Origin of the sequence: Azospira sp. I13, assembly GCF_003112695.1 — a bacterium.
Lineage (GTDB): Bacteria > Pseudomonadota > Gammaproteobacteria > Burkholderiales > Rhodocyclaceae > Azospira.
Genome location: NZ_BFBP01000010.1, coordinates 138814 through 194987, shown reverse-complemented (window position 1 = coordinate 194987; position 56174 = coordinate 138814). Strand labels below are relative to the sequence as shown.

At 65.6% G+C, this 56174-nt stretch carries 52 protein-coding genes, 1 tRNA gene and 1 other RNA gene (2 of these 54 only partly in view); 37 read left to right on the top strand and 17 right to left on the bottom strand.

The window, feature by feature from the left end; translation table 11 throughout:
* From kdpB to AZSI13_RS09660, 4 genes are all read right to left on the bottom strand, one after another.
* A protein-coding gene (gene kdpB / locus AZSI13_RS09675) for a potassium-transporting ATPase subunit KdpB (protein ID WP_109040965.1) crosses the window boundary here: on the bottom strand, positions 1–667 show its 5' end (the start). It extends 1412 nt beyond the left edge of the window; only the first 667 of its 2079 coding nucleotides appear in the window; the start codon lies at positions 665–667; the stop codon falls past the left edge of the window.
* Positions 668–677: 10 nt separating this feature from the next.
* Complete coding sequence (gene kdpA / locus AZSI13_RS09670; RefSeq protein WP_109040964.1) at positions 678–2486, bottom strand: potassium-transporting ATPase subunit KdpA; 1809 nt, start codon at positions 2484–2486, stop codon at positions 678–680.
* A complete protein-coding gene (gene kdpF, locus AZSI13_RS09665; RefSeq protein ID WP_109040963.1) occupies positions 2483–2575 on the bottom strand; it encodes a K(+)-transporting ATPase subunit F in 93 nt (30 codons plus the stop codon). Before kdpF ends, kdpA begins: the two co-directional genes overlap by 4 nt.
* A gap of 485 nt (positions 2576–3060) precedes the next feature.
* Positions 3061–5430 (bottom strand): diguanylate cyclase, encoded by a 2370-nt coding sequence (locus AZSI13_RS09660; protein ID WP_114149341.1) that lies wholly within the window; start codon positions 5428–5430, stop codon positions 3061–3063.
* Between the two features lie 551 nt (positions 5431–5981).
* On the opposite strand from AZSI13_RS09660, the gene AZSI13_RS09655 reads away from it, so the two are divergent.
* The 3 genes from AZSI13_RS09655 (at position 5982) to AZSI13_RS09645 (ending at position 9700) form a co-directional block, all read left to right on the top strand.
* Positions 5982–6272 (top strand): co-chaperone GroES, encoded by a 291-nt coding sequence (locus tag AZSI13_RS09655; protein WP_109040961.1) that lies wholly within the window; start codon positions 5982–5984, stop codon positions 6270–6272.
* A gap of 42 nt (positions 6273–6314) precedes the next feature.
* Positions 6315–7964 (top strand): chaperonin GroEL, encoded by a 1650-nt coding sequence (gene groL, locus AZSI13_RS09650; protein ID WP_109040960.1) that lies wholly within the window; start codon positions 6315–6317, stop codon positions 7962–7964.
* 188 nt (positions 7965–8152) lie between these two features.
* Positions 8153–9700, top strand: a complete 1548-nt coding sequence (locus AZSI13_RS09645; RefSeq protein WP_109040959.1) for a methyl-accepting chemotaxis protein — start codon at positions 8153–8155, stop codon at positions 9698–9700.
* 81 nt (positions 9701–9781) lie between these two features.
* On the opposite strand, the gene AZSI13_RS09640 is transcribed toward AZSI13_RS09645, so the two are convergent.
* Positions 9782–11173 (bottom strand): HD-GYP domain-containing protein, encoded by a 1392-nt coding sequence (locus AZSI13_RS09640; RefSeq protein ID WP_109040958.1) that lies wholly within the window; start codon positions 11171–11173, stop codon positions 9782–9784.
* Between the two features lie 217 nt (positions 11174–11390).
* On the opposite strand from AZSI13_RS09640, the gene AZSI13_RS09635 reads away from it, so the two are divergent.
* Complete coding sequence (locus AZSI13_RS09635; RefSeq protein ID WP_109040957.1) at positions 11391–11834, top strand: YaiI/YqxD family protein; 444 nt, start codon at positions 11391–11393, stop codon at positions 11832–11834.
* Positions 11835–12188: 354 nt separating this feature from the next.
* Here AZSI13_RS09635 and AZSI13_RS09630 read toward each other — a convergent pair whose 3' ends face one another.
* Genes AZSI13_RS09630 through AZSI13_RS09610 form a run of 5 tightly spaced genes read right to left on the bottom strand, consistent with a single transcriptional unit; the run spans position 12189 to position 17816 of the window.
* Positions 12189–12599, bottom strand: a complete 411-nt coding sequence (locus AZSI13_RS09630) for a CerR family C-terminal domain-containing protein (protein WP_109040956.1) — start codon at positions 12597–12599, stop codon at positions 12189–12191.
* A 54-nt stretch (positions 12600–12653) separates the two neighbouring features.
* A complete protein-coding gene (locus tag AZSI13_RS09625) occupies positions 12654–12884 on the bottom strand; it encodes a TetR family transcriptional regulator (RefSeq protein ID WP_109040955.1) in 231 nt (76 codons plus the stop codon).
* On the bottom strand, positions 12881–14023 hold the full coding sequence (locus tag AZSI13_RS09620; RefSeq protein ID WP_109040954.1) for an ABC transporter permease: 1143 nt from the start codon (positions 14021–14023) through the stop codon (positions 12881–12883). The genes AZSI13_RS09625 and AZSI13_RS09620 overlap by 4 nt, the downstream gene beginning before the upstream one ends.
* A 4-nt stretch (positions 14024–14027) precedes the next feature.
* The gene (gene rbbA / locus AZSI13_RS09615; protein WP_109040953.1) at positions 14028–16799 is read right to left on the bottom strand and encodes a ribosome-associated ATPase/putative transporter RbbA; all 2772 of its coding nucleotides are present in this window, start codon (positions 16797–16799) and stop codon (positions 14028–14030) included.
* 27 nt (positions 16800–16826) lie between these two features.
* Complete coding sequence (locus AZSI13_RS09610) at positions 16827–17816, bottom strand: HlyD family secretion protein (protein ID WP_109040952.1); 990 nt, start codon at positions 17814–17816, stop codon at positions 16827–16829.
* Between the two features lie 488 nt (positions 17817–18304).
* Between AZSI13_RS09610 and AZSI13_RS09605 the strand changes: the two genes are divergently transcribed.
* The 3 genes from AZSI13_RS09605 (at position 18305) to AZSI13_RS09595 (ending at position 20629) form a co-directional block, all read left to right on the top strand.
* Positions 18305–18988: a response regulator transcription factor gene (locus AZSI13_RS09605; protein WP_109040951.1), complete on the top strand. Its 684-nt coding sequence runs from the start codon at positions 18305–18307 to the stop codon at positions 18986–18988.
* Positions 18954–20468, top strand: a complete 1515-nt coding sequence (locus tag AZSI13_RS09600; protein ID WP_109040950.1) for a sensor histidine kinase N-terminal domain-containing protein — start codon at positions 18954–18956, stop codon at positions 20466–20468. Before AZSI13_RS09605 ends, AZSI13_RS09600 begins: the two co-directional genes overlap by 35 nt.
* Before the next feature lie 85 nt (positions 20469–20553).
* Positions 20554–20629: transfer RNA gene (locus AZSI13_RS09595), tRNA-Phe, on the top strand.
* A gap of 196 nt (positions 20630–20825) precedes the next feature.
* On the opposite strand, the gene AZSI13_RS09590 is transcribed toward AZSI13_RS09595, so the two are convergent.
* Positions 20826–21614, bottom strand: a complete 789-nt coding sequence (locus AZSI13_RS09590; RefSeq protein ID WP_109040949.1) for a TIGR02281 family clan AA aspartic protease — start codon at positions 21612–21614, stop codon at positions 20826–20828.
* Positions 21615–21827: 213 nt separating this feature from the next.
* On the opposite strand from AZSI13_RS09590, the gene AZSI13_RS09585 reads away from it, so the two are divergent.
* The 4 genes from AZSI13_RS09585 to AZSI13_RS09570 all read left to right on the top strand — a co-directional run bounded on the left by AZSI13_RS09585 (position 21828) and on the right by AZSI13_RS09570 (position 25723).
* A complete protein-coding gene (locus AZSI13_RS09585; RefSeq protein ID WP_109040948.1) occupies positions 21828–22850 on the top strand; it encodes a sulfate ABC transporter substrate-binding protein in 1023 nt (340 codons plus the stop codon).
* 74 nt (positions 22851–22924) lie between these two features.
* The gene (gene cysT / locus AZSI13_RS09580) at positions 22925–23773 is read left to right on the top strand and encodes a sulfate ABC transporter permease subunit CysT (RefSeq protein WP_109040947.1); all 849 of its coding nucleotides are present in this window, start codon (positions 22925–22927) and stop codon (positions 23771–23773) included.
* Positions 23770–24636: a sulfate ABC transporter permease subunit CysW gene (gene cysW / locus AZSI13_RS09575; RefSeq protein WP_109040946.1), complete on the top strand. Its 867-nt coding sequence runs from the start codon at positions 23770–23772 to the stop codon at positions 24634–24636. Before cysT ends, cysW begins: the two co-directional genes overlap by 4 nt.
* Positions 24637–24646: 10 nt before the next feature.
* Positions 24647–25723 carry a sulfate/molybdate ABC transporter ATP-binding protein gene (locus AZSI13_RS09570; RefSeq protein ID WP_109040945.1) on the top strand — a complete coding sequence of 359 codons (1077 nt, stop codon included), beginning with the start codon at positions 24647–24649 and terminating at the stop codon, positions 25721–25723.
* Between the two features lie 29 nt (positions 25724–25752).
* On the opposite strand, the gene AZSI13_RS09565 is transcribed toward AZSI13_RS09570, so the two are convergent.
* The 3 genes from AZSI13_RS09565 to AZSI13_RS09555 are packed head-to-tail and all read right to left on the bottom strand — an operon-like array spanning position 25753 to position 27637.
* Positions 25753–26208: a nuclear transport factor 2 family protein gene (locus tag AZSI13_RS09565; protein WP_109040944.1), complete on the bottom strand. Its 456-nt coding sequence runs from the start codon at positions 26206–26208 to the stop codon at positions 25753–25755.
* A 7-nt stretch (positions 26209–26215) separates the two neighbouring features.
* Complete coding sequence (folE2, locus tag AZSI13_RS09560; RefSeq protein WP_109040943.1) at positions 26216–27022, bottom strand: GTP cyclohydrolase FolE2; 807 nt, start codon at positions 27020–27022, stop codon at positions 26216–26218.
* Between the two features lie 57 nt (positions 27023–27079).
* Positions 27080–27637, bottom strand: coding sequence for a glutathione peroxidase (locus AZSI13_RS09555; protein WP_109040942.1), 558 nt, complete (start codon positions 27635–27637; stop codon positions 27080–27082).
* Positions 27638–27825: 188 nt separating this feature from the next.
* On the opposite strand from AZSI13_RS09555, the gene AZSI13_RS09550 reads away from it, so the two are divergent.
* Positions 27826–28653: a ferritin gene (locus AZSI13_RS09550; RefSeq protein ID WP_109040941.1), complete on the top strand. Its 828-nt coding sequence runs from the start codon at positions 27826–27828 to the stop codon at positions 28651–28653.
* A gap of 245 nt (positions 28654–28898) precedes the next feature.
* Complete coding sequence (gene tyrS / locus AZSI13_RS09545; protein WP_109040940.1) at positions 28899–30173, top strand: tyrosine--tRNA ligase; 1275 nt, start codon at positions 28899–28901, stop codon at positions 30171–30173.
* 231 nt (positions 30174–30404) lie between these two features.
* On the opposite strand, the gene AZSI13_RS09540 is transcribed toward tyrS, so the two are convergent.
* Positions 30405–30830 carry an HIRAN domain-containing protein gene (locus tag AZSI13_RS09540; RefSeq protein WP_235609722.1) on the bottom strand — a complete coding sequence of 142 codons (426 nt, stop codon included), beginning with the start codon at positions 30828–30830 and terminating at the stop codon, positions 30405–30407.
* A 94-nt stretch (positions 30831–30924) separates the two neighbouring features.
* Complete coding sequence (locus AZSI13_RS09535) at positions 30925–31329, bottom strand: YraN family protein (protein WP_109040939.1); 405 nt, start codon at positions 31327–31329, stop codon at positions 30925–30927.
* Between the two features lie 20 nt (positions 31330–31349).
* Between AZSI13_RS09535 and rsmI the strand changes: the two genes are divergently transcribed.
* The 22 genes from rsmI (at position 31350) to AZSI13_RS09425 (ending at position 53636) form a co-directional block, all read left to right on the top strand.
* Positions 31350–32192 (top strand): 16S rRNA (cytidine(1402)-2'-O)-methyltransferase, encoded by an 843-nt coding sequence (gene rsmI / locus AZSI13_RS09530; RefSeq protein WP_109040938.1) that lies wholly within the window; start codon positions 31350–31352, stop codon positions 32190–32192.
* Positions 32193–32352: 160 nt separating this feature from the next.
* Entirely contained in the window at positions 32353–33387 is a 1035-nt protein-coding gene (gene pyrC, locus AZSI13_RS09525; protein WP_109040937.1) for a dihydroorotase, read from the top strand.
* Between the two features lie 29 nt (positions 33388–33416).
* Positions 33417–33893 (top strand): hypothetical protein, encoded by a 477-nt coding sequence (locus tag AZSI13_RS09520; RefSeq protein WP_109040936.1) that lies wholly within the window; start codon positions 33417–33419, stop codon positions 33891–33893.
* The gene (locus tag AZSI13_RS09515; RefSeq protein WP_109040935.1) at positions 33890–34717 is read left to right on the top strand and encodes a DUF3025 domain-containing protein; all 828 of its coding nucleotides are present in this window, start codon (positions 33890–33892) and stop codon (positions 34715–34717) included. Before AZSI13_RS09520 ends, AZSI13_RS09515 begins: the two co-directional genes overlap by 4 nt.
* A 9-nt stretch (positions 34718–34726) precedes the next feature.
* Positions 34727–35168: RNase P RNA component class A (gene rnpB, locus AZSI13_RS09510), an RNA gene on the top strand.
* 432 nt (positions 35169–35600) lie between these two features.
* Positions 35601–36047: a division/cell wall cluster transcriptional repressor MraZ gene (gene mraZ / locus AZSI13_RS09505; RefSeq protein WP_109040934.1), complete on the top strand. Its 447-nt coding sequence runs from the start codon at positions 35601–35603 to the stop codon at positions 36045–36047.
* Positions 36044–37003, top strand: a complete 960-nt coding sequence (gene rsmH / locus AZSI13_RS09500; protein ID WP_201262348.1) for a 16S rRNA (cytosine(1402)-N(4))-methyltransferase RsmH — start codon at positions 36044–36046, stop codon at positions 37001–37003. Before mraZ ends, rsmH begins: the two co-directional genes overlap by 4 nt.
* Before the next feature lies 1 nt (position 37004).
* A complete protein-coding gene (gene ftsL, locus AZSI13_RS09495; RefSeq protein WP_109040933.1) occupies positions 37005–37274 on the top strand; it encodes a cell division protein FtsL in 270 nt (89 codons plus the stop codon).
* A gap of 1 nt (position 37275) precedes the next feature.
* The gene (locus AZSI13_RS09490) at positions 37276–39009 is read left to right on the top strand and encodes a penicillin-binding protein 2 (protein ID WP_109041034.1); all 1734 of its coding nucleotides are present in this window, start codon (positions 37276–37278) and stop codon (positions 39007–39009) included.
* Positions 39006–40511 (top strand): UDP-N-acetylmuramoyl-L-alanyl-D-glutamate--2,6-diaminopimelate ligase, encoded by a 1506-nt coding sequence (locus AZSI13_RS09485; RefSeq protein ID WP_109040932.1) that lies wholly within the window; start codon positions 39006–39008, stop codon positions 40509–40511. Before AZSI13_RS09490 ends, AZSI13_RS09485 begins: the two co-directional genes overlap by 4 nt.
* Positions 40508–41920, top strand: coding sequence for a UDP-N-acetylmuramoyl-tripeptide--D-alanyl-D-alanine ligase (gene murF / locus AZSI13_RS09480; protein WP_109040931.1), 1413 nt, complete (start codon positions 40508–40510; stop codon positions 41918–41920). Before AZSI13_RS09485 ends, murF begins: the two co-directional genes overlap by 4 nt.
* Positions 41920–43023, top strand: coding sequence for a phospho-N-acetylmuramoyl-pentapeptide-transferase (gene mraY, locus AZSI13_RS09475; RefSeq protein ID WP_109040930.1), 1104 nt, complete (start codon positions 41920–41922; stop codon positions 43021–43023). Before murF ends, mraY begins: the two co-directional genes overlap by 1 nt.
* Before the next feature lie 41 nt (positions 43024–43064).
* The gene (murD, locus tag AZSI13_RS09470; RefSeq protein WP_109040929.1) at positions 43065–44435 is read left to right on the top strand and encodes a UDP-N-acetylmuramoyl-L-alanine--D-glutamate ligase; all 1371 of its coding nucleotides are present in this window, start codon (positions 43065–43067) and stop codon (positions 44433–44435) included.
* Positions 44432–45598 (top strand): putative lipid II flippase FtsW, encoded by a 1167-nt coding sequence (gene ftsW / locus AZSI13_RS09465; RefSeq protein WP_109040928.1) that lies wholly within the window; start codon positions 44432–44434, stop codon positions 45596–45598. The genes murD and ftsW overlap by 4 nt, the downstream gene beginning before the upstream one ends.
* Positions 45595–46662 (top strand): undecaprenyldiphospho-muramoylpentapeptide beta-N-acetylglucosaminyltransferase, encoded by a 1068-nt coding sequence (gene murG, locus AZSI13_RS09460; RefSeq protein WP_109040927.1) that lies wholly within the window; start codon positions 45595–45597, stop codon positions 46660–46662. Before ftsW ends, murG begins: the two co-directional genes overlap by 4 nt.
* Positions 46659–48062 carry a UDP-N-acetylmuramate--L-alanine ligase gene (murC, locus tag AZSI13_RS09455; RefSeq protein ID WP_109040926.1) on the top strand — a complete coding sequence of 468 codons (1404 nt, stop codon included), beginning with the start codon at positions 46659–46661 and terminating at the stop codon, positions 48060–48062. Before murG ends, murC begins: the two co-directional genes overlap by 4 nt.
* A gap of 7 nt (positions 48063–48069) precedes the next feature.
* On the top strand, positions 48070–48990 hold the full coding sequence (locus AZSI13_RS09450) for a D-alanine--D-alanine ligase (RefSeq protein ID WP_165833434.1): 921 nt from the start codon (positions 48070–48072) through the stop codon (positions 48988–48990).
* Positions 48991–49005: 15 nt separating this feature from the next.
* Complete coding sequence (locus AZSI13_RS09445) at positions 49006–49740, top strand: cell division protein FtsQ/DivIB (protein ID WP_109040924.1); 735 nt, start codon at positions 49006–49008, stop codon at positions 49738–49740.
* Positions 49741–49763: 23 nt separating this feature from the next.
* Positions 49764–50993 (top strand): cell division protein FtsA, encoded by a 1230-nt coding sequence (gene ftsA, locus AZSI13_RS09440; RefSeq protein WP_109040923.1) that lies wholly within the window; start codon positions 49764–49766, stop codon positions 50991–50993.
* A 59-nt stretch (positions 50994–51052) separates the two neighbouring features.
* The gene (gene ftsZ / locus AZSI13_RS09435) at positions 51053–52207 is read left to right on the top strand and encodes a cell division protein FtsZ (protein ID WP_109040922.1); all 1155 of its coding nucleotides are present in this window, start codon (positions 51053–51055) and stop codon (positions 52205–52207) included.
* 245 nt (positions 52208–52452) lie between these two features.
* Positions 52453–53376, top strand: coding sequence for a UDP-3-O-acyl-N-acetylglucosamine deacetylase (gene lpxC, locus AZSI13_RS09430; protein ID WP_109040921.1), 924 nt, complete (start codon positions 52453–52455; stop codon positions 53374–53376).
* A gap of 71 nt (positions 53377–53447) precedes the next feature.
* Positions 53448–53636: a hypothetical protein gene (locus AZSI13_RS09425; protein ID WP_109040920.1), complete on the top strand. Its 189-nt coding sequence runs from the start codon at positions 53448–53450 to the stop codon at positions 53634–53636.
* Here AZSI13_RS09425 and AZSI13_RS09420 read toward each other — a convergent pair.
* Positions 53623–54093: a DciA family protein gene (locus AZSI13_RS09420; protein WP_109040919.1), complete on the bottom strand. Its 471-nt coding sequence runs from the start codon at positions 54091–54093 to the stop codon at positions 53623–53625. The genes AZSI13_RS09425 and AZSI13_RS09420 overlap by 14 nt on opposite strands.
* On the opposite strand from AZSI13_RS09420, the gene AZSI13_RS09415 reads away from it, so the two are divergent.
* Both AZSI13_RS09415 and secA read left to right on the top strand, forming a co-directional pair.
* A complete protein-coding gene (locus tag AZSI13_RS09415; RefSeq protein WP_109040918.1) occupies positions 54088–55041 on the top strand; it encodes a M23 family metallopeptidase in 954 nt (317 codons plus the stop codon). The two genes, AZSI13_RS09420 and AZSI13_RS09415, sit on opposite strands and share 6 nt — an antisense overlap.
* A gap of 127 nt (positions 55042–55168) precedes the next feature.
* Positions 55169–56174, top strand: the beginning of a protein-coding gene (gene secA, locus AZSI13_RS09410; RefSeq protein ID WP_109040917.1) for a preprotein translocase subunit SecA. The gene runs 1691 nt beyond the window's last position; 1006 of the gene's 2697 nt are visible here — the first part of the coding sequence; its start codon is at positions 55169–55171; its stop codon lies beyond the right edge, outside the window.

The following is a 56174-nucleotide window of genomic DNA, read 5'->3' as shown; positions in this document are numbered from 1 at the left end:
TGGTCAGGGCGATCTCGTTGGGCGTCTTCTGCCGCTTGGCCCCTTCCACCATGCCGATCATGCGGTCGAGGAAGGTCTCCCCCGGATTGACGGTGATCTTCACCACCAGCCAGTCGGAGAGCACCCGGGTGCCGCCGGTGACGGCGCTGAAGTCGCCGCCGGACTCCCGGATCACCGGGGCCGATTCGCCGGTGATGGCCGATTCGTCCACCGAGGCCACGCCTTCCACCACCTCGCCGTCGCCGGGGACGACGTCGCCGGCCTGGACCAGCACCACGTCGCCCTTGCGCAGGTCTTCTGAGGGCACGGTATGGAAGGGGGAGCCGGCGTGGGCTTCCCGCAGCTTCTTCGCCCACACGGTTTTCTTCAGGCCCTTCAGGGCGGCGGCCTGGGCCTTGCCCCGGCCCTCGGCCACGGCTTCGGCAAAGTTGGCGAAAAGCACGGTGAACCACAGCCACAGGGTAATGGCCAGGATGAAGCCGGCGGGGGCCTCGCCTTCCCCGGACAGGGCCTGGAGCCACAGGCCGGTGGTGAGCAGGCTGCCCAGCCAGACCACGAACATCACCGGGTTCTTCACCTGGTAGCGGGGAGAGAGGCGCTTGACCGATTCCCAGGCGGCTGCTTGCAGCAGGGCCCGGTCGTAGAGAGATTGGCTTGTTGTTTTCATCAATGACTCCTTAGCGGATGCCGACCATCTGCAGGTGTTCCACCACCGGCCCCAGGGCCAGGGAAGGCAGGAAGGTCAGGGCGCCGACCACGATCACGGTGCCGATCAGCAGCACCACGAACAGGGGGGTGTGGGTCGGCAGGGTGCCGGCGGATGGGGGAATGCGCTTCTTCGCTGCGAGGGAGCCAGCAATGGCCAGCACCGCGGCGATGATCATGAAGCGGCCAAAGAGCATGGCCAGGCCCAGGGCGGTGTTGTAGTAGGGCGTGTTGGCCCCCAGGCCGGCAAAGGCGCTGCCGTTGTTGTTGGCGGCAGAAGAGAAGGCGTACAGCACTTCCGAGAAGCCGTGGGCGCCGGGGTTGAAAATGCCCGCAGTGCCCGCCTCCACCATCACACTCAGGGCCGTGCCCAGGAGCACCGCCAGGGGCGTGGCGAGGATGGCTACGGCGGCCATCTTCATCTCGTAGGCCTCGATCTTCTTGCCCAGGTATTCCGGGGTGCGGCCGATCATCAGGCCGGCAACGAAGACGCCGACGATGGCGAACACCAACATGCCGTAGAGGCCGGAACCGACGCCGCCGAAGACCACCTCGCCCAGCTGCATCAGCCACATCGGCACCAGGCCGCCCAGGGGCGTGAGGGAATCGTGCATGGCATTGACGGCGCCGCAGGAGACGGCGGTGGTGACGGTAATGAAGAGGGAGGTGGCGCTGATGCCGAAGCGGGCCTCCTTGCCTTCCATGTTGCCGCCGGCCATCAGCTCGCTGCCCTGGGTCGCCAGACCGAACCGCTCGAACAGCGGGTTGCCGGCCTGCTCGGCCCACACTTCCACCGCCAGCAGGGCCACCAGGATGGCGGTCATGGCGGCGAGGATGGCCAGCCCCTGGCGCAGGTCGCCGACCCAACGGCCAAAGGTGAAGCAGAGGGCGGCCGGGATGAGGACGATGGCCAGCATCTGCAACAGGTTGGAAACCGGGGTCGGGTTCTCATAGGGATGGCTGGAATTGGCGTTGAAGAAGCCGCCACCGTTGGTGCCCAGGTGCTTGATGGCGATCTGGCTGGCCGCCGGCCCCAGGGCCAGGGTCTGCTCCTTGGCGGTGGCCGCTTCCAGCACCGGCTTGCCCTCGGCGTCGAGCACGGGCTGGCCGTCGGCGCCGACCTTGGGCTGTTCATAGTCCACCGCCTGGGTCAGGGGCACGCTGGCGTAGGGGGCCACGCTCTGCACCACCCCCTGGCTGACCAGGGCCAGGGCCAGGATCAGGGACAGGGGCAGCAGCACATAGAGGGTGGAGCGCACCATGTCCACCCAGAAATTGCCGATGCCGCCGGCCTCCTTGCGCTGGAAGCCGCGCATCAGGGCCACTACCACGGCCATGCCGGTGGCGGCGGAAAGGAAGTTCTGCACCGCCAGGCCAAGCATCTGGGTCAGATAGCTCATGGTGGTTTCGCCGCCGTAGGACTGCCAGTTGGTGTTGGTGACGAAACTGGCGGCGGTATTGAAGGCCAGGTCCGGCGTGGTGTTGGCCATGGCCTGGGGATTGAAGGGCAGCCACAGTTGCAGGCGCTGCAGGGCGTAAACGGCCAGGACGCCGAGCAGGCTGAAGGCCAGCACGGCGCCGGCGTAGCGGCGCCAGCCCATGTCGTCGTCCGGGTGGATGCCGGCCAGGCGGTAGCAGCCACGTTCCAGCGGCCGCAGCCAGGCCATCCAGGCCGGCAGGTCGCCCTGGTAGGCCCGGGCCATGTATAGCCCCAGGGGCCAGGCCAGGAGGAAGAGGACGGCGAAGAAGAAGCCGTACTGCAGGAGGAGGTTGGCACTCATGAGAAATCCTCCGGGTAGAACAGCACGGCCAGCAGATAGGCGAAGAGGCCGATGGCCACCGCCAAAGCGATCAGGTAGAGGGGCGCCATCACGACCTCCGCAAGCGGTCGAAATAGGCCACCAGGCCGGCCGTCAGGGCAAAGAAGCCGACGGCCAGGCCGATGTAGAACAGGTCCATGGAAATCCTCCGTGAGCAGATGGAACATCACGCTCGAACTCTAGGTGGCGGCGGATTAACGCTTTGACAAAAGGCGGGGGCGGGGGCGTAAAGAGTGCGTTAAGACGCAGTCAAAGGCTGGTGCCGGGAGGTAGGAGGTGACGCAGGGGGCTGCTGTGTGGCGGCGGCGGGGAGCGATGCCGGCCTCGCCCCGGTTGGAGGAGGGATGGCCCAATGGGCCCGTTTGGGAGACTGGCTTAAGGTTTTGCCGGGCGTGGCGGATGTGTTGGATGTGGCGGACGGGAATGCCGGGCTGCCCGGCGTTAGGCCTGCGGAGGGGCCGGGCCGTTGCCGCCCCGTGTCATCCAGGGTGGTAAAAGGCCGGGGCGCCCGGCCCGGACCACCCCCGCCGGCTTCTCAGGTCTGGACGGTGTTCCGGCCAGCGTTCTTGGAGCGGTACAGGGCGGCATCGGCGCGCCGGACGGCGTCGTCGTCACTCGGGTCTTCGGGTTGGGCGAGGCTCACCCCGATGCTCACCGTCACCTGCCCGACCACCGGGAAGGCCTGGGTACTGACGGCGCCACGGATTTTCTCGGCAATGACCTTGGCGCCCGCCACATCCGTATCGGGGAGCAAGGCCAGGAATTCCTCGCCCCCGTAACGGGCGACGAAATCCGTGGCACGCAGGGTGTCCGAGAGGGTGGCGGCAAAGCGCTGGAGCACGTGGTCGCCGGTTTCATGGCCGTAGGTGTCGTTCACTTTCTTGAAGTGGTCGATATCCATCATCAGCACGCAATAGGGGGTGCCCAGGCGCTTCAGGCGCAGAAACTCGAAGCGCAGCCGCTCGTTGGCGGCCAGGCGGTTCGGCAGCTGGGTCAGCACGTCGCGATGGGCGATCCGCTCCAGCTCCTGGTTGGCGGCCTGCAATGCTTCGGTGCGCTCGGCCACCTGTTGCTCCAATTGCTGCTGGTATTGCTGTCGCGATGCTTCCAGGGCGGCCTCGGTTTCCTTACGGGACTGGATGTCTTCGATCACCGAGACGAAGTAGTCGGCGCTTCCATCAAGGGTGTGGACCAGGGCCACGGTCAGGTTCACCCAGGTCAGCTTGCCGCCCCGCTGGATGTAGCGCTTCTCGATGCTGTAACTGGGAATGCTGCCGGCCAGGAGCTGCTGGAGCAGGGACAGGTCCGCATCCAGGTCCGGCGGGTAGGTGATGTCCTGGAAAGTCAGGGCCAGCAGGGTCTCCCGCGGGTAGCCGACAATTTCGCAAACCTTGTCGTTGACGTTGATCCACTGGCCTTCCAGTGAAACGTGGGCCATGCCGACGGCGGCCTGGTCGAAGGTGGCGCGGAAACGCTTCTCGCTATCGAGCAGGGCCTTTTCGGCGCGCTTGCGCTGGGTAATGTCCTGCACCGTGCCCCGGAGCGCGATGGCCTGGCCCTGCTTGTCCCGGACCACTTCGCATTTGGCGTGGATCCACAAAGAGGCGCCGCTGGCATGGATTGCCTGCAGCTCGAGGTCGTAGCCAATCCCGGTCTGCAGCGCTTCCTGGGTCGCCGTATTGACGAGCTCCCAAGCGTCCACCGTGAGGAGGGTGCCCCGCTGCTCGGGGAAGAAAGGCACTTCCCGCCCGTAAATCCGCTGCACTTCGGGGGAGACGCGGACCTCCCCCGTCTGGGCGTGCCATTGCCAGGTACCGAACTGGCCGAGGCGGTGGGCCTCCAGCAATTCCTGTTCGCTCTCGTACAGGGCCTGGTAGGTGGCTTGTAGCCGTTGGGTGCGTTGCGCCAGCACCTCCCGGGCTTCTTCCATGTCGGCGAGCACCTCCTCCGCTTCCCGGATGTACATGCGGGGGTGGCTGATCGCTTCGCCGGTGCCCAGGGCGCTGGCCTGGGCGCGCAGGGCCCGGATGGACCGGGTGATGCGATTGCCGATGAGCCAGGCCGGGACGATGCCCAGCCCCATGATGACCAGGGCGACCAGGGCCAGCATCAGCAGGTTGTTGCGGAGATTGGCCACCAGGGCTTCATGGGGAATGCCGATGCCGACGGTCCAGCCGGTGGTGGGAGAACGGCTGAACACGGAATAGACTGGAATGCCTTCCCGGGTGACGCTTTCCGTGGCGCCTTCCTGGGTTTCCTTGAAACGGCGGATATAGTCGGCCGAGCCTTTCTGGCCCACATACTGGTCGGGATTTTTGGTCCGGGAAACGATGGCCCCCTCGTTGTCGAAGATGGCGGCAATCCAGTCCTCCGGCAGGCGTTGGGTTTGCAGGATGGTGTTGAAGCTGCTGGGCTCGATGCCAATGCTGAGCACGTATCGGGTTTGCCCGTTGATCTGCACCGGCACGTCGATGCTCATGATCGGGCGCTGGGTCAGGCCGCCGATGAACAGGTCGGAAATGACCGGCTTGCCGGTTGCAAACACCTGTTGCAGCACGGCGGGGTTGCCATGTTTCGGCAGGGGCTCGCCATAGGGCTTGAGGGTGTTGACGAGCTGTTGCCCGGCGGCATCGGAGAGCACCGCATTGCTACCCGGGAGCGCCGTGGCGATCAGGCCCCGGGCCCTTTTGTGGAAGTCGGCCCAGTTTTCCTTGGTCAGCGAGCCGGCCGTGGATAGGGCCAGGGCTGCCGTCTGCGCCTTCAGCAGATGGGCGTCCACCGCCTGGACCAGGGCCCGGGCGGTGAGCAGGGTGTCCCGCTCCTGGCGCGCCTGCCGATCCCGATATTCATGGATGATGAGGAAGGTGGTGGAGATGATCCCGGGCACCAGGCAGGCGATGAGCAACCATCCAAGCAGTGCTTGTACGGTCCAGCGGGGAGGGGGGATTGCCTGTCTCGGCGTCATGGTAGGGCTGGGCCTTGTCGTGGGCGATGCTGCGGCGGCGATCCCGGTTGCAGGGCCGGGCTGCCGGCGCCGGTTTCGGGCGTCTGGCCGGGATTGTCCCAGGATCGTCCCGAGATCGTCATCTCCTGCCGGTAATCTGATCCATGCCGACGCATTCCAGACTATTCCAAAGACATAGCGCATCTGGCCGGAGGCGAACAGGGGCACTCAGCTGGGACGGGGCCGGCAAGCCGGCACGATGGTCGCCGGCGCAGCGTTGTGGCGGACCTTGGCCGTTGCCCTGCTGCCGGGTATTCCGTCCGCCGCGCCATTGTTCGGCGAACAAAAATGGAATTATGGAATGGCCCCTCTTGAAATAGGGCGGGGTCGTCCCTATTATTAGCACTCGTTCGGGGTGAGTGCTAACAGGCGCGGCCTGTGTCACCCCGCCGCAACCGGGCCGTTCAGGCCCCTGAATCCCTGCAATAACTTCGTTACAAGGAGCTATCCCCATGAAAATCCGTCCCTTGCACGACCGTGTGATCGTCAAGCGCGTCGAAGCTGAGCGCACCACCGCTTCCGGTATCGTCATCCCCGATTCCGCCGGTGAGAAGCCCGATCAGGGTGAAATCCTGGCCGTTGGCCCCGGCAAGCGTGACGATTCCGGCAAGCTGAATGCCCCCGACGTGAAGGTGGGCGACCGCGTCCTGTTCGGCAAGTACGCCGGTCAGACCGTCAAGGTGGACGGCCAGGAACTGCTGGTCATGCGCGAAGAAGACATCATGGGCGTGGTCGAGGCCTAAGCCTCTCCCCCTTTCCCATTCAACAGATTCTGGAGAATTTAAATGGCTGCTAAAGAAGTCAAATTCGGTGATTCCGCCCGCGCCCGCATGGTCGAAGGCATCAATGTCCTGGCCGATGCGGTCAAGGTGACCCTGGGCCCCAAGGGCCGCAACGTGGTGCTGGAGCGCTCCTTCGGCGCCCCCACCGTGACCAAGGACGGTGTGTCCGTGGCCAAGGAAATCGAACTGAAGGACAAGTTCGCCAACATGGGCGCCCAGATGGTCAAGGAAGTCGCTTCCAAGACCTCCGACCTGGCTGGTGACGGCACCACCACCGCTACCGTGCTGGCCCAGGCCATTGTGCGCGAAGGCATGAAGTACGTGGCCGCCGGCATGAACCCGATGGACCTGAAGCGCGGTATCGACAAGGCTGTCGCCGCCACCATCGAAGAGCTGAAGAAGATTTCCAAGCCCTGTGCCACCACCAAGGAAATCGCCCAGGTCGGTTCCATCTCCGCCAACTCCGACGCTGACATCGGCACCATCATCGCCAATGCCATGGAAAAGGTCGGCAAGGAAGGCGTCATCACCGTTGAAGACGGCAAGTCCCTGAACAACGAACTGGACGTCGTCGAAGGCATGCAGTTTGACCGCGGCTACCTGTCCCCCTACTTCATCAACAACCCGGACAAGCAGATTGCCGTCATGGACAATCCCTTCGTCCTGCTGTTCGACAAGAAGATCTCCAACATCCGCGACCTGCTGCCCGTGCTGGAACAAGTCGCCAAGGCCGGCCGTCCCCTGCTGATCATCGCCGAAGACGTGGAAGGCGAAGCCCTGGCCACCCTGGTGGTGAACAACATCCGCGGCATCCTGAAGACCGTGGCCGTCAAGGCTCCTGGCTTCGGCGACCGTCGCAAGGCCATGCTGGAAGACATCGCCATCCTGACCGGTGGCCAGGTGATCTCCGAAGAAGTCGGCCTGACCCTGGAAAAGGCTACCCTGGACGACCTGGGCCAAGCCAAGCGCATCGAAGTGGGCAAGGAAAACACCACCATCATTGACGGCGCCGGTTCCGAAGACGCCATCAAGGCCCGCGTGGCCCAGGTGCGTGCCCAGATCGAAGCAGCTACCTCCGACTACGACCGCGAAAAGCTGCAGGAACGCGTGGCCAAGCTGGCCGGCGGCGTGGCCGTGATCAAGGTGGGTGCTGCCACCGAAGTCGAAATGAAGGAAAAGAAGGCCCGCGTCGAAGACGCCCTGCACGCCACCCGCGCTGCCGTTGAAGAAGGCATCGTTCCTGGCGGAGGCGTTTCCCTGCTGCGTGCCCGCGCCAACCTGGGCGCCCTGAAGGGTGACAACCACGACCAGGACGCCGGCATCAAGATCGTCCTGCGCTCCCTGGAACAGCCCCTGCGCGAAATCGTTGCCAACGCTGGTGACGAGCCCTCCGTGGTGGTGAACAAGGTGGTTGAAGGCAAGGGCAACTTCGGCTTCAACGCCGCCACCGGCGAGTACGGCGACATGGTGGAAATGGGCGTGCTGGACCCCACCAAGGTCGAGCGCACCGCTCTGCAGAACGCCGCTTCCGTCGCTGGCCTGATGCTGACCACCGACTGCATGGTGGCCGAACTGGCTGAAGACAAGCCCGCCGGCGGCATGCCCGACATGGGCGGCATGGGTGGTATGGGCGGCATGGGCATGGGCATGTAATTCGCCCTCGCCAGCTAAACGCTGCTTGAAAACGCCCGGCCTTGGCCGGGCTTTTTCTTTTTCGGGATTTGATTCCGATCATATTCGTTCCTTCTTGTAATGATCCTGCAGTCTCTGCGCTGTGTGGCCAGGCTGGGGCCTTGGTCGGTCAGATAACAATAAAGCCCGTGACGGGCCGAAGGAACATCATGAAAGCGCTCAAGGTTGGCTACCGGCTCTCCATGCTGGTGGCGATGTTCGTCATTCTGCTGATTGTCATTGGGGGGCTGGGCTTGCGTAGTGCCTCAAAGACGCTGGCCGGGCTGGAAACCGTTTATGAGGACCGGACGGTGCCTCTGGTGCAGATTACCCGGGTGAAGCGTCTGCTCGATTCAAACTTCTCTGAATCGCTGCGGGCCTTCCAGCATGACCCCTGCCAGGAATTGGCCAAACTCCACGACCATGCGGTGGATGAGCATCTGAAACGTATCGAGTCCAACCTCAAAACGGTCGATGAAACCTGGAAGGCCTATCTCGCCACCCAGATGACCCCGGAAGAACAGCAGTTGGCCGACGCCTTTACCGCCCGCTATCAGGAATACACCAAGCCCCTGACGTTGCCGACAATGGATGCCCTACGTCAGGGCAATTACTCCCTGGAAGTCGTTTCCACCTTCCTCAAGGGCAACCGCAAGATGGGCGGGGAAGTAGACAAGCTGGCGGATGCGTTGATCGACTTGCAGACCCGGGTGGCCAAAGAGGAGTTTGACCGGGATGTGGCCCAGTACGAGTCAGCCCGTAATCTTTCCGTGGTCACCATGATTCTTGGTGTGCTCCTGGGGGTGGAGTTTTCCTGGTGGCTGATCCGCTCTGTGACCCGGCCGCTGGCTGAAATCCGCGATGTGGTGACCTATGTGCAGACCTCCGGCGACTTTACTCGCAGTGTCACCAGCGGGCAGCACGATGAGGTAGGCCAGACCGCCCAGGCCTTCAATGCCCTGCTGGCCTCCTTGCGGGGCACACTTGGTGATTTGCTGCAGGCCATCCACCAGGTTAACCGCGCCTCCGGCGATATGTCGGAAAATGCAGCCCAGTCGGCACTGGCCTCTTCTGCCACAAGCGAGTCCGCTTCGGCCATGGCGGCCTCCGTCGAGCAGATGAGTGTCAGTGTCAGCGAGGTGGGCAATGGTGCCCGTCGTGCCCTGGAGCTGGCCCAGCAGGCCGGTAGCTTTTCCAGCCGGGGGGGCGAGGTGATCCAGCAGGCGGTGGCCGAGATTGCCCAGATTGCCGATACCGTGCGCCGTGTCGCGGCAACCATTACTGAACTGGGCAGCCGTTCCGAGCGTATTTCCGGCGTGGTCCAGGTCATCAAGGACGTGGCCGATCAGACCACCGGCGCCACGGGTGAGATTGCCCAGATGGTGGAGGAAATTCAGGTCAGTGCCAGAAGTGCGGTGGGTGAGATGGGGCAGGCGGTAACCCAGGTGGATGCCGGGGTAAGCCTGGCGGCCCAGGCGGGCCAATCCATTGCCGATATTCAGGAAAGTACGGCGGATGTCGTCAGAGTGGTGGGCGACATCACCGATGCCATCGTCGAGCAGGGGGCGGCCAGCCAGTCCATCGCCTCCCAGGTGGAGCGGGTGGCCCAGGCGGCGGAGCAGAACAGTGCGGCTGCGGCGCAATCCTCCGACGCTGCTGGCCAGATGCGAAACCTGGCGGTCGAAATGAGCGGTCTGGCGGGGCGCTTCCGCATCTGATCGCCCCTACGGCCACCAACAACGCCCGGCTGATGGCCGGGCGTTGTCGTTTTCAGGCCTGCCACCCCAGCCGTGACGGGGCTACACCGCCAGGTGGCGGCAGATATCGATATCCCAGGCGGCGGGGTCCTCGTGGCCGACGATGCTTTCTCGCTCCTGCCAGTAGGGGGCGGACAGGTCGATTTCTTCCGGTGGGAGATGGCTGCGACGCTGGGCGTGGAAGATGACGCGCACCCGGGGGCGTACCAGGGTGTCCGGGTGGTGCTGCACCACCACCGCCAGGCGCTCGCTCTTCAGGCGTACCAGGGAACCGATGGGGTAGATGCCCAGGCAGCGCACGAACTGGTTCACCAGGCCCGGATCGAAATGGCGCTGCCATTCAAAGATGCGGCCCATGGCCTCGGGGGCCGGCAAACCACGGTGATAGACCCGGTCCGTCGAGATGGCATCGTAAACATCCACCAGGGCTGCCATGCGCCCAGCTTCAGAAATGTGGGGCCCAGGGTGGGCGGCCGGGTAGCCGCTGCCATCAAAGCGTTCGTGATGCTCGGCAATTACCTGGAGGCTGGCCTCGGGCAGCCCATAGGGCGATACCAAGGCCACTCCCCGGTCCACATGGGTCTTCATGTGGGCATATTCGTCTTCCGTCAGCTTGCCCGGCTTCTGCAGAATTTCGGTGGCCACGGTCATCTTGCCGATGTCGTGGAGGAGTCCGCCCAGCGCAATGGCGTGGGTTTGGTTCAGGTCGTGCCCCAGGTAATGGCTGAAGCGGGCCAGCAGCACCCCGACGTTGAGGGAATGGTCGAAGGTGTACGCATCCCGCTTGCGCAGGCGACATACCAGGGTCATGGCCGAGCTGTTGCGGATCACGGCGGCGGAAATTTGCTGGACCGAATCCTGCAGGGCCGGGATATCAATGGATTTGCCCAGACGGGCATCTTCCATGACCTGGCGAAGCCGTTCGGCCGCCTGGTTGATGACTTGGCGGGCCCGCCGGATTTCCTCGGCCGAGGTGGCCTGGCCGGCGGTGCCGGGGGCGGGGTCGGTTGGCCCCGGGGGCTGGGGCGTCGCGTGGAGGCTGACGCTATCCAGCATTTCGTCCCGGGTTGCCGCAGCTACTGCTGCCCGGGTCGGGGCATCCGCCACATCGATGCCGCGCTGGGTATCAATGAACACGGCGTCGATACCGTGGGCGGCAATTTCGGCGATCTCCAGCTCGCTGCGAACGTGCAGCCGGTTGAAGAGGAAGGGGTGGGACATCCATCCGGCGTTGAAGTCGCAGATGTACATGCCCGGCCGCAGTGCCGTGAGGGGAATCTTCTTGATGTGTCCCTGGGCAGGGGGAATATCAGGCTGCGCTTGCAAGGGCGCAGGGGGCGGCGCCGAGCGGGCAGGCATCGACATGGTGCGGCTTTCGCTGAAGAGGGCGGGGGAGCTGTTGGGGTTGGGGTGTTCATTGGGGTCACGCCGCATACGGTTCTGGCGCGCCCCTGTTTTTGTGTTGCGGCATGATACGGAGCTGCGCCCCGGGTGGGACCTCGGGCATGCCCGGGGCCGTGCCAGGGGTTTTCCCCAGGTGACCGGATGAGGCGAACCTGTCGTGTGGCGATGGGGCGTGGTGAGCGCTTCGGGTATGCTCTGCCGCCGCCTGCCACTTTTACTGTTTTCTTCTCTTCATGGAGCCACGGCCATGCATATCTGGGTCGATGCCGATGCCTGCCCCAAGGCCATCAAGGAAATCCTCTTCCGCGTTGCTGCCCGCACCCGGATCATGGTCACCCTGGTGGCCAATCAGGCCCTCTACGTGCCGCCATCGCCCTATCTGCGCAGCCTTCAGGTGCCCAAGGGCTTCGATGTGGCGGACAACGAAATCGTCGCCCGGGTCAGCGACGGGGATCTGGTCATCACGGCGGATATTCCCCTGGCTGCCGAAGCCATCGCCAAGGGTGCCCGGGTGCTGACGCCCCGGGGTGAGCCTTACGACCGGGGCACCATCCAGGCGGCTCTGTCCATGCGTAACTTCATGGATACCCTGCGTTCGTCCGGCGTCGAGACCGGTGGGCCATCGGCCATGAGTCAGAAGGACCAGCACACCTTTGCCCGGGAGTTGGAGCGTCTGCTACCCCGCTGCTAAAGGCGCGGTTGTCATCCATGGTGGCGGGTGACCGGGCGGCGCGGGATGGGCCCGCTCGGGGCGTAGTTGATGGTGGCCTAGAGGGGGCCGGAGCCGTCGCTCAGAGAACCAGGCAAGCAGCCAAAATGACGGCTGCCACTACGATGGGGGCGGGGGCCAGCAGCAGGGCGGTATCGATGTCACGGTGGCTCATGTTTTTCCTTTTATGTGGAGAATGCCGACATCGCCATCATAGGGCGGTGGCCGCTGCGGCACAGCTGGGGCGAGCCCCGGGGGAGGCCTGGGATTTTTCCTGGGAGGGATATGCCGTACGGAGCGCCTCCGGCCAGTGCCGTCCGACGGTGCTGGGGCCTTTCACAGTGGGTCAGTGCCGAGGGCGGCCTCAGGTAGCAGCCCCCGCACCGTGGCCCGGCAGTGGGTGGCAATGGCGGCCAGCATGGCCGCCCGCTGGGCCGGGGTGTAGTCCTGCTCCTGCCAGCCCAGTCGGCGTTGCAGGGTGGCCCGGGTGGAACCGAAGGCCACCAGGGAACCGATCAGCGCGTGGGCCAGCAGCATGGTGGCTTCGGCCTCCGGCGGCTGCCCGGTGAGGCGGCCCAGCAGCCGGGCCACCAGCTGGTGACCCGGGCCGGTGAAACTGTCGTAGAGGATGGGGAAGGCGGCACTCGGCTGGAACTGCTCCCGGGCCAGGAAGAGGAACCAGGTCAGGGGATGGCCCGGCGTGAAGGCCGCCGCGGCGAAGGCGGTGATGACCTCCTCGAGAAGCATTGCCACCGCTGTTCCCGGTTGTGCCAGACGCTGCGCCACCTCTGCTTCCAGCGCCTACACGATGGGAGCCATTTCTCCGGCGATATGCTCGGCCACCGCCCGATAGACCCCTTCCTTACCGCCGAAATGGTAGGGAATGGCGGACTGGTTGACGCCGGCCGCCCGGGCCAGCATGCGGGTGGTCACCCCGTCATAGCCGTGGTGGCCGAAAAGCTCCAGGCCGGCGGCCAGGAGCTTCTCCCGGGTTTCATCACTGCGCGGATCGCGGCCGGCTTCCATGCTCATACCTGGGTCTGGGTGACCGACTTGCGGAAGCGGGCCAGGGCGAAGAGGAAGAACACCGTGCCGATGCCGGCAATAGCCAGAAACTCCGGCCACACCGTGTCGAAGCCGGCGCCCCGGTAGAGGATGGCCTGGGCCAGGCGCACGAAGTAGGTGGTGGGGGCCGCGGCCATGATGTCCTGGACGATCAGGGGCATGCTCTCCCGGGGGGTGACGCCGCCGGACAGCAGTTGCAGGGGGACGATGGTAAGGATCAGCAGCAGGCCGAACTGGGGCATGGAGCGGGCCAGGGTGCCGAGGAAGATGCCGATGGAGGCAGCGGAGAAGAGATAGAGCACGGCGCCGCAGAGAAAGAGAGGCACCGAGCCGGCAATGGGCACCTGCAACAGGCCCTGGATGACCACAGTGAGGGCGGTAGTGGCGCCGATCAGCACCGCCAGGCCGCTGGCCCAGACCTTGGCCATCATGATCTCGAAGGGTGTCAGGGGCATCACCAGCAGGTGCTCCAGGGTGCCGTGCTCCCGCTCCCGGATGAAGGCGGCCCCCACCAGGATGATGGTCAGCATGTTGATGTTGTTGATCACCTCCATGACGCCGCCAAACCAGAAACCGGTGAGGTTGGGGTTGAAGCGCACCCGGGTGGCCAGCTGTACCGGGGCGGCCGTGCTCTCCCGGGTGCCGGTGAGATATTCGTTGAGCTCCCCGGCGACGATAGCCTGGAGGTAGCCGGCGCCGATGAAGGCCTGGCTCATCACGGTGGCGTCGATGTTGAGCTGCAGGGCCGGCCGGCGGCCCTCCTTGAGATCCCGCTGGAAATTGGCAGGAATGACCAGGGCGAAGGAATAGCGGCCCTGGTCCAGGGCCTGGTCCATTTCGTTGAGGGAAATCAGGGCCGGGGTCTTGAAGTAGGGCGGCGTCAGGGCGCCGATGAGGCGCTGGGAGAGGGGCGAGCGGTCCTCGTCCACCACCGCCACCGGCGCATTGCGCAGTTCCTGGGAGACCCCCTTGGCGGCGCTGTAGATGCCGCCGGTGAAGGCCCAGACGATCAGCACCAGGAGCACCTTGTCGGCCCACAGGCTGCGCAGTTCCTTGAGCCCGAGGCGGAAGATGTTGGCCAGGCGGCCTTGGCGGTGCGGCGTCATGGCCTTATTTCTCCTGCTTTGGCAGCAAGGCCAGGGAGAGCAGCGTCAGCACCGGGATGAAGCAGGCCAGGGCAATGAACTGCCGGGTCAGGTCGGCAAAGCCCAGGGCCTTGGTGAACACGCCGCGGCTGATGATGAGGAAGTAGGTGGCGGGGAAGCCCTGGCCGATCCAGTAGGCGCCCCCTTCCAGGGAACTGACCGGCGTGGTCAGACCCGAGAACTGCACCGTCGGCAGCATGGTGAGAATGGCAGTGCCGAAGAGGGCGGCGATCTGGGTGCGGGTGAAGGTGGATATCAGCAACCCCAGCCCGGTGGTGGCGATGACGTAGAGCAGGGCGCCGCAGGTCAGGGCGAGGAAGCTGCCCTTCACCGGCACGCCGAAGACCAGCACCGCCTGGGCCACCAGGGCGAAGTAGCTGAGCATGGAGACGGCGATGTAGGGGAGCTGTTTGCCGAGGAGGAACTCCAGCCGGCTCACCGGGGTGACGTAGAGATTGGTGATGGAGCCCAGCTCCTTCTCCCGCACCACGCCCAGGGCCATGAGAATGGCGGGGATGAACACCAGCAGCAGGGGAATCACCGCCGGCACCATGGCGTAGATGCTGCGGAAATCCTGGTTGTAGCGGTAACGCTGGGCGATTTCGGTCGGCAGGGTCTGGGGCGCGGTGCCGGTGGCTTCGGTGACCAGATTGACGACGTATTGCTGGTGCAGACCCTGCACATAGCCCCGGGTGGTCTCGCCCCGGTAGGGCATGGCGCCGTCCACCCAGGCGCCCACTTCCGGGCGGCGGCCCTGGTGCAGGTCTCGGCCGAAGTTGGGCGGAATCTCGATGGCGACGCTGACCTTGCCTTCCCGCATGCGCTTTTCCAGATCGGCGCTGTCGACAATCGGTGGCTGCTCATCGAAGTAGCGGGAGCCGGCGATGTTCTGAATGTAATCGCGGGATTCGGGAGATTGATCCCGATCCAGGGCGGCGAAGCGCAGGTGTTCCACGTCCATGGAAATGCCGTAGCCCAGCACGAACATCAGCAGCACCGAGCCGAGCAAGGCGAAGGTCAGGCGGATGGAGTCCCGCCGCAGCTCCAGGGCCTCCCGGTAGGCGTAGCCGAGCAGGCGGCGCAGGCTGAAGGGCCGGTGGCGGTAGGGGGTCGCGTTGGCCGTACTGGGCGCTGATGGCGGCGTGGTCAGTGCCGGGGCTGGTGCGGCGGGAGAGGGGCTGCCGCCGCCAGCCTCCTCCAGGTAGCCGATGAAGGCTTCCTCCAGGGTGGCGGCGCTCCGGGCCGCCTGCAGGGCGGCGGGGGTATTGCTGGCCAGGACCCGCCCCGCATGCATGAGGCTGATGCGGTCGCATCGCTCCGCCTCGTTCATGAAGTGGGTGGAAATAAAAATGGTCACTCCCTGTTCCCGGGAGAGTTCCACCAGCAGGGCCCAGAACTGGTCCCGGGCCACTGGATCCACGCCGGAGGTGGGCTCGTCGAGGATTAGCAGCTTCGGCTCATGCACCACCGCCACGGCCAGGGAAAGGCGCTGGCGGATGCCCAGGGGAAGGTCGGCGGCCGGTGCGTCGGCATAGGGCGCCAGGCCGAAACGCTCGGTCAGGGCGGCGATGCGGGGGGCGATCTTTTCTGCCGGCAGGTGGAAGAGGCGGGCGTGCAGGTCCAGGTTCTGGGCTACCGTCAGTTCGCCGTAGAGCGAGAAGGCCTGGGACATGTAGCCCACCTGCTTGCGCGTCTCCAGATTGCCCGCATCCACCGCCTTGCCGAAGAGCCGGGCGCGGCCTTCGCTGGGGGGCAGCAGGCCGGTGAGCATTTTCATGGTGGTGGTCTTGCCGCAGCCGTTGGAGCCGAGGAATCCGAAGATTTCCCCCTTGCCAATCTGGAAGCTGACGTTGTCCACCGCCGTGAAGTCCCCAAAACGCTGGGTCAGGCCTTCGGCTTCGATGGCGAAGTCGTGGCCATCCGGCGGCAGGGGCGGGATGACCAGGGCGGTGTGGCCCTGGCGGCGCTCCTCCGGCAGCAGACGGATGAAGGCCGCTTCCAGGGTATCGGCGCCGGTGCGGGCCTTCAGCGTGTCGGCGCTGCCGGTGCCGATGACCCGGCCGCTGTCCATGGCCACCAGCCAGTCGAAGCGTTCCGCCTCTTCCATGTAGGCGGTGGCCACCAGCACGCTCATGCCCGGGCGGCGGGCCCGGATGCGGTCGATCAGTTCCCAGAACTGGCGCCGGGAAAGGGGATCGACCCCGGTGGTGGGCTCGTCCAGGATCAGCAGGTCCGGGTCGTGGATGAGGGCGCAGCACAACCCCAGCTTCTGCTTCATGCCGCCGGAGAGCTTGGCCGCCGGGCGGTCGCGGAAGGGGGAAAGGTTGGTGGCGGCCAGCAGCTCGTCGATGCGCTGCCGCCGTTCGGCCTTGTCCTGGCCGAAGAGGCGGCCGAAGAAGTCCACGTTCTCCGCCACCGACAGGGTGGGGTAGAGATTCTTGCCCAGGCCCTGGGGCATGTAGGCGATGCGGGGTTGCAGGCGGGGGCGGACGCGGGCGTTACCCATGTCTTCGCCGAACACCTCCACCCGGCCCTGCTGGATTCTGCGTGCCCCGGCCACCAGGGCCAGGAGGGAGGATTTGCCGACACCGTCCGGGCCGATCAGCCCCACCATGCCGCCGGCCGGCAGCGCCAGATTGACCTCGGCCAGGGCCGTGGCCCCGGGGTAGACCAGGCGGATGTCGGTCAGGCGGGCGACCGGAGTGGAGGCGGCGGTGGTGGTGAAGGGGTGGGCCATGGGCGTGGGCCGCTAGGAAAATCGTTCTTAGCGCGCTTGCAGTTCGGCGGGCCAGGCGGCGTCCGGTGCGGTGCGCACATAGCCTTGGCCGGGCATGCCGGGTTTGGCCAGATCGGCGTTGCGGGCTAGCCATTCCGGCTCGACCCGCAGCTTGACCCGGAACATGAGCTTTTCCCGCTCGTTGCGGGTTTCCACTTCCTTGGGGGTGAACTGGGCCTTCGGCGCAACAAAGCTGACCCGGGCGGGAATGGGGGCGGCCAGGGCATCGAGAACGATGCGGGCTTCATCCCCCAGGGCCACCTTGCCGGCTTCGGCAGCGGGCAGGTAAAGGGTCAGGTAAACGTCGTTCATGTCCAGCAGGGTCAGCACCTTGCCGCCGGCGGCCAGCACTTCGCCGGGCTCGGCCAGCCGGTAGAGTACGCGGCCGGCGATAGGCGCTTTCAGGGCCGTATCCCGCAGAGTGACGCGCAGGGCTTCGGCCCGGGCCTTGCTGGCTTCCACCGCGGCTTCGGCTTCCGCCACCCGGGTCTGGGCTGCGGCCAGGGCGGCCTCCGTTGTTTGCAGGCCGCTCTGGTCCCGGTCCAGCTTGTCGCCGGTGATGTAGCCTTTCTGTACCAGTTGCTGGGTGCGATTGAGGGTGGCCTGGGCCAGCCGCTTCTGGCTCGCGGCACTGCCGACTCCGGCCCGGGCTTCCCGGATGGCTTCCCGGGCCTGGCGGGTCTGGGCCTCGGCCGCCTGCAGCTGGGCCGCCAGGTCTTCCGCATCGAGGCGGGCGAGGACGGCGTTGATCGGCACGCTGTCGCCCTCCCGGGCATTTACTTCGGCCAGGCGGCCGGCCACCTTGGTGGCTACGTCCACCTCGATGGCTTCGAGGCGGCCGTTGCCCTGGGCCAGGCCGGGAGGCAGGGGCGGCGGGCGCAGGCGGTAGGCCAGGGCGCCGCCCAGCAGGAGGGTGGCCGCCAGCCCCAAGGGCAGGGCCCGGCGGAGGAGGGAGGTTGATGGGGCAGGGGAGGGCATGATCGGCTCCGGCAATGAGGTGGCCGGGCTGGCGCGCAACGGGGAAAGCAGGAGGCCAGGCCGACGGCTGGGATGCCCTATTGTGCCATTTCATTCAAATGAATGAAATGATGCTGCCTGGATGGCGGCCGGGCGGCATGATGCGGCGCAACAACCGGTGGCAGGTGAATTTGTTACACTGAACAGGTTCCCGAGAGTGTCGCTCCTCCCGGTGGAAAACGGCGCCAGGCCAAGGTTTACGGCAGGCACAAACTGGCTGGCAGCCGCTGCGAGGCGTCGCAAAAAACGGAGGGGCGATGGAGGCGGGAATGCAGCACGCACAGAAAAAGCGCGCAAGAAAGATGGCAGGGGACGATCCGGTGCAGGAATCGAAACGTCCCCCGAGTCCCGGCGAACCGAGACTCCTAAGACCATAAAAGGAGAACAGCGGCGCCAGATTAAGGGCGCGGGCTTACATAAAACTTACGCGGATCAGGCTCTTATCATCCATGCGCATACTCCTTGCGGAAGACGACAAAATCATCGCCGACGGGCTTTCCCGTTCCCTGCGCCAGGGCGGCTACGCCGTCGACTGCGCCTATACGGGTCTGGAGGCCGACACGGCCCTGATGACCAATTCCTACGATCTCCTCATCCTCGACCTGGGGCTGCCCAAGCTGCCCGGGCTGGAGGTGTTGAAGCGCCTGCGGGCCCGCAACATCCAGTTGCCGGTGCTCATCCTCACCGCCCTCGACGGCACCGGTGACCGGGTCAAGGGGCTGGATCTGGGGGCCGATGACTACATGGCCAAGCCTTTCGAGCTGGCGGAGCTGGAGGCCCGGGTGCGGGCCCTGACCCGCCGCTCTTCCGGCACCACGCCGATCATTACCTGTGGCGCCCTGACCTACGATCAGGCCGGCCGGGTCGCCCAGCTGGATGGGCAGTCCCTGGATCTTTCCGCCCGGGAGCTGGGGCTGCTGGAAATCCTCCTTTCCCGGGTCGGCCGCTTGGTTTCCAAGGACCAGCTGGTGGACCACCTGTGCGGCTGGGGCGAGGAAGTCAGCCACAACGCCATCGAGGTCTACATCCACCGCCTGCGCAAGAAACTGGAATCGGGCGGCGTGCGCATCGCCACGGTTCGCGGTCTCGGTTACTGCCTTGAAAAGCCCCAGGACCAAGCCCGAGCCCTCTGAGGGGAGCGGCGACAGCCAGCGTTCCCTGTTCGGGGAAATCCTGGACTGGATGCTGGCGCCCCTGCTCTTCGTCTGGCCCATCAGCATCGCCGTTACCCACTATTTCGCCAACATCGTCGCGGGCTACCCCTACGACCAGGCCCTGCGGGAGAACGTCACCGCCATTGCCCGGCAGGTCCGCTATGCCGAGGGGCGCCCGGTGGTGGGCCTTTCCGGCTCGGCCAAGGCCCTGCTGCGGGCGGATGAGATCGATAGCGTCTATTTTCATGTGATGACCCGGGATGGGCGCCGCCTGGCCGGTGACAAGGAGCTGCCGGTGGCCCCCGAACTGGCCCGGCCGGCTAACGACAACGGCGACATTGCCTTTCGCGACGGCGAATTCAATGGCCAGGACCTGCGCATCGCCTACCAGTTCCTCGCCGACCCCGATCGCCCCGAAGAGCGCTGGCTGCTGGTGGAAGTGGGGGAGACCCTGGAGAAGCGCTCCCAGCTGGCCAACAAGATCATCGCCAGCGTCATCCTGCCCCAGTTCATCATCATTCCCCTGGCCGTTATCCTGGTCTGGTTCGGCCTTTCCCAGGGCCTCAAGCCCCTGACCAAGCTGAGGGGCCGCATCGAGGCCCGGCGCCCGGGGGATCTTTCCCCGATCAGCACCCGCAAGGTGCCGGAGGAGCTGCAGCCCCTGATTGAAGCCTTCAACGGCATGCTGGAGCGCATGGAGCGCAACATGGAGGCCCAGACCCGCTTCATTGCCGATGCCGCCCACCAGATGCGTACCCCCCTCACCGGCCTCAAGACCCAGGCCCAGCTGGCCATGCGCGAGAACGACCCGGAACGTCTGCTCTACGCCCTGCGGCAAATGGCCGGCGCGGTGGATCGGGCATCCCACCTGGTCAATCAGCTCCTCACCCTGGCTCGGGCCGAAGCCGGCAGCGGTGCCGCCAGCCAGCCCCTGGCCCCCATGAACCTGGACCGGCTGCTGCGGGAAATCGTCGAAGACTGGGTGATGCAGGCACTGGAGAACTACATCGACATCGGCTACGAGCCCGCCGACGGCACCACCGATATTGAAGGCAACTCCTTCCTGCTGCGGGAAGCCATCAACAACCTCATCGACAATGCCCTGCGCTACACCCCCACCGGCGGCCAGGTCACCTGCCGCGTGGTACGGCGGCGTAGCGAAGGCGGCGAGCCGGAAGTGGTGCTGGAAGTCGAGGATAGCGGCATCGGCATTACCGAGGAGCAGTCCGAACTGGTCTTCGAGCGCTTCTACCGGGTGGATGACGCCGGTACCGAAGGCTCCGGCCTGGGCCTGCCCATCGTGCGCGAAATTGCCGAACTGCATCACGCCGTCGCCAGCCTGCGGCCGAATCCCAAGGGGCCGGGCAGCATCGCCCGGATGGCCTTCCCCGCCTATCAGGAGCCCCGGGCCGAGATGGCGGAGGACGTCGTCCTGCCCGTGCCGCCGGGGAGCGCCTGAGCCAGCTCTGGGATGCTGTCGAAAAAGACGAAAAAAACCTTTGACAGGGGCGGAGGGCGTGACTACAATGCGGCCTTCGTTTTGAGGCCAGTTAGCTCAGTTGGTAGAGCAGCGGATTGAAAATCCGCGTGTCCGTGGTTCGATTCCGCGACTGGCCACCAGAATTCAAAAGGCCCTCGGTTTTCCGAGGGCCTTTTTCGTTTTCAGCTGTCGATTGCGCCGATTTTTCTGAGGAGATGCAGAAAGTCGGGGCTGCATCGGTGTGTTGCAGCCGCTTCTCCGTTTCCTTCCCCCGTTGTTGCGTCGCAGTGATGCTGCCAGGTTCCGGCGGTGCCGAGCGCGTTGCGTGCCGCTTGCTTACTTTGAGAGCGTCATGCGGTTGCTGGCCACGTCCACCTTGAGGGATTTGAGGGCGCTCATGCCGATCAGGGTGGGGGCGCCACTGGGGCCGATGGAGACGGTGACGTAATCCAGCTTGATGCCGCCCACGTAAAGGCTGGGGACGGTGACATGCTCCACCGCCATGGTGCTGCCGTTGGCGATGCGGGAAAGGCCCCGGCGGCCTTTGCCGGGGATCAGACCGAGGCGCAAGGCCGTGTCGGCCCCCAGGCTGACCAAGGTGGCGCCGGTGTCGATCATGCCCGGGGTGCTGGTGTTGTTGATGGTCAGCCGGGTATGGAAGTGGCCCCGGGGGTCGGCATCCAGCACCAGGCGGGTGTTGGCGGCGCTGGCCTCGCCGCCGGTGCATTGGGCCTCGATGCAATCCCCGCCGTGCCGGCGCTGTTCCCTGTCTGAATGCTGGGCCAGCCAGCGCGCGGCCACCGGGTCGCCGCCGGCGCCGGCTTTCTCGTACCAGTAGGCGGCGGTGACCGGGCAGGGGCGGACCAGATAGCCGGTTTCAAAACTGATGGCCAGATTGCGCTGTTCTACGGCCACGCCGTTTTCGGCACCCTTGAGCAGGGCGCCCAGGAGCGGGTGGGGGGCTTTGAGCGGGCTGCTGTTGAAGTTGTCTTCTGGAGCGTAGTAGCGGACCGGGCCGCAGCTTCCCGTGGGCGCGCCGGGTGCGGCCTGGCCTGGTGCGGCAAACATGCATCCGGCCAGGCACAGCAGAAGGGAAAGGCAGGAGTAGGGCGGGGTTGCAGGCATGGGCTTGGCGCATTCTTGAAATGTGGGCAAAGAATATCGTCATAATCCGACGGCTCCCAGGAGATTTTTCCTTATTCTGTATTTGCCCGTACGTCAGTTTGTTTATTCGTTTTCTCGGATAAACAAATAGCCAATCAAGCTTTGTGGTTCTAAAAGCCTTGGTTAGAGTTCGTCCCTAACGCACCTTGGGTGCTGCTGAACAAAGGAATTGCCATGAGATTTTCCGCCACCTCCCCGTCGTCTTTTTCCCGTTTGCTGCTCGCCCTGACCCTGGCGGCCGGTCTGAGCGGCCCGGCCCTGGCCGATGTCACCCTGCTCAACGCCTCCTACGACGTGGCCCGGGATTTCTACAAGGACTACAACCCCATGTTCACCAAGCACTGGCAAGCCAAGGCCGGTGAAAAGGTGGAGGTGAAACAGTCCCACGGCGGTTCCTCCAAGCAGGTGCGGGCCGTGGCCGATGGCCTGGAAGCGGACGTGGTGACCATGAACCAGGCCACCGACGTCGATTACCTGGCCGAGAAGGGCCTGGTGGCCAAGGACTACGCCAAAAAATTCCCCAACAACGCCTCGCCCTACACCTCCACCATGGTGTTCATCGTGCGCAAGGGCAATCCCAAGGCCCTGAAGGACTGGTCCGACCTGGCCAAGTCCGGCGTTGAAGTGATCGTGCCCCATCCGAAGAACACCGGTAACGGCCGCTACACCTACCTGGCTGCCTGGGGCTACGCCCTCAAGCAGCCCGGCGGCAACGACAAGACGGCCCTGGAATTCGTCGGCAAGATCCTGAAGAACGCCCCCCTGTTCGCCGCCGGCGGCCGGGATGCCACCACCACCTTCATGCAGCGCCGCCTGGGCGACGTGCTGGTGACCTTTGAGTCCGAGGCCGAACTGATCGCCAAGGAATTCGGCCGCGGTGAGTTCGAGGTGGTCTATCCCAGCGTTTCCATCCTGGCCGAGTTCCCCGTGGCGGTGGTGGACCGGGTGGTGGACAAGAAGGGTAGCCGCAAGCAGGCCCAGGCTTACCTGGATTACCTGTGGTCCAAGGAAGGCCAGGAGAACGCCGCCCAGAACTACCTGCGCCCCCGGGATGCGGAAGTGCTGAAGAAGTATGCTACCCAGTTCCCCAACATCAAGACCTTCTCCGTGGATGAAGTGTTCGGCGGCTGGACCAAGGCAGCCAAGGCCCACTTTGTCGATGGTGGTTCCTTCGACCAGCTCTACGTGCAAAAGTAATTCGCCCACGCTCCCGACCCCCACGGCGCCGGGCCGGCCTGCAAGGCTTCCCGGCGCCGTCGTTTGAGAAACCCATGTCAGCCAAGAAAAACAACGTCCTCCCCGGTTTCGGCCTGGCCCTGGGCTACACCCTGGTGTATCTCTCGGTGCTGGTGCTGATCCCCCTGGGCGGCCTGGTGCTCAAATCCACCAGCCTGACCTTTGCCCAGTTCTGGGATATCGCCACCACTGAGCGGGCCCTGGCCGCCTATCGTGTCACCTTCGGCACCTCGGCCTTGGCGGCCGTCATCAATGCCTTTTTCGGCCTCATCGTCGCCTGGGTGCTGGTGCGCTACGACTTCTTCGGCAAGCGCCTGATCGACTCTTTCGTTGATCTACCCTTCGCCCTACCCACCGCCGTGGCCGGCATTACCCTGGCCACCCTGTATTCCACCAACGGCTGGATCGGCAAGCACCTGGAGCCCCTGGGTCTGAAGGTGGCGTACACCCCCCTGGGCATCGTCGTCGCCCTCACCTTCATCGGCCTGCCCTTTGTCGTACGCACCCTGCAGCCGGTGATCGAGGACATCGAGCCGGAAGTGGAAGAGGCCGCCGCCACCCTGGGCGCCTCCCGCTGGCAGACCTTCCGCCGCATCATCTTCCCGGCCATCTTTCCGGCGCTCCTCACCGGTTTCGCCCTGTCCTTCTCCCGGGCTGTGGGGGAATACGGCTCGGTGATCTTCATCGCCGGCAATATGCCCCTGATTTCCGAAATCACGCCCCTGCTCATCATTTCCAAGCTGGAGCAGTACGACTACGTGGGCGCCACCGCCCTGGCGGTGGTCATGCTGGGCATTTCCTTCGTCCTGCTGCTGGCCATCAACGGCCTGCAATGGTGGGCTGCCAATCGACACAACAACCGCAACACGGGAGGCGAGCAATGAGCGTGCGCCGTGCCAACACCGAACCGGCCTGGGTGCGCTACACCCTGCTGACCCTGGCCTTCGCCTTCCTTGCCCTGTTCCTCGGCGTGCCCCTGGCTGCCGTCTTCGCCGAAGCCCTGCGGGGCGGCTGGGAAGCCTATTTCGGCAATCTGGTGGATAGCGAATCCCTCCACGCCGTCACTCTGACCCTGATCGTGGCGGCCATCGCCGTGCCGTTGAATGTGGCCTTCGGCATTGCTGCCAGCTGGGCCATCGCCAAGTTCGAGTTCCGCGGCAAGAGCCTGCTCATCACCCTGATCGACCTGCCCTTCGCCGTCAGCCCGGTCATCGCCGGCCTCATCTTCGTGCTGATGTTTGGCGCCCAGGGCTATTTCGGCCCCTGGCTGTTCGAGCACGACGTGAAGATCGTCTTTGCCGTACCCGGCATCATCCTGGCCACCCTGTTCGTCACCTTCCCCTTTGTCGCCCGGGAAATGATTCCCCTCATGCAGGCCCAGGGCAAGGACGAGGAGGAGGCCGCCGTCTCCCTCGGTGCCTCCGGCTTGCAGATGTTCTGGCGAGTGACCCTGCCCAACATTAAGTGGGGCCTGCTCTACGGGGTGATCCTGGCCAACGCCCGGGCCATGGGCGAGTTCGGCGCCGTTTCCGTGGTTTCCGGCCACATCCGCGGCGAGACCAACACCCTGCCCCTGCACGTGGAAATTCTCTACAACGAATACAACGCCATCGGCGCCTTCGCCTCGGCCTCCGTCCTCGCCCTGCTGGCCCTGGTCACCCTGGTGGCCAAGACCCTGGTGGAGTGGCGCATGCGGGCCGAGACCGCGATGCTGACCGCCGAGCTTCCCCCCGAGAAAACCAACTGAGCCTGCCGCCATGAGTATCGAAATCCGCAACATCGCCAAGCGTTTCGGCAACTTCGTCGCCCTCGACGATGTCTCCCTCTCCATTCCCACCGGCGAGCTGGTGGCCCTGCTGGGCCCCTCTGGCTGCGGCAAGACCACCCTGCTGCGCATCATCGCCGGCATGGAGACGGCGGACGAGGGCCAGGTCATGTTCGAAGGCAGCGAGGCTACTCACCTCCATGCCCGGGAACGCCAGGTGGGCTTCGTTTTCCAGCACTACGCCCTGTTCCGCCACATGAGCGTGTTCGAGAACGTGGCCTTCGGTCTGCGGGTCAAGCCGCGCAAGGAGCGGCCCAGCGAGTCCGAGATCCGCAAGCGGGTCATGGAGCTGCTCTCCCTGGTGCAGCTGGACTGGCTGGCCGACCGCTACCCGGCCCAGCTTTCCGGTGGCCAGCGCCAGCGCATCGCCCTGGCCCGGGCCCTGGCGGTGGAACCCAAGGTGCTGCTGCTGGACGAACCCTTCGGCGCCCTCGACACCAAGGTGCGCAAGGAACTGCGCCGCTGGCTGCGCCGCCTGCACGACGAGATGCACATCTCCTCCGTCTTCGTCACCCACGACCAGGAAGAAGCCCTGGAAGTGGCGGACCGGGTGGTGGTGATGAACAAGGGCCACATCGAGCAGGTGGGCTCCCCGGACGAGGTGTACTCCAACCCGGCCAGTCCCTTCGTCTATCAGTTCCTCGGCAACGTGAACGTCTTCCACAGCCGCGTCCATGGCGCCTGGGCCGAAGTGGCCCGGGACGACGCGCCGGCGGGCGAGGAGGCGGTGGCCTTCATTCGCCCCCACGACATCGACATCGACACCGTGGCCACGCCGGAAGCCCTGGAGGCCCAGGTCAGCTACGTGCAGACCATCGGCCCCCTGGTGCGGGTGGAGGTGATCCATCAGGGCGAACTGGTGGAAGTGGAGCTGACCCGGGAGCGCCAGCAGGTGCTGGGCCTAGCCCCGGGCCAGCGGGTGTGGCTGAAACCGCGCCAGGTCAAGGTCTTTGCCAACGGCGAAGCGGCCCCGGCCAAGGCGGTGGAAAAGCAGGCCTTCCTGTTCTAAGGGGAACCCGGGGAAAGCAGGGGCCTGGCTCAGGAGGTCAGGCGCCGCAATCCCCGCATCAGGCTGCCCACCCCGGGTAGCTTTTCATACAGCTCCTCGGCCGTGTCCCAATAATCCCGGTGGTAGATCACCTTGCCGGCGGCATCGAACCTGAGATGGCTGACCCCGTGCATGCCATAGGTGCCGCGGCGCGCCAGCAGGCGCAGGGGGAGGGGCAGGCGGTAGGAAAAATCCCAGATGAGCATGGCCTCGTCTCCCTGGACCAGGCTGTTGCCAAAACGGAAGCAGGGCGCTTCCACCTGTTCGAACATGCGCCGCAGCACGGCCTGGATGGCCGGTACCCCGCTGACGTCGTTGAAGGGGTCCTTCAGCTGGGCGTCTGCAGCGTAGAAATCCCCCAGGCGGTTGATGGCCGCCGGGGTCAGGGTCTCGTAGTAATGGATCAGGGCGCCCACCTCGGGGCGTAGGCCCGGGGCGGGTTCCATGCTGGGATCAGGCGTTCTCGCCGGAGAGTTCGGCGTAGGCCGAGTGGTTGTGGATGGACTCGAAATTCTCCGAAGCCACCGACCAGCGGCCGATGCGGGGCTCGGCCATGAGGCGCAGGGCGATATCCCGCACCAGGTCTTCGACAAACTTGGGATTGTCGTAGGCCCGCTCGGTGACCCACTTTTCATCCGGACGCTTCAACAGCCCGAAGACTTCGCAGGAGGCTTCCTCCTCGGCCAGGCGCACCAGTTCTTCCACCGCCATGGGCTGGCGCAGCTGGGCGGTGATGGTGATGTGGGAGCGCTGGTTGTGGGCGCCGTACTCGGAAATCTTCTTGGAGCAGGGGCAGAGGCTGGTGACCGGGGCGGTGACGGCCAGGGTGAGGTCAGCCTGGGCGCTGCCCTGGCGTTTTTCCACCTTCAGGGCCACGTCGTAATCCAGCAGGCTTTCCACGCCGGAAACCGGGGCCACCTTGGCGATGAAGTAGGGGAAGGCGAGGTCGATGCTGCCGCTCTCCGCTTGCAGGTGGGTCAGCATCTCGGCCAGCAGGGCCGGCAGTTCCGCCGCCTGCAGGGCGCCCCGGGGGCGCTCGAGGATTTCGACGAAGCGGGACATGTGGGTGCCCTTCACTTCCGGGGGCAGGCCCACGGCCATGGTCAGCTGGGCCACGGTGTTCTGGATGGTGCCGTTCGGGGTGGCCAGGGCCAGGGGGTAGCGCAGGCCCTTCACGCCAACCTTCTGGATGGCCAGCTGGCGCTGGTCCGGGGTGGCTTGGACATCGGGCAGGTGGAACATCTTGTCCGGTGCGTTCATGGGGTTCTCCGAGGGGTTGGGGTGTTGTCGGTGTTGTTTGTTATGGGGGCGCGGCGCTCAGGGAGCGTCAAGAAAACGCTGGATGGCCTGCCGCAGCTGAGGGTCGTTGGGCGCGGTGCGGCTGCCGAACGAGAGCACGGTCTTGCCGCTGCGGTCGATCAGGTACTTGTGGAAATTCCATTGCGGCACCTGGCCGGTGGCCTTGGCCAGGGCCTGGTAGAAGGGATTGGCCTCTTTGCCCACCACCGTGCTCTTGGCCAGCATGGGGAAGCGCACGCCGTAGGTGAGGCGGCAGAAGTCGGCGATCTCCTGGTTGGAGCCCGGTTCCTGCTGGCCGAAGTCGTTGGCCGGGAAGCCCAGCACCACTAGGCCCTTGTCCTTCAGCTCGGCATAGAGGTCTTCCAGGCCGTCGTACTGGTTGGTGAAACCACAGTAGGAGGCGGTATTCACCACCAGCAGCACCTTGCCGGCGTACTGGCAGAGGGGTTGGGGCTGGTTGTCCTGCAGGGCAGGGAAAGTGTGTTGCAGCAGAGGCGGGCAATCGGCGGCACTGGCCGGCATGGCGGTTCCCATCAGGCTGAGTAAAAGCAGAAAGGCAGGCAGAAGGCGGGGCATGGCATCTCCGGGCGGGCGGCAAAGTCGTTCCAGGCCATGGCCCGGCCTTCTCAAGACAGCGGGCGGGGGCTCCTGGTTCCCGCCGGGGGCCGGGGCGGGGCCTGATGCAGTGCAAAAAAACAGGGAACCGCGCTCGGCCTTCGCTGTCTCTAGCTGCGCGCCCCCAACTCCCACAGAGAAACTACAAAATGCTCTACCCGGAACTCTTCACCAGCCTGGAAAAAGCCCGCTGGAACATGGCCGACGACATTCCCTGGGACCAGTTCGACGGCAGCCTGCTCTCCGACGAGCAGGCCCTCACCATCAAGATGAACGCCATTACCGAATGGTCCGCCCTGCCCGCCACCGAGATGTTCCTGCGGGACAACCAGGACGATTCCGACTTCTCCGCCTTCATGTCCATCTGGTTCTATGAAGAGCAGAAGCACTCCCTGGTGCTGCAGGAATACCTGCGCCGCTTCCGCCCCGAGCTGGTGCCGACGGAGGAAGAACTGCACGCCGTGCGCTTCGAGTTTGATCCGGCTCCGCCCCTGGAAACCCTGATGCTGCATTTCTGCGGCGAAGTGCGCCTGACCCAGTGGTACCGCCGGGCCAGCGAGTGGCATACCGAGCCGGTGATCAAGGCCATCTACGACCACATTTCCCGGGATGAAGCCCGCCACGGCGGTGCCTATCTCAAGTACATGAAGCGGGCCATCGACAAGTTCGGCGACAGCGCCCGGGCCGCCTTCGCCAAGCTGGGCATGCTGATGGCCGCCAGTGGCCGTTCCGGCAAGCCCTTGCACCCCACCAACCTGCACGTGAACCAGAGCCTCTTCCCCAACGACACGGTGCAAAGCCGCCTGCCGGACCCGGAGTGGCTGGAACGCTGGCTCGATACCCAGATCTGCTTCGACAAGACCTGGGAAGCCCGGGTGGTGGGCGGCATTCTGCGCAACCTCTCCAGCCTCTTCGACCAGACCTTCGAGACGGTGCAGGACCTGAGCCGCTACCGCAAATCCCTCAAGGCCGCCTGAGTCTGGCCGGCCGGGGCGGTACGCCGGTCCCGGCTTGCCGCCCGGGTCTTCCCCATTTTTCTTGCCTCGGGCCTTTCCGGCCTCCGGCGGGCTAGTGCCTGCCCGGTATCCGGCCCGGCGGCCGGCTACTTCGACGGTTTCTCAAAGGCGCGGGGCCGGAGCATGGCGCCGGCTCTGGTAAAATCCCCGGTCTTTTGGCGGCCCCATGTGCGGAGGCCGCCGGTTCTGCCCCGGAGATCAAGCCAATGTACAAGTCCCCCCTCATCCAGGATCTGCACGATCGTGGGCTCATCGCCCAACTGACCGACGCCCAGGCGCTCGATCAACTGCTGACCCAGGAGTCGGTGACCCTCTATTGCGGCTTTGACCCCACCGCCGACAGCCTGCACCTGGGCCACCTGGTGCCGGTGCTGATTTTGAAGCGCTTCCAGGAAGCCGGCCACAAGCCCATCGCCCTGGTGGGCGGCGCCACCGGCATGATCGGCGACCCCAGCTTCAAGGCCACCGAGCGCAAGCTCAACACCCCCGACGTGATCGCCACCTGGGTCGAGAAGATTCGCGGCCAGGTGATGCCCTTCTTGAAGTTCGACGGCGCCAACGCCGCCCGCATGGCCAACAATTACGACTGGTTCAGCGGCATGAACTGCCTGGAATTCCTGCGCGACATCGGCAAGCACTTCTCGGTGAACGCCATGATCAAGAAGGAATCGGTGCAGCAGCGCCTGGAGCGGGAAGACCAGGGCATCTCCTACACCGAGTTCTCCTACGCGCTGCTGCAGGGCTACGACTTCGCCGAGCTGTACAAGCGTTTCGGCTGCATCCTCCAGGTGGGCGGCTCCGACCAGTGGGGCAACATCGTCGCCGGCACCGACCTGACCCGCCGCCTGCACCAGCAGCAGGTGTACGGCATGACCGTGCCCCTGATCACCAAGGCCGATGGCACCAAGTTCGGCAAGACCGAATCCGGCGCCGTCTGGCTCGACCCGAAGAAGACCTCCCCCTACGCCTTCTACCAGTTCTGGCTCAACACCAGCGACGCGGACGTCTACAAGTTCCTCAAGTTCTTTACCTTCCTGCCCGTGGCCCGCATCGACGAAATCGAAGCCGCCGACAAGGCCAGCGGCGGCAAGCCCGAGGCCCAGCGCATCCTGGCCGAGGAAGCCACCCGCCTGGTGCATGGTGACGAGGCCCTCCAGGCCGCCCAGCGCATTTCCCAGTGCCTGTTCTCCGGCGAGCTGGCTTCCCTCACCGAAAACGATCTGGAACAACTGGCCCAGGATGGTATGCCCGGTGTGTCCATCGAATCCGCCCAGGGCGGCCTGATCGACGCCCTGGTGGCGGCCAACCTGGCCAAATCCAAGTCCGAAGCTCGCACCTTCATCCAGAGCGGCAGCGTGGCCATCAACGGCAACAAGGTGGATGGCATCGAGCACCAGATCGGCGATGGCGAGCGCCTCTTCGGCCGCTTCACCATCCTGCGCCGGGGCAAGAAGCAGTACGGGCTGGTGCGCTGGATCTGACGTCCGTTTAAGCCCCGTTAGCCTCACAGGGCACAGCGGTCACCGAGAGGGTGATGCTGTGCCCTTTTCTTTGGCGGAGGCTGGAGAGGCAAGCAGGGCGGGGCTTGGGTTCAGGCCTGCCCTGAGCAGCAATAGGGGTGCGGTATTCCGGGGTGGTGGGGTGAAGAATGGCGTCCTGCTTGCCTCTCCGGGCATGTCGGTGGAGGGGCAGGGACGCAGTCCCGGTCGGCCCTAGAGCCGCACCCACACCTGCACTTCCACCCGCCGCCAGGGATTGGCGTGGCGGGTCAGGCGGCTGATGCGGGCCTCCAGGGCCTCACCCCGATCCATGGCCGCGGCGACGGCGGCATTTTCCCGGCGCGGCAGGTAGCCCAGCTTGGCGCCCCGCCATTCCACCCGCACCGCCCGGGAATCGTGGGGATTCTCCGGCTCCCGGTGCAGGGTCAGGGCGTCTCCCGTCGCCATGGCCGCCCACAGGGTGTCGGCCCCGTAATACTGGCTGCCGGCCAGGGGCGAGCTTTGCACCAACATGCGCACCGCGGCCCGGGGCGGGGCCGGGGCGTTGTTGGTGGTGGCTTCTGCGATGGCGGCGGTAGCCGGTGCCTCGTCGCTCCAGGCGAACACGGGCAGGAGGAGGGCGCTCAGGAGTAGGGGCAACGTCGGGGCCAACCTCGGGTCCCATCTTGGGGAGAGGCGCGTAGGCCGCCCGGCCGCCGGAAGTGGCGCCCGCGGGGGCGTTGGGAGGCTTCCCTTAATCCGCACTGAAAGCATCCCGCAGCCACGTGATGGGCGCGTCTGCCGCCCGGCCTTCCAGCAGCAGGCAGTCGAACCGGCAGGGTGTTTCGCCGTGGGCCTGCAGCCAGTGCCGGGCGGCGAGAATGAGGCGTTGCTGCTTGCTGCGGGTGATGCTGGCGGCGGCGCCGCCGAAGGCATCGTTACGGCGCAGGCGCACTTCGACGAACACCGTGGTCTTGCCCTCCCGGGCGACGATGTCGATCTCCCCGCCCTTGACCCGGTAGTTGCGGGCCAGGATCTTCAGGCCCTGGCGTTCCAGGTGTGCTGCGACCCGGGCTTCGGCCAGCTGTCCGTCGGCCTGGCGCGAGCTGCCGGCCGGGGCGGCTGGGGTGGTCGTGGTATCTTTGGCGCCTGTCTTCATGGCCCCGCTCGCGAGTTTTAATGACAATAGAATCAGCATTGTATGTGGTCCCCACGCCCCTGGGGAATCTCCAGGACATGAGCCTGCGGGCGGTGGAAGTGCTCAAGGCCGTGCCCTGGGTGGCCGCCGAGGACACCCGCCACAGCCAGCCCCTGCTGCGCCATTTCGGCAGCAGCGCCCGCCTGCTGCCGGCCCACCAGCACAATGAGGAACAGGCGGCTCAGGGCGTCATCGACAAGCTGGCGGCCGGCGAGGCCGTGGCTCTCATTTCCGACGCCGGCACGCCGGCGGTTTCCGACCCCGGCGCCCGCATCGTCGCCCGGGTGCGGGAGGCGGGCTTCAAGGTGGTACCCCTGCCCGGCGCCTGCGCCGCGGTGACGGCCCTCTCCGCCTCCGGCCTGATGGCGCCCCATTTCCTCTTCTATGGCTTCCTGCCCACCAAGGCCGGGCAACGCCAGAAGGAGCTGGAGGCCCTGGCGGCGCTGCCCTACAGCCTGGTCTTCTACGAAGCGCCTCACCGGGTGCTGGAATCGGTGGAGGCCCTGGCCGCCGTCTTCGGTCCCGAGCGCACCATCGTCTTTGCCCGGGAGTTGACCAAGCTCTTCGAAAGCATCCACGCCTGCCCCCTGGGGGAGGCCCTGGAATGGCTGAAGGCCGACAGCAACCGCCAGCGCGGCGAATTCGTGCTGCTGGTGGAGGCCGCACCGGAAGGTTCCGACGACGGCGCCGGCGAGCGCGTCCTCAAGCTGCTGCTGGGCGAAGGGCTGCCGGTGAAGCAGTGCGCCAAGCTGGCCGCGGAAATCACCGGGGCTTCCAAGAACGAGCTGTACCAGAAGGCCCTGGCCCTCAAGGACGCTGGCTAAGCCATGGCCGCCGGCCAACGTCTGCTGCCTGTGGCGGCTGTGATGGCTGACTGCGACGGCCGCCGCTGTCGCCCTTGCCCCAACTGTTTACAGACAGTGGGGCAGGGCGGCAGTTAAAATTGCATTTATCTGCCGCAAGGCGCTTTTGCGAATAACTTCCATGCAAATCACCCTCACCCGCCCCGACGACTGGCACCTGCACCTGCGCGACGGCGAAGCCCTGGCCGCCGTGCTGCCCCATTCCGCCCGCCAGTTCGCCCGGGCCATCGTCATGCCCAACCTGAAGCCGCCGGTGACCACGGTGGAACAGGCCGCCGCCTACCGCCAGCGCATCCTCGCCGCCCTGCCGGCCGGCATGAGCTTCGAGCCCCTGATGACCCTGTACCTGACGGACAACACTCCGGCCGCTGAAATCGCCGCCGCCGTGGCTTCCGGCTTCGTCAAGGCGGTGAAGCTGTACCCCGCCGGGGCCACCACCAATTCCGACGCCGGCGTCACCGACCTGGGCAAGTGCAAGGCCGCCCTGGCCGAGATGGAAAAGCGGGGCCTGCCCCTGCTGGTGCACGGCGAAGTCACCGATCCCGCTATCGACCTCTTCGACCGGGAAAAGGCCTTCATCGACACCGTGATGATTCCCCTGCTGAAGGACTTCCCCGGCCTCAAGGTGGTCTTCGAGCACATCACCACCGCCGATGCGGCGGCCTTTGTCGCCGAGAGCGGCGCCAACATCGGCGCCACCATCACCGCCCATCACCTGCTCTACAACCGCAACGCCATCTTCCAGGGCGGCGTTCGTCCCCATTGGTACTGCCTGCCGGTGCTCAAGCGCGAAACCCATCGCCAGGCCCTGGTCCAGGCGGCCACCTCCGGCAGCGCCAAGTTCTTCCTCGGCACCGATTCCGCTCCCCACGCCACCGGCGCCAAGGAGGCGGCCTGCGGCTGCGCCGGCTGCTACACCGGCCTGCACGCCCTGGAGCTGTACGCCGAAGCCTTCGACAACGCTGGCGCCCTGGACAAGCTGGAAGGCTTCGCCAGCTTCCACGGCCCCGACTTCTACGGTTTGCCCCGCAATACCGGCAAGGTCACCCTGGAAAAGAAGGCCCAGGCCGTGCCGGCCAGCCTGCCCTACCTGAGCGGCGAGACCCTGACCCCCCTGCGGGCCGGCGAGACCCTGCCCTGGACTTTCGTCGCCTGAACCTTCTTTTTTCCGCGAGGATGCCTCTCATGAAGAAGCCCCTGCTGCTCCTGCCCCTGTTGGCACTGCCTTTTCTGGCCGGCTGCATTAACGATGCTGCCGCCTACCGCATCGACGGCCGGGAACACGCCATCAGCGTGACCCGGGAGCAGAATTTCTTCTGGGAAAAGACGGTGAAGTTTTCCGTCATTGCTGCCCGTCTGCCCGAGTGCCAGCGCATCCATGAGCTGCGCCAGGCCCCCCGGCAGAGCAAGGTGGAACTGTGGCAGCCGGGTCCCGGCACTTTCGTGTTGAAGGTGGGGAATGCCTACTTCCTGACCGAAACCCAGACCTGCAAGGGCTTCCAGAAGCTCGAAGCCGCCCCCCAGGAAGGGTTGGGCGACAAGGTCGGCGTATTCGAGGAGAAGGACGACAAATTCGTCTTCACGCCGGAGCCCAAGCCAGTGGCGGCGCCCGAGGCCGCTGCGCCGGCCGGAGCCACGGCGGCCGCCGCCCCGCAGCAGTGAGTTTTCCGGCGCCCTACGCCAATCCCCTGTTCCAGCCCCTGGCCCCGTGGCTGGAACGTCTTGATCCGCCTTGGCCGGCGGCGCCGGATGCCGCGGCCCTGGCGGGATTGTCCCGGCTGGCGGCCGATCTGGGCTTGTGTTCCGCCACCGGCCGCCCCCTCAGTTTTCCCCCGCCCCAGGACGACGGCCTGGGCTACGAGGCCCGCATCGGCCATAACGGCCAAGTGGAAACCCGGCCCGACAACTGGCATGACTTCTTCAATGCCCTGGTCTGGTGTGCCTTCCCCCGCAGCAAACAGGCCATCAATGGCCGCCACTTGCAGGTCCTGGCAGCAACTCCCGGCGATGGCAGTCCCCATGCCCAGGGCGGGCCCCGGGGCGATGCCCGGGATGCCATGACCCATTTCGACGAGTGCGGCGCCCTGGTGTTATCCACCGATCCCTCCCTGCTGCAGTTGCTGCAGGATTTCGCCTGGAAGCCCCTGTTCCTGGAGCGCCGGGCCGATCTGGCGACAGCCCTGCGGGTGGTGATTTTTGGCCATGCCACCTATGAATCCCTGCTCCGTCCCTTCCGCGGCCTGACTGCCAAGGCGGTGTTGTATGAGGTGACCCCGGCGGAACTGGCGTCGGTGGATCGGGGCGATCTGGCGGCTCTCGATGGACGTCTGGCCGGGGAGCTGGCCGCCGGCCGCCACGGCGTGCCCCGGGAGCTGCAACCTTTGCCGTTGTTGGGCTTGCCCGGTGTGACGCCGGACAATGAGGATCCCCTTTATTACGACGATACCTGGCAATTCCGTCCGGGGCGCCGCGCCAAGCCCGTATAATGGCGGGGTGAAGCTGGCCAGGCAGCCGCCGGGTGCCTTCGGGTGCCGGGAGGAAAGTCCGGGCTCCATAGAGCGGGATGCTGGCTAACGGCCAGGCGCTATAAGCCGCAAGGCAAAGGCGACGGAAAGTGCAACAGAGAACAGACCGCCGATGGCTTCGGTGCAAACCGGAGATCAGGCAAGGGTGAAACGGTGGTCGGGCCGCAAGGTCCGAACGGGCCGGCGACAGCCGGTTCGGGGTAAGAGCCCACCGCGGCTGTGGTGACACAGTCGGCACGGCAAACCCCATTCGGAGCAAGACCAAATAGGGGAGCATCAGGCGTGGCTCGCGCTGCTCCCGGGTAGGTTGCTTGAGCGCCGTGGTAACGCGGCGCCTAGAGGAATGGCTGCCAGGCCGCCGGGGTTCGCTCCGGTGGCCCTACAGAACCCGGCTTATCGGCCAGCTTCACATCCCTTTTCGTTTTTTCGCTGCGGCGGGGCGGCATGGCCGCCTGCCGCCGCTGGCGTTCGTCCCGTATTTTGTTTTGGCCCAGCAGCGGTTCAATTCCCCTCCCGCGTTCTCGCCATCGCCTCGTTCCCCTCCCTGTGAATCCGGCCAATCCAATGGCATGGCTCGCCAGTGTGCGAAATTTCGCACATCAAATCCTAATAAAGTACTTTCAATTTGATTTGTATCAATATTGATTTATAAGGAAAATTTTTTTGTGAAATTTCGTTAGAAAGCGTCGTAAGCCCTTGTCGCAAAAGAAAAAAATGCCATTTGCCCATTGACGCTGTGCTTTCGGTGCACTAAAGTGGTGAAACGTGGTGTTCGGTGGTGAATTGTGGGGTGGAGTCCTTCACGCCACTGCCGGATGACCCCGGGGGAAAATCAGGGGAAGTCATGTTTCAAGGGGCGGATACGCTGAGTTTGGATGCGAAGGGGCGGCTGGCTGTGCCAGCACGCTACCGGCCCGAACTCGCCCAGGATTCCGCCCGCCTGGTGGTCAATTACCATCCCCACGGCTGCCTGAAGATCTATCCCGAACCGGTGTGGCAGCCCATCGCCGACAAGCTTTCCAAGATCGCCACCATGAATCCCGCCACCGCCGCGGTGCGTCGGGTCATCCTGGGGACCGCTTCCGTGCAGGAAGCCGATTCCACCGGGCGTCTTCTTCTTCCCCCTGCCCTGCGCTCCCTGGCCAAGCTGGATAAACAGGTGATGCTGGTGGGCATGGGCGACCATTTTGAAATCTGGAGCGAAGACTCCTGGGCCAAGCAGAACGAGCTGGCCCTGGCTGCGCTCCAGGATCCTGAGGCTCTCGCCAGTTTCGAGGGCATCGTCCTGTGACCGCCGCCGGCAGCATTCACGTCACTGTCCTCCTGGAGGAGGCGGTGACGGCCCTCCGCGTGGACCCGCAAGGTGTCTATGTGGATGGCACCTTCGGTCGTGGTGGCCACAGCCGCCGCATCCTGGCGGCCCTGGGCCCGGCCGGTCGTCTCGTCGCCTTCGACCGGGACCCCCAGGCCATTGCCGCCGGCGCGCAGATTCAGGATCAGCGTTTTTCGCTGCACCACACGCCTTTTAGCGATATGGCGGAAGTGTTGCAGCAGCAGGGAATCGGGCTGGTGGATGGCGTGCTCCTGGACATCGGAGTGTCGTCACCCCAGATCGACGAGGGAGAGCGGGGCTTCAGCTTTCGTTTTGACGCCCCCCTCGACATGCGCATGGACACCACCCGGGGCGAGACCGCCGCGGAATGGCTGGCCCGTGCCGAAGAGAAGGACATTGCGGAGGTTATAAGGGACTATGGGGAAGAACGGTTTGCTAAGCAGATTGCAAAGAAGATTGTGGCTGCTCGGTCCGAGCGGCCTATTGCAACCACAAGGCAGCTTGCCGCGCTCGTCGCTGAAGCCGTGCGGACCCGCGAGCCCGGCCAGGACCCGGCGACGCGAAGCTTTCAAGCTATACGGATTCATATCAATCAAGAGCTCGAGGAGCTCTCGCTAGCCCTCTCCCAGGCTCTGGCGCTGCTCAAGCCCGGTGGCCGACTGGCGGTGATTTCCTTCCATTCCCTGGAGGATCGCATCGTCAAGAATTTCCTGCGGGACCAGGCCGAGCCCGCCGCCAACGTGCCCAAGGGCCTGCCCCTGCGGGCCGACCAGTTGCCCCAGCCGACCCTCCGGCTGGTGGGCAAAGCCATCCGGGCCTCGGCGGCCGAAGTGGCGGCCAATCCCCGTTCCCGCAGCGCCATCATGCGCGTGGCGGAACGCACCGAGTCGCCCCTGCTGGCGAAGGTGGGCTGAGATGCTGCGTCTCAACCTCCTCCTCCTGGTGGCTGCCATCATCTGCGCCCTGGGCGTCGTCACCTCCCAGCACAAGGCCCGCAAGCTCTTCCAGGATCTGGAAGGCGAGCAGGAGCGTGCCCGCAGCCTGGACGTGGAATGGGGCCAGCTGCAGCTGGAACTGTCCACCTGGGCCACCCATCCCCGCATCGAGAAGATCGCCCGGGAAAAGCTGCGCATGCATGCGCCGGAGCCGGCCAAGGTGATCCATGCTGGCGGAGGAGGGCGCTGACATGGCCCGGGCCCGCAGTCACCGCTATACGGAAAGTCCGGTCCTCCAGCTGGCTTTCCCCGCCTGGCGCTCCCGCCTTGCCGCCCTCGCCTTGCTCGGGGGCTTTGCCGTTCTGGCGGGTCGTTCCTTCTACCTGCAGGTGATCAACAACGATTTCCTCCAGGAAAAGGGCGAATCCCGCTATCGCCGGGAGCTGGAAATCTCCGCCTCCCGGGGCCGCATCACTGACCGCAACGGTGATGTGCTGGCGGTTTCCACCCCCATGCGCTCGGTCTGGGCCATCCCCGCCGATGTCAAGCTGGTGCCGGAGCAGTCCCAGGCCCTGGCCAAACTTCTGGAGATGGATCCCCGGGAGCTCAACCGCAAGCTGGCCGAGGACAAGAACTTCGTCTACGTGAAGCGCCAGATCCCGCCGGAAACCGGCGAGCGCATCGCTGCCATGAAGTTGCCCGGCATCCACCAGAACAAGGAATACCGCCGCTATTACCCCTCCGGCGACATGACCGCCCACATCGTCGGTTTCACCGGCGTGGACGACAAGGGCCTGGAAGGTGTCGAGCTGGCCTTCCAGGACCAGCTCCTGGGCCGGCCCGGCCAGCGTAGCGTGATCAAGGACCGGCGCGGCCAGATCGTCGAGGACGTGGGCTCGGTCAAGCCGCCCCAGGACGGCAAGGACATCACCCTGGCCCTGGATTCCAAGATTCAGTACCTGGCCTTCTCCCAGTTGAAGCAGGCGGTGGACGACAACGACGCCAAGGCCGGCGGCGTGGTGGTGGTGGATGCCCGCACCGGCGAGGTGCTGGCCCTGGCCAACTGGCCCACCTACAACCCCAACAACCGGGCCGGCCTTTCCGGCGCCCAGTTGCGCAACCGGGCGGTGACCGATACCTACGAGCCCGGCTCCACCATGAAGCCCTTCCCGGCGGCCCTGGCCCTGGAGAAGGGCAAATTCCGTTTTGACTCGGTGATCAACACCGCCCCGGGCAAGCTGACCATCGGCACCGCCACCATTTCCGACTCCCACGCCCATGGCCTATTGACCCTGGCCCAGGTGATCCAGAAGTCCTCCAACGTGGGCATTGCCAAGGTGGCCGGCACCTTCCCGCCCGAGGAAATGTGGACCATGTTCGATGCCCTGGGCTTTGGCCAGGCCCCCAAGCTCGGCTTCCCCGGCGAAGTGGGCGGCCGCCTGCGCCCCTGGAAGACCTGGCGGCCCATCGAGCAGGCCACCATGAGCTACGGCCACGGCATCTCCGTCTCCCTGCTGCAGATGGTGCGGGCTTACACCGTCTTCGCCCGGGACGGCGAACTGATCCCCCTGAGCCTGCTCAAGAGCGACGGCAGTACCGTGCGCGGCGAGCGGGTGTTCTCGCCCCAGACCGTGCGGGAAGTGAAGTCCATGCTGGAAATGGCCGTGCAGCCCGGCGGCACCGCCCCCAAGGCCCAGATTCCCGGCTACCGGGTGGCGGGCAAGACCGGCACCGCCCACAAGCTGGAAGGCGGTGTTTACGCCCGCAAGTACGTGGCCTCCTTCGTCGGCCTGGCCCCCGCCAGCGACCCCCGTCTGATCGTTGCCGTGATGATCGACGAGCCGTCCAACGGCAAGCACTTCGGCGGCGACGTGGCCGGCCCCACCTTTGCCAACATCATGAGTGGCGCACTGCGCACCCTGGGCGTGCCCCAGGATGCCCCCCTGCAGGTGGCGGGTGGCATTCCCGGAAAGGAAAAGCTGTGAGCGGCGCTCGGGTAGCCCAGGAACTCCTCGACCAGCTGCGGGCCCAGGGCGCCACCGTGCTGCGCCTGGAGAACGATAGCCGCCGGGTGCAGCCGGGAGACGTCTTCGTTGCCTATCCCGGCCACGCCGCCGACGGCCGCAGCTTCATTCCCGCCGCCCTGGCCCGGGGCGCTGCCGGTGTCTTCTGGGAAGCCACCGATTTCACCTGGGACGCCGCCTGGGGCGCAGTGCCCAACCTGGCTGTGACCGACCTGCAAGCCTTTGCCGGCCATCTCGCCCATCTGGTCTATGGCCGGCCTTCCGAACAGCTGGCCCTGGTGGGGGTCACCGGCACCAACGGCAAGACCACCTGCAGCCAGTGGATCGCCCAGGCCATGAGCGGCGTTGGCCGCTCCTGCGCCGTCATCGGCACCCTGGGCAACGGCTTCCCCGAGGCCCTCAGCGAATCCGCCAACACCACGCCGGATGCCCTGGCCCTGCATCGTCTGCTGGGTGAGTACCGGGTGGCCGGCGCCGGTGCCTGCGCCATGGAGGTCTCCTCCATCGGCCTGGAGCAGGGCCGCTGCCATGGCGCCCGCTTCTCCGTGGCGGTGTTCACCAACCTGACCCGGGATCATCTGGATTACCACGGCACCATGGCTGCCTACGGCGCCGCCAAGGAGCGTCTCTTCGCCTGGCCCGAGCTGAACGAGGCGGTGATCAACCTGGACGATCCCTTTGGCCGCGAACTGCTGGCCCAGACCACCGCCACCCTGCGCATCGGCTACACCCTGGAAGGCCGCCGGCAGCCCGAGGCCGATTGGGTGCTGTCCGCCGCCGACCTGCGTCACGGTCCCGCCGGGCTGGCCTTCACCCTCCAGGCCCCCCAGGGCGAAGCGGCCATCGCCACTGGCCTGGTGGGGCGCTACAACGTCTCCAATCTGCTGGCCGTGGCCGGCACCCTGCTGGCCCTGGGCCTGCCCCTGGAAACCGTGGCAGCCCGCCTTGCCCAGCTGGCCCCGCCGGCCGGCCGTATGCAGCGCTTCGGCGGCGACGGCGAACCTTTGGTGGTGGTGGATTACGCCCATTCCCCCGACGCCCTGGAAAACGCCCTGGCCGCCCTGCGGGAAGTGGCTGAAGCCCGGGGCGGTCGCCTGGTCTGCGTCTTCGGCTGCGGCGGCGACCGGGACAAGGGCAAGCGCCCCCTCATGGGCGCCGTGGCCAGCCGCCTGGCGGACCAGGTGCTACTGACCAGCGACAACCCCCGCAGCGAAGATCCCCGGGCCATCCTGGCCGATATTGCCGCCGGCGCTCCCGGTGCAGCGGTGGAGGTGGATCGGGACCTGGCCGTGGGCCGGGCCGTGGCCGACGCCGCCGTGGCGGATGTGGTGCTGGTCGCGGGCAAGGGCCACGAGCCCTATCAGGAAGTGATGGGCGAGGCCGGTTTGGTGCGTCGCCCCTATTCGGATATCGAGGCCGTGGCGCGGGCCCTGCAACAGCGCGCCGGGAGCAAGGCAGCATGATGGATCTCTTCGAAGTGGCCCGGGCCACCCAAGGCACCGCCTACGGCAGCAATGCCCTGTTTGGCGGCGTGTCCACCGACAGCCGCAGCGTTGGCAGCGGCGAGCTGTTCGTCGCCTTGCGCGGTGAGCGCTTCGACGGCCACGAATACCTGGCCACGGCCCGGGAGCGGGGCGCCTGCGCCGCTGTGGTGGCGGCCGATACGGTGGAATCCCTCAAGGGCAAGATCAACATGCCGCTGGTGGCCGTGGCCGATACCCGTCTGGCCCTGGGCGCCCTGGCCGCCTTCTGGCGCAGCAAGTTCTCCCTGCCTCTGATCGCCGTCACCGGTTCCAACGGCAAGACCAGCACCAAGGAGATGATTGCCTCCATCCTCCAGGCCCAGGCCGTGCTGGATGGTTACGACCCGGAGCTGGCCGTGCTGGCCACCCGCGGTAACTTCAACAACGACATCGGCCTGCCCCTGACCCTGCTGCAACTGCGCAGCACCCATCGTTCCGGCGTCATCGAGATGGGCATGAACCACCCTGGCGAGATCGGCTATCTGACCCGTCTGGCCCAGCCCACCGTGGCCCTGGTGACCAATGCCCAGCGCGCCCACCTGGCCGGCATGGGCGACCTGGAACAGGTGGCCGAGGAGAAGGGCACCCTCTACGCCGGCCTCAAGGCCGGCGGCGTGGCCCTGGTCAATGCCGACGACACGTTTGCCGACTACTGGCGCGGCCTCAACGCCGGCCGCAAGGTGCTCAGCTTCGGCCTGGACAAGCCGGCCGACGTTGCCGGCAAGGCCCAGTTGCACGGCCTGGAAACGGCCATCGAGCTAACCTCGCCTAAGGGCAGCGCCATCATCCGCCTGCGCATGCCGGGCCGCCATAACGCCCGCAACGCCGTGGCTGCCGCCGCTGCCGCCCTGGCCGCGGGGATTTCCCTGGCGGCCGTGGTGGGTGGCCTGGAGAGCTTCCGTGGTGTCAAAGGGCGCCTGCAACAAAAGGCGGCACCCGGCGGCGCCATCGTCCTGGACGATACCTACAACGCCAATCCGGACTCGGTGCGGGCCGGCATCGACGTACTGGCCGCCACCGTCGGCCGCAAGATCCTGGTGCTCGGTGACATGGGCGAAATCGGTGCCATGAGCGGCCAGTACCACGACGAAATCGGCGGTTACGCCAAGTCCCAGGGCGTGGATCAACTCCACTGCCTGGGCGAGTCTTCCGCTCAGGCCGCCCGCAACTTCGGTGCCGGCGGTCGCCATTACAACAATATCGACGCTCTGGTGGCCGCGGTCACCGCCGAACTCACCGCCGGGACCACCGTGCTGGTGAAAGGCTCCCGCTTCATGCAGATGGAGCGGGTGGTGGAGGCCCTGGTCTCCCCCGCCGTCCCGGGCGCCAACCCCAAGGAGAACACCTGATGCTGCTACTGATTGCCCAATGGCTGGGCCAGGACATCCGGGCCTTCAACGTCTTCAATTACATCACCCTGCGCATGGTGCTGGCCGCCATGACGTCCCTGCTCATCTCCTTCGTCGCCGGCCCGGCGGTGATCCGCTGGCTGGCCGCGAAGAAGATCGGCCAGGCGGTGCGCACCGACGGCCCCCAGACCCACCTGGTGAAGTCCGGCACCCCCACCATGGGCGGTGTGCTGATCCTGATTTCCATCGCCATCACCACCTTGTTGTGGGGTGACCTTTCCAACCGTTACGTCTGGGTGGTGCTGGTGGTGACCCTGGGCTTCGGCAGCGTGGGCTGGTACGACGACTGGAAGAAGGTGGTGTACCGGGACCCCAACGGCCTGGCATCCCGCTGGAAGTTCTTCTGGCAGTCCGTCTTCGGTCTGGCCGCTGCCGTCTATCTGGGTATCTCGGCCACCGGCCCGGCCCAGATGGAAGTGATCGTGCCCTTCTTCAAGGCCTTCAGTTATCCCCTGGGGGTCGTTGGCTTCATCACCCTGACCTATTTCGTCATCGTCGGCACCTCCAACGCGGTGAACCTCACCGACGGCCTGGATGGGCTGGCCATCATGCCGACGGTCATGGTGGCCGCTGCCCTGGCCGTGTTCGCCTACGTGGCCGGCCATGCGGGCTACTCCAAGTACCTCTTCGTGCCCTATGTGCCCGGTGCGGGGGAACTGGCGGTGTTCCTCGGTGCCCTGTGCGGCGCCGGTTTGGGTTTCCTGTGGTTCAACGCCTACCCGGCAGAAGTCTTCATGGGCGACGTGGGGGCCCTGGCTCTGGGCGCGGCCCTCGGTACCGTGGCGGTGATCGTGCGCCAGGAAATCGTGCTTTTCATCATGGGTGGCGTCTTCGTCGTCGAAACCCTGTCGGTGATGCTCCAGGTCAGCTGGTTCAAGTACACCAAGAAAAAATACGGTGAGGGGCGACGCATTCTGCTCATGGCGCCCCTGCATCACCACTACGAACAGAAGGGCTGGAAGGAAACCCAGGTGGTGGTCCGCTTCTGGATCATCACCATCATGCTGGTGCTGTTCGGCCTCTCCACGCTGAAACTGCGTTGAAGCAGCGTTGAAACCACGGTAAGCGAAGGCAACGAAAGAACATGAACGTCCAAGGCAAACAGGCGGTGGTGGTGGGACTCGGCGAGTCCGGCCTGGCCATGGCCAAATGGCTGGCCCGGGAAGGTGCGCGGGTGCGCGTCGCCGACAGCCGTGCCCTGCCGCCCAATGTGGACGCCTTCCGCAGCGCCGTGCCGTCGGCGGAGCTTGTTACTGGCCCGTTCCAGGCCGATACCTTCGCCGGGCCAGATTTCGTTGCCGACTTTATTGCGATTTCTCCCGGAGTGCCGGTGGCACAGGTGAGTGCCGTGGCCGGCGCCGTGCCTCTGGTTTCCGAGATCGAACTCTTTGCCTGGGCACTGCAACAGCGCAGCCCCGCTGCCAAGGTCATCGCCATCACCGGCAGCAACGGCAAGACCACCACCACGGCCCTCACCGGCACCCTGGCTGCAGCGGTCGGCGTGAAGACCCGGGTGGCCGGCAATATCTCCCCCGCCGCCCTGGATGCCCTGATGGACTCCCTGGATGGGGGCGGCCTGCCGGAGCTGTGGGTGCTGGAACTGTCCTCCTTCCAGCTGGAAACTACCCACAGCCTCAACGCAGCCGCGGCGACCGTGCTCAACGTCTCGGAAGATCACCTGGACCGCTACGACGGTTCCATGGATCTGTACACCGAAGCCAAGGCCCGCATCTTCCAGGGCAAGGGCGCCATGATCCTCAACCGGAACGACGACCGTAGCCTGGGCCTTGGCCGCTGCGGCCGCCCCTTCGTCACCTTCGGCCTGGATAAGCCGGGCCGGGCCATGGATTACGGCATTGCCGACGGCTACCTAGTGCGCGGCAACGACAAGCTGCTGGCCCTGGCCGAGATGCAATTGACTGGCCTGCACAACGCCGCCAATGCCCAGGCCGCTCTGGCCCTGCTGGAAGCCGTGGGCATCGCCCCCGCCGCCGTGCTGTCCGCCCTCAAAGCCTTCAAGGGCCTCCCCCACCGGGTGGAGTTCGTCGCCCGCATTGGCGATGTTGATTACTACGACGACTCCAAGGGCACCAACGTGGGCGCCACCCTGGCTGCCATCGAGGGACTGGGCCGGCCTCTGGCCATCGTCCTCGGCGGCGACGGCAAGGGCCAGGATTTCTCCCCCCTCAAGGTGGCCCTGGAAAAGCACGGCCGCGCCGTCGCCCTGATCGGCAAGGACGGCCCGGCCATTGGCCAGGCCATCGCCGGCTGCGGCCTGCCCACCGAATCTTTTGCCGACATGGCCGCCGCCGTCACCTGGCTGGCCACCCAGTCCAAGGCCGGTGACGCGGTATTGCTGTCCCCGGCCTGCGCCAGCCTGGACATGTACAAGAACTACGCCCACCGCGCCGATGCCTTCATCGCCGCGGTGCGGCAACTGGAGGGCCGGCCATGAGCATGGTGGAAGCCCTCAACCAGCCCCGCCGGGAACTGGCGGAAGTGGACATGCTGCTGCTGTGGTCCGTCCTTGGCCTGCTGGCCCTGGGCCTGGTGATGGTCTATTCCTCCTCCATTGCCACCGCTGAAGGCAGCAAGGCCTTCGGCCATCACCCCACGTACTTCCTGGTCCGTCACGGCGTGTTTCTGGCCGTGGCCCTGGTGGCCGCTGCCGTGGCCTTCCAGGTGCCGGTGAAGGTGTGGCAGGAACTGGCGCCCTGGCTGTTCCTGGGTGGCGCGGTGCTGCTGGCCATTGTCCTCATTCCCGGCATCGGCCGGGATGTGAATGGCGCCCGCCGCTGGCTGCCCCTGGGGGTGGCCAACCTGCAGCCTTCCGAGCTGATGAAGATGTTCGCCGTGCTCTATGCCGCCGACTACACGGTGCGCAAGATGCCCCACATGCACGACCTGAAAAAGGCCTTCCTGCCTATGGCCGGGGCCATGGTGGTGATCGGCGGCCTGCTGCTGAAGGAGCCGGACTTCGGTGCCTTCGTGGTCATCATCAGCATCGCCATCGGCATCCTCTTTCTTGGCGGCATGCGGGCCCGGCTCTTCGCCGTGCTGTTCGTCGTGCTGCTGGCGGCCTTCGCCGTGCTGATCATCGTTTCCCCCTACCGTCGCGACCGCCTCTTCGGCTTCATGGACCCCTGGTCCGACGCCTTCGGCAAGGGCTACCAGTTGTCCCACGCGCTGATCGCTTTCGGCCGCGGCGAGCTGTTCGGCGTCGGCCTCGGCGGCAGCGTGGAAAAACTCTTCTATCTGCCCGAAGCCCATACCGACTTCCTCCTCGCCGTGATCGCCGAGGAACTGGGCTTCGTCGGCGTCCTGATCGTGGTCGGACTGTTTGCCATGCTGGTGCAGCGGGCCTTCGCCATCGGCCGCCAGGCCGTGGCCCTGGAGCGCCTCTACCCGGCCCTGGTGGCCATGGGCATCGGCATCTGGATGGGCGTCCAGTCCTTCATCAACATGGGAGTGAATATGGGCCTGCTGCCCACTAAGGGCCTGACCCTGCCGCTGATGAGCTTCGGCGGCTCCGGCGTGGTCGCTAACTGCGCCGCCCTGGCCATCCTGCTGCGGGTGGATTGGGAGAATCGCCAACTGATGAGGGGGGCCAAGGTATGAGCCAGAAAACGCTCCTGGTCATGGCTGGTGGTACCGGCGGCCATATTTTCCCTGCCCTGGCGGTGGCCGATTACATGCGCGAGGCCGGCTGGAACGTGGTGTGGATGGGCAACCCGGCGGGCATGGAAGCCCGGCTGGTGCCCCAGCGCGGCTTCGAGCTGGTGCCGGTGAACTTCGGCGCCCTGCGCGGCAAGGGGCTGCTGCGCAAGCTGCTGCTGCCCCTCAACCTGCTGCGCGGCTTCTGGCAGGCCGCCCGGGCGATCCGCCGGGTCAAGCCCGATGCGGTGCTCGGCATGGGCGGCTACATCACCTTCCCTGGTGGCATGATGGCCGCCCTGCTGGGCAAGCCCCTGGTCATCCACGAACAGAACTCCGTCGCCGGGCTGGCCAACAAGGTCCTGGCCGGCGTGGCTGACCGGGTGGTCAGCGGCTTCCCCGAGGTCATCAAGAAGGGCGAGTGGGTCGGCAACCCGGTGCGCACCGACATCGCCGCCCTGGCCGACCCTATCCAGCGCTACGAGGGCCGCGAAGGTCCCCTGCATCTGCTGGTGGTGGGCGGCAGCCTGGGCGCCCAGGTGCTCAACGACAACGTGCCCAAGGCCCTGGCCCTGTTCGATGCGGCGGAGCGCCCCCAGGTGGTGCACCAGGCGGGCGAGAAAATGATCGACGCCCTCAAGGCGGGCTACGACGCCGCTGGCGTGGCGGCCCACTGCGTGCCCTTCATCGAGGACATGGCCGGCGCCTATGAATGGGCCGACCTGGTGATCTGCCGCGCCGGTGCCCTGACCGTGGCCGAACTGGCAGCCGCCGGCGTGCCGGCCATCCTGGTGCCCTATCCCCATGCGGTGGATGACCACCAGACCGGCAATGCCCAATTCCTGACCCAGGTGGGGGGCGCCATCCTCCTGCCCCAGGCTGAACTGACCCCGGAGCGCCTGGCGCTCCTCAAGGACATGCCCCGCAGCCAGCTCGCCCAGATGGCCGAGAAGGCGCGCGAACTGGCCAAACCCGACGCTACGGCCATGGTGGCCAAGGCGTGCATGGAAGCAGCGAGCAAAGCATGAAACACAAGATCAAACACCTGCACTTCGTCGGTATCGGCGGCTCGGGCATGAGCGGCATCGCCGAGGTGCTGCTCAATCTGGGCTATCAGGTGTCCGGTTCCGACCTCGGTGAGAATGCCGCCACGGCCCGCCTCACGGCCCAGGGCGCCCAGGTCGTCAAGGGCCACGACGCCGACCATATCGCCGGGGCCGATGCCGTGGTGGTGTCCACCGCCGTCAAGGCCGACAACCCGGAAGTGGTGGCGGCCCGGGAGGCCCGTATCCCGGTGGTGCCCCGGGCCCAGATGCTGGCCGAACTGATGCGCCTGAAGCAGGGCATCGCCGTCGCCGGCACCCATGGCAAGACCACCACCACCAGCCTGGTGGCTTCCATCCTGGCTGAAGGCGGCCTGGACCCGACCTTCGTCATCGGCGGCCGCCTCAATGCAGCCGGCGCCAATGCCCGTCTGGGCTCCGGCGACTTCCTGGTGGCCGAAGCCGATGAATCCGACGCCTCCTTCCTGATGCTGTCGCCGGTGATTTCCATCGTCACCAACATCGATGCCGACCACATGGAAACCTACGGCCACGACTTCGGCCGGCTCAAGGGCGCCTTCGTCGATTTCCTCAACCGCCTGCCCTTCTACGGCGTGGCGGTGCTCTGCGTGGATGACCCCAATGTGCGGGAAATCCTGCCCCAGGTGCCCAAGCAGGTGATCCGCTACGGCCTCGATCCGGCCTCCTGCAATGTCTATGCGGAAAACATCGTCGAGGCCGGTGGCCAGATGAAGTTCGATGCGGTGCGGGTGAACGGCAGCACCACCCGCCTGCCCATCACCCTCAACCTGCCGGGCCGCCACTATGTGCTCAATGCCCTGGCGGCCATCGCCGTGGCGACCGAAGTGGGGGTGGCGGACGCCGCCATTATCAAGGCCCTGGCCGAGTTCAAGGGGGTTGGCCGGCGCTTCCAGCGTTACGGCGAGGTGGCCTGCCCGACCGGCGGCAGCTTCACTTTGGTGGACGATTACGGCCATCACCCGGTGGAAATGGCGGCCACCCTGGCGGCCGCCCGGGGGGCCTTCCCGGGGCGCCGTCTGGTGCTGGCCTTCCAGCCCCACCGCTACAGCCGCACCCGGGACTGCTTCGAAGATTTCGTCAAGGTACTGGCCACGGTGGACACCCTGTTGCTGGCCGAGGTCTATGCCGCCGGCGAGCAGCCCATCGTCGCCGCCGACGGTCGTGCCCTGGCCCGGGCCCTGCGAGTGGGCGGCAAGGTGGAGCCGGTGTTCGTGGAGGACGTCGCCGCCATGCCCCAGACCATTCTGGATACGGTGCGGGACGGTGACGTGGTGCTGACCATGGGGGCCGGTTCCATCGGCGCCGTGCCCGGCAAGCTGGCGACCAAGCAAGTGAGTGCGTGAGAAAGCGATGAACAAGAATTTTGGCAAAGTGGCGGTTCTCTTCGGCGGCAAGTCCGCCGAGCGGGCTGTGTCCCTCAACAGCGGCTCCCGCGTCCTGGCGGCCCTGCAACACCAGGGCGTGGATGCCCATGCCTTTGATCCGGCGGAGCGTTCCCTGGATGAGCTGAAGGGCTTCGACCGGGCCTTCATCGCCCTGCACGGCCGCTTCGGCGAAGACGGCACCATCCAGGGGGCCCTGGAGCTGATGGGCATCCCCTATACCGGCAGCGGTGTCCTGGCTTCTGCTCTGGGCATGGACAAGTGGCGCACCAAGCTGATGTGGCAGGCCGTCGGCCTGCCCATTCCGGCCTACGCCCTGCTCAACGAGCACAGCGATTTCGCCGAAGTGGAAGAGGAGCTGGGCCTGCCCCTGTTCGTCAAGCCGGCCTGCGAGGGTTCTTCCATCGGCATCTCCAAGGTCAAGGCCGAGGGCGGGCTGCGCGCCGCCTACGCCGCCGCGGCCGCGCACGACAAGCTGGTGCTGGTGGAGCAGGGCATCACCGGTGGCGAATACACCGTCGCCATCATCGGTGAGGGCGATGACATGCAGGCCCTGCCCATCATCAAGATCGAACCGGCCAACGAGTTCTACGACTACGAAGCCAAGTATCTGCGGGACGACACCCGCTACCTCTGCCCCTGCGGCCTTTCTGCTGCGAAAGAGGCCGAGATCCAGGCTGGCGCCCTGAAGGCCTTTCGGGCCATCGGTGGCCGTGGCTGGGGCCGGGTGGATTTCCTCATGGACGAGGCCGGCAACCATTACTACCTGGAGGTGAATACCTCCCCCGGCATGACCGACCACTCCCTGGTGCCCATGGCGGCCCGGGTGGCGGGCATGGATTACGAACAGCTGGTGCTGAGGGTCCTGGCCCTCGCCACCCTGGGCTAAAGACAGCGAGGCGCCATGTGGCACAAGCCCCAGCTCATGACCGCGGTTGCCGACCTGCTGCTTGCAGCGGGCGCGGCGGCCCTGCTCGTGGCCTTGGGGCTGGGGGCCGCCCGGCTGCCGCTCTTTCCCCTCAAGGAAGTGGTGTTCTCCCAGGAGTTGCAGGAAGTGCAGCGCAGCGAGGTGGAGCGGGCGCTTTCCGGTCTGGTGCGGGGCAATTTCTTCAGCGTAAATCTGGAAGCCCTGCGGGGTGCCCTGGAAAAACTGCCCTGGGTGCGCAAGGCGGAAGTACGCCGGGCCTGGCCTTCCCGTCTGGAAGTGCGGGTGGAAGAGCATCGTCCGGCCGCCCGCTGGGGCGAGGGGGGCGGCCAGCTGGTGAATACCTACGGCGAAGTGTTCGCCGCCGGCCTGCCGCCGGCCCGGGCCGATGCGCTGCCCCAGTTGGCCGGGCCTTTGGGCACGGCGCCGGATGTGCTGCGGCGTTTCGACGATTTCGCCCGCCAGTTGCAGCCCACGGGCCGGCAGCCGCGGCAGCTGGTGCTGTCGCCGCGCCTGGCCTGGCAGTTGAAGCTGGACGACGGCCTCTTGCTGGAGCTGGGGCGGGAGCAGCCCAAGGCCCCGGTGGGCCAGCGTCTGGCGCGCTTTGTGGAAATTTACCCGGCAGTGCTGGCGGAGCGTTCGCCCCGGCCCCAGGTAGTGGATTTGCGGTACCCCAACGGTTTTGCCCTGCGGCTGGCCGCCGCGGGGAAATGAAGGTTTGAAGGCAGAGGAACAACATGAGCAGGGATAGCAAGGAACTGATTGTCGGCCTGGATATCGGCACCTCGAAGATCGTGGCGCTGGTGGCGGAGATCACCCCGGAGGGGCGGCTCAACGTCATCGGGATGGGCAGCCAGGATTCCAAGGGCCTGAAAAAGGGCGTGGTGGTCAATATCGAGGAGACCGTGAGCGCCATTTCCCGGGTGGTCCAGGAAGTGGAATTGATGGCCGACTGCAAGGTGATGAACGTCTATACGGGCATCGCCGGCAGCCACATCAAGAGCTTCAACTCCAACGGGATGGTGGCCATCAAGGACAAGGAAGTGAACACCATGGATCTGGACCGGGTGATCGAAACCGCCCGGGCCATGCCGATTCCTGCCGACCAGGAAATCCTGCACATCCTCACCCAGGAATTCATCATCGACGACCAGGACGGTATCCGCGAGCCCATCGGCATGAGCGGCTTCCGCCTCGAGGTCAAGGTGCACATCGTTACCGGCGCGGTTTCCGCCGCCCAGAACATCGTCAAATGCGTGCGCCGCTGCGGTCTGGAGGTCAATGACCTGGTGCTGCAGCCCCTGGCCTCCAGCTTTGCCGTGCTCTCCGAAGACGAGAAGGAATTGGGCGTCTGCCTGGTGGATATCGGCGGCGGTACCACGGACATCGCCATCTGGACCCAGGGCGCCATCCGCCACACCTCGGTGATTCCCATCGCCGGCGACCAGGTCACCAACGATATCGCCATGGCCTTGCGCACGCCCACCCGGGAGGCGGAAGACATCAAGCGCAAATACGGCTGCGCCCTGTCCCAGCTGGCTGATCCGGAAGAGGTGCTGGAAGTGGCCGGGGTGGATGACCGCCCCAGCCGCAAGCTTTCCCGTCGTGCCCTGGCCGATGTGATCCAGCCCCGGGTGGAGGAGCTGTTCGAGCTGATCCAGGCCGAACTGCGCCGCTCCGGCTTCGACGAGGTGCTGTCCTCCGGCATCGTGCTGACCGGCGGCGCTTCGGTGATGCCCGGCATGATTGAGCTGGGTGAAGAGATTTTCCACATGCCGGTGCGCCTCGGGGTGCCCAAGTACACCGGCGCCCTGGCCGATGTGGTCCAGAGTCCGCGTTTCTCCACCGCCTACGGCCTGTTGCTCGAGGCCCAGACCCAGCGCAAGCGGGGCTTGAAAGTGCAGGAGACGCGCAGCGTCAAGCAGGTGTTTTCCAGTATGAAGTCGTGGTTCGAAAAAAATTTCTAAGAAGCAATTTCCGTTCAATGCAGCACGTGTGAATGCAGTATTTTTGAAGGAGGCGATCCATGTTTGAAATTATTGATAAAGACGAATCCGGCACCATGATCAAGGTGGTGGGCGTCGGTGGCGCTGGCGGCAACGCTGTCGACCACATGATTCGCGAAGGGGTGGTGGGTGTCGATTTCCTGGCGGCCAACACCGATGCCCAGGCCCTGGGCCGCAACACCGCCCAGACCAAGCTGCAGCTGGGTGCTTCCGGCCTCGGTGCCGGCGCCAAGCCGGAAGCCGGTCGCGCCGCTGCCCTGGAAGAGCGGGAGCGCATCGCCGAGCAACTGAAGGGGGCCAACATGGTCTTCATCACCGCCGGCATGGGTGGCGGCACCGGTACCGGCGCCGCCCCGATCGTGGCGGAAGTGGCCAAGGAACTGGGCATCCTTACCGTGGCCGTGGTGACCAAGCCTTTCGGCTTCGAGGGCAAGCGCCTGAAGGCTGCCGAGGCTGGCATCGCCGAGCTGCAGAAGCACGTCGATTCCCTGGTGGTGATCCTCAACGACAAGCTGATGGAAGTTCTGGGCGACGACGTCTCCATGGACGAAGCCTTCAAGGCGGCCGACAACGTGCTGCGTAACGCCGTGGGCGGCATCGTCGAGATCATCGACCAGCCCGGCCTGGTGAACGTGGACTTTGAGGACGTGCGCACCGTCATGGGTGAAATGGGCATGGCCATGATGGGGTCCGCCTACGCTTCCGGCATCGACCGCGCCCGTATTGCGGCCGAGCAGGCCGTGGCTTCCCCGCTGCTGGAAGGTATCAACCTTTCCGGCGCCCGGGGCGTGCTGGTCAACATCACCGCTTCCAAGAGCAGCCTGAAGATGAAGGAAGTGAACGAAGTGATGAAGACCATCAACGACTTCGCTGCGGAAGATGCCCACGTGATCTTCGGTGCCGTGTTTGACGAATCCATGGGCGAGCAGCTGCGCGTCACCGTGGTCGCCACCGGCCTGGGCAAGGCGGAAGCCCGTCGCCAGTCCTTCGAAGTCATCAACACCGCCATGCGCACCGGTACCGATGATGTGCCGATGAGCGTCAGCGGCGATTACAGCCAGTTGGACATCCCGGCCGTGATCCGCAAGGGTCGCAACGCCACGGTCGAAGCCCTGGCCAACAGCGGCGTCGACCGTTACGACATCCCGGCCTTCCTGCGCAAGCAGGCGGACTAAGGGTCGGGGCGCGCCGCCGGGCGTCTTCGCCGGCCCGTCACGGGCCGAGAACGGCGCTGCCTCCCGCCGGGGAAACCGGCGTCTGGCGGCCGTCCTGACCTGCGGTAACGTGTTGTAACAAAACGCCTCCTTAAGGGGGAAGGGGCCTTCGTGCTAGAATGTGCCTTCCCCCCTTATTCCGTCTTCATCCCGCCTGACGCCGTCATGGGTGTCGCGGTGGTTGCATAACGGAAGTGAATACCGACATGTTGAAGCAACGTACCCTCAAGTCCCTGATCCGCGCCTCCGGCGTCGGCCTGCACAGCGGCGTCAAGGTCACTATGGCCCTGCGTCCGGCAGCGCCCGATACCGGTATCGTCTTTCGCCGCGTGGATCTGCCCCAGCCGGTGGAAATCCGTGCCGACGCCCTGATGGTGGGTGATACGCGCATGTGCTCCTGCCTGGAGGTGGATGGGGTCAAGGTCGGTACGGTGGAACACCTGATGTCGGCCTTTGCCGGCCTGGGCATCGACAATGCCTATGTGGACCTGGACGCGGCCGAAGTGCCGATCCTTGACGGTTCCGCGGCACCTTTCGTCTTCCTCATCCAGTCGGCCGGCATTGAAGAACAGCCGGCAGCCAAGAAATTCATTCGCGTCACGCGCCCCATCGAGGTGCGGGACGGCGACAAGTGGGCCCGCTTCGAGCCTTACGACGGCTACAAGCTGACCTTCTCCATCATCTTCAACCACCCGGCCATCGACAAGTCGGCCCAGTCCGTCAGCGTCGACTTCGCCGAGCAGTCCTACACCCGGGAAGTGGCCCGGGCCCGTACCTTCGGCTTCATGCAGGATGTGGAGATGCTGCGGGAAAACGGCCTGGCCCTGGGGGGCGGCCTGGAGAACGCCATCGTTCTCGACGAATACCGGGTGCTTAACAGCGACGGCCTGCGTTATGGCGACGAGTTCGTCAAACACAAGGTGCTGGACGCGGTGGGCGACCTCTATCTCTTGGGGCATCCCCTGCTGGCGGCCTTCACCGCCCACAAGTCTGGACATGCCCTGAACAATCTGCTGGCCCGGCAGCTGCTCAAGGAGCAGGACTCCTGGGAGTTCGCCACCTTTGAAGACCAGGCACAGACGCCCGTCGGCGTTGCCCGCTGGCTGGAACTCCCGGCCCAGGCAGCCTGAGCTCGCTGGCCGCTCAGGCCTTGCTGCTTGAGTTTGCCGCCCATCCATCCCGAGAAAATGAAGGAGGCCCCATGCTCCTCCTGCGTATCCTGGCCGTACTGGCTGTTATCGCTGCTGGCGGTGGTGTTCTGGGCTATTTCCTGACCGGGCAGTCCCGTTACCTCCGCTTTGCCTGGCGTACCACCCGTTACCTCTTGATTCTGGCCCTGCTGCTCTTCGCCCTGATGGGGCTGGAGCGTCTGGCGATCATTCCTCTCTGAGGGCAACCCGGGCGAGAAAGTCCTGCAGGCCCCGTTTCAAGGGGGAGTTGTCGGGCAGGCTGGCTGCGAGTTCCTGGAGTTCGGCTCCCGCGCGGGGAGGTAGGGGTTTTAGCGTAGGGGCTGGCCCGGAAGTTGCTCTGGGGCGCTCTTGCACTTTGATGACCACGCCGTTACACTCAAAACCCCTTTTCAAGAATTCGCGGGCCAGGGTCTGGGCCATCTGGCGCAGTTTGGCCGCGACCGCGCCGTTATCGGCGTGGATAACCACACTCCCCAATTTGATGTTTGCGACGCCGCTCGATCGGGCCAATGAGGCCGGGGCAAAGTCGTCGTAAGCGCGCTGGGCGCGCATCAAGAGTCGGGCATGGGCCAGCACCGATGCTGCGCCGTCCGCTCTGCCGAGATATTTTTCTACTGATTCGTGCATGGATCCACTTCGAGGAGAAGCATCGTGCATCTTATTCTTGTCTCCGATCGGATGGCAACCGCCAAAACCGTGACCCTGACGCCCCGCCTGCTGCTGGCCCTGGGCCTGGGTTTCATGGCTCTGGTGCTGGCTGGCGCGGTGGCCTTTTCCTGGCTGACCGTGCGTTTCCGCCTGCCGCTGGTGCAGGATCTCGTCCTTGCCGTGCAGCGCCAGGAAACCCAGAAGACACAGGATTTTCTCCGGGAAAACCTCAATGTCATGGCGGCGCGCCTGGGCGACATGCAGGCCCAGATGCTGCATCTCGACGCCATGGGTGAGCGCCTTTCGGTGCTGGCCGGCATGAAGTCCGGTGAAAAGTCCGGTGACAAGGTGACTCCGGCCGCCATCGGCAAGGGCGGGCAGGGCGGCCCCCTCCTGCCGGTATCGGTGCAGGAGGCGGGCATTCATTCTGCCGAGGAACTGCAGCGGGAACTGGAGCGCATGTCCACCCTGGTGGATCAGCGGGTCGATTACATGCGGACCCTGGAGAACCAATTGATGGACCGCCGCATCCGCCAGGTGTTACTGCCGACCTCTCTGCCTATCCAGGGTTCGGGAGTGGGCTCCGGTTTTGGCGTTCGTGCCGATCCCATTGCCGGGGTAAGCGCCATGCACGAAGGCGTGGATTTCTCCGCCGAAGTGGGTACGCCCGTGGTTTCCGCTGCCGGTGGCGTGGTGGTGGAGGCCGATCGGCATCCCCAGTACGGCAATCTCATCGAGATTGACCACGGCAATGGCTTTACCACCCGTTATGCCCATCTGTCGAAGATCGGTGTCCGCTCCGGTCAGCTGGTCAAGCGCGGCCAGTTGATAGCCGCCAGCGGCAATACCGGGCGCTCCACCGGCCCCCATCTGCATTTCGAGGTGCGTTACCAGGGGGTGGCCCAGAATCCGGCCCGCTTCCTGCAGCAAGGCTCTCAGGTCGCCAGCCGGCGCTGAAACCGTCGGCATTTTTGTCGGGTGGCAATCGCCGCCCCATTCCTTTGACTTTCCCTAAATTGGCGGGCTTCCCGGGCGTGATAGAATCGCCCCTTTCCCGCTTACGGACGCCAGTGCGTCTCTCAAGATGATTCCCGGACTCCTCAAGAAAATCTTTGGCAGCCGCAACGACCGGCTGATCAAGCAGTATTCCCAGATCGTCCAGAAAATCAACGGTTTCGAGGCGGCCATCAGCGCCTTGTCCGACGAGGCCCTGCGCGGCAAGACTGACGAATTCCGGCAGCGTTACGCCCAGGGCGAGACCCTGGACGATCTGCTGCCTGAAGCTTTCGCCGTGGTGCGCGAGGCCGGCAAGCGTGTGCTGGGGATGCGCCATTTCGATGTGCAGATGATCGGCGGCATGGTGCTGCATTACGGCAAGATCGCCGAAATGCGTACCGGCGAGGGCAAGACCCTGGTGGCCACCCTGCCGTCCTACCTCAATGCCATTTCCGGCAAGGGCGTACACGTCATTACGGTGAACGACTACCTGGCCCAGCGTGACGCCGAGTGGATGGGCCGGCTGCATCGCTTCCTGGGGCTGTCCGTCGGGGTGAATCTTTCCCAGATGCCCCATGAGCAGAAGCAGGCCGCCTACGGCGCCGACATCACCTACGGCACCAACAACGAATTCGGCTTCGACTACCTGCGTGACAACATGGTGTATGGCGCTGCCGAGCGGGTGCAACGGGGCCTCAATTTCGCCATCGTGGACGAGGTGGATTCCATCCTCATCGACGAAGCCCGTACGCCGCTGATCATTTCCGGCCAGGCCGAGGATCACACCGAGCTCTACCAGCGCATGAACCAGGTGGTGCCCCTGCTGACCCGGGCTGCCGACGAGAATTCCGAAGGCGACTACTGGGTGGACGAAAAGGGCCACCAGGTGCACATGTCCGAACAGGGCCACGAGCACGCCGAGGAAATCCTTGCCCAGGTCGGCCTGCTGGCGGAAGGGCGCAGTCTCTACGAGGCCGCCAACATCATCCTGGTGCACCATTTGAACGCCGCCCTGCGTGCCCACAATCTGTTCCACAAGGATCAGCAGTACGTGGTGCAGAACGGTGAAATCATCATTGTTGATGAGTTCACCG

Coding starts and splice junctions, on each gene's coding strand:
- kdpA (WP_109040964.1), bottom strand. CDS start 2,486: ATGAGTGCCAACCTCCTCCTGCAGTACGGCTTCTTCTTCGCCGTCCTC.
- kdpF (WP_109040963.1), bottom strand. CDS start 2,575: ATGGCGCCCCTCTACCTGATCGCTTTGGCGGTGGCCATCGGCCTCTTC.
- AZSI13_RS09655 (WP_109040961.1), top strand. CDS start 5,982: ATGAAAATCCGTCCCTTGCACGACCGTGTGATCGTCAAGCGCGTCGAA.
- groL (WP_109040960.1), top strand. CDS start 6,315: ATGGCTGCTAAAGAAGTCAAATTCGGTGATTCCGCCCGCGCCCGCATG.
- AZSI13_RS09645 (WP_109040959.1), top strand. CDS start 8,153: ATGAAAGCGCTCAAGGTTGGCTACCGGCTCTCCATGCTGGTGGCGATG.
- AZSI13_RS09640 (WP_109040958.1), bottom strand. CDS start 11,173: ATGCGGCGTGACCCCAATGAACACCCCAACCCCAACAGCTCCCCCGCC.
- AZSI13_RS09635 (WP_109040957.1), top strand. CDS start 11,391: ATGCATATCTGGGTCGATGCCGATGCCTGCCCCAAGGCCATCAAGGAA.
- AZSI13_RS09630 (WP_109040956.1), bottom strand. CDS start 12,599: ATGCTTCTCGAGGAGGTCATCACCGCCTTCGCCGCGGCGGCCTTCACG.
- AZSI13_RS09625 (WP_109040955.1), bottom strand. CDS start 12,884: ATGAGCATGGAAGCCGGCCGCGATCCGCGCAGTGATGAAACCCGGGAG.
- AZSI13_RS09620 (WP_109040954.1), bottom strand. CDS start 14,023: ATGACGCCGCACCGCCAAGGCCGCCTGGCCAACATCTTCCGCCTCGGG.
- rbbA (WP_109040953.1), bottom strand. CDS start 16,799: ATGGCCCACCCCTTCACCACCACCGCCGCCTCCACTCCGGTCGCCCGC.
- AZSI13_RS09610 (WP_109040952.1), bottom strand. CDS start 17,816: ATGCCCTCCCCTGCCCCATCAACCTCCCTCCTCCGCCGGGCCCTGCCC.
- AZSI13_RS09605 (WP_109040951.1), top strand. CDS start 18,305: ATGCGCATACTCCTTGCGGAAGACGACAAAATCATCGCCGACGGGCTT.
- AZSI13_RS09590 (WP_109040949.1), bottom strand. CDS start 21,614: ATGCCTGCAACCCCGCCCTACTCCTGCCTTTCCCTTCTGCTGTGCCTG.
- AZSI13_RS09585 (WP_109040948.1), top strand. CDS start 21,828: ATGAGATTTTCCGCCACCTCCCCGTCGTCTTTTTCCCGTTTGCTGCTC.
- cysT (WP_109040947.1), top strand. CDS start 22,925: ATGTCAGCCAAGAAAAACAACGTCCTCCCCGGTTTCGGCCTGGCCCTG.
- cysW (WP_109040946.1), top strand. CDS start 23,770: ATGAGCGTGCGCCGTGCCAACACCGAACCGGCCTGGGTGCGCTACACC.
- AZSI13_RS09570 (WP_109040945.1), top strand. CDS start 24,647: ATGAGTATCGAAATCCGCAACATCGCCAAGCGTTTCGGCAACTTCGTC.
- AZSI13_RS09565 (WP_109040944.1), bottom strand. CDS start 26,208: ATGGAACCCGCCCCGGGCCTACGCCCCGAGGTGGGCGCCCTGATCCAT.
- folE2 (WP_109040943.1), bottom strand. CDS start 27,022: ATGAACGCACCGGACAAGATGTTCCACCTGCCCGATGTCCAAGCCACC.
- AZSI13_RS09555 (WP_109040942.1), bottom strand. CDS start 27,637: ATGCCCCGCCTTCTGCCTGCCTTTCTGCTTTTACTCAGCCTGATGGGA.
- AZSI13_RS09550 (WP_109040941.1), top strand. CDS start 27,826: ATGCTCTACCCGGAACTCTTCACCAGCCTGGAAAAAGCCCGCTGGAAC.
- tyrS (WP_109040940.1), top strand. CDS start 28,899: ATGTACAAGTCCCCCCTCATCCAGGATCTGCACGATCGTGGGCTCATC.
- AZSI13_RS09535 (WP_109040939.1), bottom strand. CDS start 31,329: ATGAAGACAGGCGCCAAAGATACCACGACCACCCCAGCCGCCCCGGCC.
- rsmI (WP_109040938.1), top strand. CDS start 31,350: ATGACAATAGAATCAGCATTGTATGTGGTCCCCACGCCCCTGGGGAAT.
- pyrC (WP_109040937.1), top strand. CDS start 32,353: ATGCAAATCACCCTCACCCGCCCCGACGACTGGCACCTGCACCTGCGC.
- AZSI13_RS09520 (WP_109040936.1), top strand. CDS start 33,417: ATGAAGAAGCCCCTGCTGCTCCTGCCCCTGTTGGCACTGCCTTTTCTG.
- mraZ (WP_109040934.1), top strand. CDS start 35,601: ATGTTTCAAGGGGCGGATACGCTGAGTTTGGATGCGAAGGGGCGGCTG.
- ftsL (WP_109040933.1), top strand. CDS start 37,005: ATGCTGCGTCTCAACCTCCTCCTCCTGGTGGCTGCCATCATCTGCGCC.
- AZSI13_RS09490 (WP_109041034.1), top strand. CDS start 37,276: ATGGCCCGGGCCCGCAGTCACCGCTATACGGAAAGTCCGGTCCTCCAG.
- murF (WP_109040931.1), top strand. CDS start 40,508: ATGATGGATCTCTTCGAAGTGGCCCGGGCCACCCAAGGCACCGCCTAC.
- mraY (WP_109040930.1), top strand. CDS start 41,920: ATGCTGCTACTGATTGCCCAATGGCTGGGCCAGGACATCCGGGCCTTC.
- murD (WP_109040929.1), top strand. CDS start 43,065: ATGAACGTCCAAGGCAAACAGGCGGTGGTGGTGGGACTCGGCGAGTCC.
- ftsW (WP_109040928.1), top strand. CDS start 44,432: ATGAGCATGGTGGAAGCCCTCAACCAGCCCCGCCGGGAACTGGCGGAA.
- murG (WP_109040927.1), top strand. CDS start 45,595: ATGAGCCAGAAAACGCTCCTGGTCATGGCTGGTGGTACCGGCGGCCAT.
- murC (WP_109040926.1), top strand. CDS start 46,659: ATGAAACACAAGATCAAACACCTGCACTTCGTCGGTATCGGCGGCTCG.
- AZSI13_RS09450 (WP_165833434.1), top strand. CDS start 48,070: ATGAACAAGAATTTTGGCAAAGTGGCGGTTCTCTTCGGCGGCAAGTCC.
- AZSI13_RS09445 (WP_109040924.1), top strand. CDS start 49,006: ATGTGGCACAAGCCCCAGCTCATGACCGCGGTTGCCGACCTGCTGCTT.
- ftsA (WP_109040923.1), top strand. CDS start 49,764: ATGAGCAGGGATAGCAAGGAACTGATTGTCGGCCTGGATATCGGCACC.
- ftsZ (WP_109040922.1), top strand. CDS start 51,053: ATGTTTGAAATTATTGATAAAGACGAATCCGGCACCATGATCAAGGTG.
- lpxC (WP_109040921.1), top strand. CDS start 52,453: ATGTTGAAGCAACGTACCCTCAAGTCCCTGATCCGCGCCTCCGGCGTC.
- AZSI13_RS09425 (WP_109040920.1), top strand. CDS start 53,448: ATGCTCCTCCTGCGTATCCTGGCCGTACTGGCTGTTATCGCTGCTGGC.
- AZSI13_RS09420 (WP_109040919.1), bottom strand. CDS start 54,093: ATGCACGATGCTTCTCCTCGAAGTGGATCCATGCACGAATCAGTAGAA.